Source organism: Cobetia sp. 1CM21F, assembly GCF_023161745.1.
Taxonomy (GTDB): Bacteria; Pseudomonadota; Gammaproteobacteria; order Pseudomonadales; family Halomonadaceae; genus Cobetia; species Cobetia amphilecti.
In genome coordinates this window covers 57672-111068 of record NZ_JALNTQ010000008.1, presented here as the reverse complement: position 1 = coordinate 111068, position 53397 = coordinate 57672, and the positions used below count along the sequence as shown (strand labels likewise).

Here is a 53397-nt window from a genome sequence, read left to right as displayed (position 1 = left end):
TAGTGTGGAGTTTCTCCATGTGAGAGTAGGTCATCGTCAGGCACTTATCCCGAACCGCCCCTGCAGCCTTGCTGCAGTGGCGGTTCTCTTTGTGCGCAGAAAAGAAAGCCCGGCTCCCCCCAGGAGTCGGGCTTTTTGCGTCCAATGTGCAAATACGGTGCCGAGAGACTGACAGCATGAGGTGCCAGGCAAAATGCCGTAGTCTCTGAGCACGACTCTTCGATGACGGGCTGGGCGATGGATGAGCTGATGTTGGTGGGCGTCATGATGGCGTTGCTGGTACTGGGTGGTTCCTTGATGGGGTGGCTCAGCATGCTGCGCATCAAGGCGCTGGAGCAGCGACTGCGCGATATGGAGGCCAGGCTTACTCGCGAGCGTCCTGCACATGGCGCTCCGGTTATGCACACCCCCTTGCAAGAAGGGGGTGTGGACAAATCGTCTGCCGAAGTGCCGCCCCGGGAAGGACTGGCAGCATCCGGTGCAACGCCATCGATCAGCGACTCGCGGACCACTGCATCATCCAGTGGCGGCCACTCTCTGTCCTACCGGCTACTTCAGCGCTTGTTGCATGGAGCTGCCTCCAGTCGTTCAGGCGAGAAGGGGCAGGGCGCAGATCCTGCAAGCAAGGTATCAGAGGTGCTGCCGGGGGGCATGTCACGTCTGCTGACGCTGCTTCAGGAACACTGGATGATTCTTGTGGGTGCCTTGTCTCTGGTGATGGCAGGCATCCTGCTCGTCGGGTACTCCCTTGAGCAGGGCTTGCTGGGGCCGAGGGTACGGCTGTCGCTGGGTCTCGGGTTCGGCCTGAGCATGACGGTATTGGCTGAGTGGCTGAGACTGCGTACGTCCCAGTCATCGAGTCTGACCGGCGCGGTCAGCGGTGCCGGCAGCCTGGTGCTCGCGGCGAGCCTGCTGGCTGGTCACTTTCTGCTTTCGCTGGTGTCCATGCCGGTCACCTTCGTACTGCTGGCAGCCTTGAGCCTGTGGATGCTGGAGCGTGCGCGGCATCATGGGCCGTGGCTGGCAGCATTGGGCATGTTGGGCGGATATGCTCTGCCCTTGGCGCTGCCCATTCACCAGCAGTGGCAGGAAGCCTCGACCTTGCTGTTGCTGGGGCATGCGGGTGTGATCGCGGCAGCGTGTCGTGTGCTGTACCGCCAAGTCGCGGTGAGCTGGCTGTATTGGGGCGGTCTGGTGGGAGCGCTCGCCTGGTGGTTGCTGTTGATGCCCTTCGGTATCACCCCTGGTACGACATTGCTGGTGGGGCTGTTGCCCTGGGTGGGTGGTGTCTGGCTGGCCGTGCTGGCGTGGGGGTATCTGTGGGAGGGGGTGTGGGAGTCATCCACGGACGCCGCAGAGAAGGATGAGCGACAGGCGCAGGCCTCACTTGCGACCTGGTTGCCCTGGCGTGTATCTCTTGAGCTGCGTCGGCACTGGCTCGCCGGGGGCCTTGTCTCGGTGAGTGTCGTGCTGGGACTCTGGCTGCCCTGGCTGGAGGGCCTCGTGCATGGCGTCTCCTTTGACTCCTTGGTGGCGCCTTCCGATATGCCCGGCTCCGGTGTGTCCCTGTGGCAACAGGGGTGGCTGGCTAGCCTCATGCCGATGCTGGTGATTGCCTGGTCTAGTCGCCGCCATGCGGTGCTGTGGTCGATGGTGGTTGCTGGCAACGGACTCTGGTTGCTGGTGTGGGGGCTTGCCCTGACGGCACCGCTGTCGAGCAGCGCGATGATCAGCCCGCTGATACTGAGTGTCGGCCTGTTATCGCTGGCGCGTTGGCGACCGCGTCATGATGCGGGTGGAGGTGCAGAGAGGCCGCTTGCAGCCTGTTGGTGGGCATTGGCGACCATGGTGCCGCTGCTGGCGTGGGCCCTGGCCCTCTGGCAGGACGTCATGCCATGGGCGAGCGGGGCGAACGATGCAGGGAGGCTGATCAACACAGGGCTAGTCAACACAGGGCTACCGCCATTGATCTGGGGGCTGGTGTGCTGGGCGGGTGCCATGCGCTTCCAGGCGCGTGAAGGCGCTCAGCTTGCCGCAGGGCTGTGGTTGCCGGCGCAGGCCGGGATATTCCTTGCCCTGGTGGCAGTGCTGGAGGGGCCATCGCTGACCCTGGCGCTGGCGTTGCAGCTGTTGGGTTTGACCGCTTGTGAATGGCGCTGGTATCGCAAGGGGCATACCGCGGCGCGCTCCGTGTTTGCTGAGCTGTCACGCTTGCTGGCGTGGGGTGTCGTGGCTCGCTTGATGTATGGCATGGCGCATGACGACTATGCCGATATCGCGCACTGGCCACTGCAGATACTGCTGCCGGTATTGGCCTGTGTTGCCATGACCAGTCTCGGCATGCGCCACCGCCCGCGGACACAGCGCTGGCTGGAAGGTGCCGTTGTCCAGCTTGCCGTCGCGACGGTGGTGATGGAAATCCGTTATGTGTTGACCGGTGGAAAGCCCTTCGAGGGCAGCCTCACCCTGGCGGAGCTTTCCCTGCAGGTATTGGCGCTGGCCGGGGTGGCGGCAAGCTACGCCTGGCGTGCTCGTGGCGACGGTGCTGAGGCGCGGACAGGGACGCAGCTCTATCGCGTGCTGGCACTGGTGGTCGGCGGAGCGGCTGTGATCCTCTGGAGTGTCGGCGTGCTGGGCATCTTCAATCCGCTCTGGCACCCGGGGAATGTCGGGAGCTGGCCGCTGGTCAATTGGCTTCTGCCGGCATACGGCCTGCCTGCACTCGGGGCCGCAATGCTCTGGCGCATGACATCCAGACGCGCATCGGATGCGGGAAGTGCCGCGACACGCTCACGAATACGCGGGCTGAGCGAGGTGCTCGGCTTGCTGTCAGCAGCATTGTGGTTGGCGCTCAACTTGCGTCACTGCTGGCATGGCGCTGAGTTGGGGCTATGGCAGGGCATCGAGCAGGCGGAGCTATATGCCTACAGTGTGCTGATGCTGGTCGTCGCGGCGGCGCTGGTCGTGAGTGGCGCCAAGGTGGGGCAGCAGCATTGGCAGCGCATCGGACAGGGCATCTTGATCCTCACCGTGATCAAGGTGGGGGTATGGGATACCGCCACCCTTGAGGGGCTGTGGCGAGTAGGTTCATGGCTGGGACTGGGCAGTGTCCTGATGCTGCTTTCCGCCTTGTTCAATCGCCTGTCGGGGGCGGGAATGCGTGCCGGGGAGCGGAATTGACGAAAAGAGCGTTATCTTTGGTCGTTGTTCTTGGCTCGCAAGCCCATGAATCCGATAGAATGTGCGCTTTTGCACAGGGACAGGCCTCCGCATGACCATCCGTGATCTCATTCGTCTGCTTGGAGATGGTGGCTACCACTCCGGAGAGGCCCTGGGCGAAGAGCTCGGGGTGTCGCGTACGGCGGTCTGGAAGCAGCTCAAGAAACTTGAGGCGCTCGACATTCCGCTGGAAGCCATCAAGGGGCTTGGCTATCGACTGGCCAACCCCATCGAGTTGCTCGATGGTCAACAGATCATCGAGGCGCTGCCGCGCGAGACTCGCAAACACCTGACGCGCCTGTTCGTCGAGGAGTCGGTGGACTCGACCAATACCTTCATCCGCGAGCGCTTTCGTCAGGGAGCCGGCCATGCCGAGGTCTGTCTGGCTGAGGTGCAATCGGCTGGGCGTGGCCGTCGTGGGCGTGAGTGGGAAACCCCCTGGGGGCGCAGCCTGGTCTTCTCGCTTGGCTGGCGCTTCGAATCAGGCGCCGCATCGCTTGAGGGCCTGAGTCTGGCGATCGGCGTGGCGGTGGCGGAGGTGCTCGAGGCCGATGGCCTGCCCGCGCGCCTCAAGTGGCCCAACGATGTCCTGCTGCAGATACAGAAGGATCAACCCAAGATCGCTGGTATCCTGGTCGAGGTGACGGGGGATGTGTCCGGTCCCTGTGATGTCGTCATCGGTATCGGCATGAACATCGAGTTGCCGGCCTCCCGACGCGAGGCGATCACTCAACCGGTGGCTGCGGTACGTGACATCATTCCCGGTGCTTCGCGCAATCGCTATGCCGCGCGTCTGATGGAGTCATTGCTGGCGCTGTTGCCCGAGTTCGAGTCGCAGGGCTTTGCCGGATGGCAGGCGCGCTGGAATGAGCGCAATGCCTTCAAGGGGCGTGATGTGGTGATTCTGCGCGGAGACAGACGAGAAGAAGCCGTGGCAGAAGGTGTCGATATCAATGGAAATCTCGAGGTGCGCATGAATGGCGAAACCATCACTCTCGCCGGTGGCGAGATCAGTCTGCGCGCCGTCTCATGATTCTGGATCTTGATATCGGCAACACCTTGTCAAAATGGCGTCTCAAGGACACCGTTTCCAGCGAGATCCGCTCGCGCGGCGCCGTCTGGACGCGAGAGGAGTGGCGGCCGGGCGCGGATATTCCTGACCTGGATGTCGTCACGGCCGTGCGCATCTCCAGCGTGGCGCGCAAGCAGGTGCTGGATGAGACGGTGGAGTTGCTGCGCAAGCAGGTCGGCGTCGTGCATGTCGCACACTCGACGCGGGAGGCGCTGGGCGTCACCTGCGGCTATGAAGAGCCGCAACGGCTGGGCGTCGATCGCTGGTTGGGCGCACTCGCCGGCCATCATCTCACCGGGGGCTGTTGCAGCGTCGATTGCGGTAGCGCGATCACGGTGGATTTCGTGCTGCCGGGTGGCAAGCATCTGGGGGGGTATATTCTCCCGGGGCTGCGTCTGATGAAGGAAAGCCTCAAGCTGGGCACGCGCAATGTGGCCATCGATCCGGATACCGAGGTGGATACGTTGCTCGCGCCGGGTCGCAATACGGTAGAGGCCGTCAATCACGGCATCTACATGGCGGCCGTCAGCGCGGTCAATCGTCTCTATGCCGAGGTCTGCGATCGTGAAGGGGTAGCCTTGCCGCTACTGCTGACCGGCGGTGACGCGCGGGTGGTGGCGCGCGGTCTGCGGGTGCCGCATGCGCTGTGGCCAGACATGGTGTATGCCGGCCTGGAGGCGCTGTATCCATTGACCGCTGCCGAGCGGGCAGGGCGCCTGTCGGGTGCGCCCGACCAGCCGCGAGTGCCTGATCTAGAAAAACTTCGCTCAGGGCTTGCGCTCACCCAGATGCTTTGACATACTACGTCCCGTTCTGAGGCGATACATTCCCTCAAGCGCTTGAAGTAGAATGAAATCAAGCACTTGACAGCGTATCCCAAGCGACGTAAGATTCGTCGTCACAGATGGTGGGGTTCCCGAGTGGCCAAAGGGAGCAGACTGTAAATCTGCCGCGAAAGCTTCGAAGGTTCGAATCCTTCCCCCACCACCAGATTCGCTTATGATGTCGCGTGCATCAGGGCAGCAAGAGTTGGAAAGCGGGCATAGTTTAATGGTAGAACCTCAGCCTTCCAAGCTGATGACGCGGGTTCGATTCCCGCTGCCCGCTCCAGTTCATCTCGCCAGTCGAGATTGCGCAAAGGTTTTGCTCGTGTAGCTCAGGGGTAGAGCACACCCTTGGTAAGGGTGAGGTCGGCGGTTCAAATCCGCCCACGAGCTCCATACAACGGAAAGGCGAGTCGCAGTTTGGCTCGTCTTTTTCGTTTCCGACGACCTCCCAGGTCGCGGTCAAAGATAAGGCTTGTCAGTTTGGGTTGTCTCAGCTATGATGGCGCCCGCTGTTCATTCAGCCTTGTTTTTAGTCTCTGGAACACGCAAGTGTTACAGGCCAGTAGCTCAATTGGCAGAGCAGCGGTCTCCAAAACCGCAGGTTGGGGGTTCGATTCCCTCCTGGCCTGCCATCCTTCCCCAGGATGGTATTCGACTTCTTACCGATTCTCGATTCTAGCGATCGCTGCACCCTTGAGGAGTCTCTTTGATGAAACAGAACGCCGAGGTGCAGGAAGCGCGCCACGACGGGTTCAAGTGGTCGGTCGTTGTCATTCTTCTTGTGCTGGCTGTTGCTGGCAACGCCTATTTTGCTGACCAAGCGCTGCTTTATCGCGTGCTTGGCGTCGTCGTGCTTGGTGTTGCAGCGGCTGCTCTGGCGATCACGACCAACAAAGGCCGTGATGTTGTCGAGCTGGCAAGTAGTGCGCGCCGCGAGATCCAGCGCGTCGTTTGGCCGACCCGACAGGAAACTGTCCAGACAACTGCCATCGTGCTGGGTGCCGTGCTTATCGTGGGCCTGTTGCTATGGCTCATCGATACCACCCTCGGCTGGCTGATGTCCGGCATCGTCAGTTAACGGAGTTTCCATGTCCAAGCGTTGGTATGTCATACACGCCTATTCCGGTTTCGAAAAGCAGGTCATGCGTTCGCTCAACGAGCGTGTGAAGCTTTACGCCATGGAAGATCACTTCGGTGAGATTCTCGTGCCGGTCGAAGAAATCGTCGAAATGCGTGACGGCAAGCGCCGCAAGAGCGAGCGCAAGTTCTACCCGGGCTACGTGCTGGTCGAGATGGACATGAATGATCAGTCCTGGCACCTGGTGAATGAAACCCCGCGCGTCATGGGGTTCATCGGCGGAACCCCGGAGAAGCCGGCGGCGATTACCCAGAAGGAAGCCGACGCCATGCTGCGTCGCGTTCAGGACGGTACCGACAAGCCGCGTCCGAAGACTCTCTTCGAGCCGGGTGAAACGGTGCGTGTCACTGATGGTCCGTTCGCGGACTTCAATGGCGTAGTCGAAGAAGTGAATTACGAAAAGAGCCGTCTGCAGGTCAGCGTGCTGATCTTCGGGCGTGCTACGCCGGTGGAGCTAGAGTTCTCCCAGGTCGAGAAGGACTGATCTCAGGATCATCATCTCATCTGTTTGAACACGAGCATCACGGCAACACGAAGGGTCGCCTGAGGCGGCCCGGTTTCACGGGGAGCCGCAAGGCGCTACCACCCATACTGGAGTCCTATCATGGCCAAGAAAGTACAGGCTTACATCAAGCTGCAGGTCGCAGCCGGTAAAGCTAACCCGAGCCCGCCCGTGGGTCCTGCCCTGGGTCAGCACGGTGTCAACATCATGGAGTTCTGTAAAGCGTTCAACGCCGCTACACAGAACGTCGAGCCGGGTCTCCCGACTCCCGTGGTCATCACCGTCTACTCCGACCGTAGCTTCACTTTCGTCACCAAGACGCCGCCTGCGGCCGTCCTGCTGCTGAAAGCTGCCGGTCTGAAGTCCGGTTCTGGTGAGCCGAACAAGAAGAAGGTCGGCACCGTGACTCGCGCTCAGCTGGAAGAGATCGCGACCACCAAGGAACCGGATCTGACAGCTTCCAACCTGGACGCTGCTGTTCGCACCATCGCCGGTACTGCCCGTAGCATGGGCCTGAACGTGGAGGGTCTTTGATCATGGCCAAGATTTCAAAGCGCGCCCAGGCGATCAACGCGAAAGTTGAATCCGGCAAGGTCTACAGCGTCGAAGAAGCTGTTGCACTGCTGTCCGAGCTGTCCACAGTCAAGTTCAAGGAGACCATCGAAGTCTCTCTGAACCTGGGTGTTGACCCGCGTAAATCCGACCAGGTCGTGCGTGGCGCTACCGTGATGCCGAACGGCACCGGTAACGACGTGCGCGTCGCTGTCTTCACCCAGGGCGCCAACGCTGAAGCAGCGAAGGAAGCCGGTGCAGACGTGGTCGGCATGGACGACCTGGCAGAACAGGTCAAGAAAGGCGTGATGGACTTCGACGTCGTCATCGCTTCTCCGGACGCCATGCGTGTCGTCGGCCAGCTGGGTCAGATCCTTGGTCCGCGCGGCCTGATGCCGAACCCGAAAGTCGGTACCGTGACGCCTGACGTCGCGACTGCCGTGAAGAATGCCAAGGCTGGTCAGGTGCGTTTCCGTACTGACAAGAACGGCATCATTCACGCCGGTATCGGCAAGATCGACTTCAGCGCTGACTCCATTCAGGGTAACATCGACGCCCTGGTGGCCGAAGTCAAGAAGCTGAAGCCGAGCACTTCCAAGGGTGTCTACCTGAAGAAGATCACCCTGTCCAGCACCATGGGCCCGGGTCTGACTGTCGATCACGCCAAGTACGCGTAAGGCAGTCTCAGAATGTTTCACTTTGCGGTCCCCGTGCTCAGCCGCGGGGCGCCGTCAAAGACCGCAGGCGCTGGCCTTGTCACCTCGGTGACAGGGCCGGCTTAATCGCGCCGCGATGCTTGCATTGCGCGTAGCCTGCGCAGATGGTGTCCCAGCCCTGCTGGTGGCAGCCATCCTCCAAGACTCTCCCGCGCAGTTCTGGTGAGAGAGATGGTAAACCACTGGGGAATTCGTTCCCCGGCACGAAATGGAGTCAACACCGTGGCTTTAGGTCTCGAAGACAAGAAGGCAATTGTTGCTGAGGTCAGCGAAACCGCCAAGGGTGCTCTCTCCGTAGTCGCTGCCGACTCTCGTGGTGTAACTGTTGGTGCAATGACCGAATTGCGCAAACAGTGCCGCGAAGCGGGCGTCCAGCTGCGTGTTGTTCGCAACACTCTGGCTCGTCGTGCGCTGTCCGGTACCTCTTATGAGGTGCTGAACGAGTCCTTCGTCGGCCCGACTCTGCTTGCATTCTCCATGGAACACCCGGGCGCTGGCGCTCGTCTGTTCAAGGAATTTGCCAAGAAGGTCGAGGCGTTCGAAGTCAAGGCATTGGCCTACGAAGGCGAGTTCATCCCGGCGGCGAATATCGACCGTCTGGCATCTCTGCCGACCCGCGATGAAGCACTGTCCAAGCTGCTGTCTGTCATGAAGGAAGCTTCTGCAGGCAAGCTGGTCCGTACTATCGCAGCACTGCGCGATCAGAAGGAAGCCGAAGCCGCCGCGTAAGCAGCGCTTTGACCTCCTGGCTGTCTCGTGCAGCCTGAATCGATTTCCGTTTGACTGAGCATCTTTGCTCCGCAAAGTTTAGGATTGCTAAAATGGCACTGACCAAAGAAGACATCATCAACGCCGTCGCTGACATGACCGTCATGGAAGTGGCTGAGCTGATCGAAGCAATGGAAGAGAAGTTCGGCGTTTCCGCCGCTGCCGCCGTCGTCGCTGGCCCGGCCGCTGCTGGTGAAGCCGCTGAAGAACAGACCGAGTTCGACATCGTTCTGACTGCTGCTGGTGACAAGAAAGTCAACGTCATCAAGGCTGTTCGTGAACTGACTGGCCTGGGCCTGAAAGAAGCCAAGGCAGCTGTCGACGGCGCTCCGGCCACCCTGAAAGAAGGCGTGAGCAAGGAAGACGCTGAAGAAGCGAAGAAGAAGCTGGAAGAAGCTGGCGCGTCCGTGGAACTCAAGTAACTCGTGTTCCAGGCTACGCACGCTGCGTAAGCTTCCTGGCTGGTGGCGGACTCCGCCACCAGCCTTTTTCTGTTGCAAGACGAATTATGACGGCGAGCCAGCCCGCAAGGGAGGCTTGCCGTCCGCGCCTGATGGACATCGCCGCGCCATCAGGGATGAGCCGACCACGCATCGGTCACCCAAGGTGAACAAGCTGGGGAATACAGATGGCTTACTCATACACTGAGAAAAAACGCATCCGCAAGGATTTTGGCAAACTGCCCCAAGTGATGGATGTGCCTTACCTGCTGGCCATCCAGCTTGATTCCTACCACGACTTTCTCCAGCAGGACAGGGCGCCAGAACAGCGCCTGGAAGTCGGCCTTCACGCTGCCTTCAAGTCCGTGTTCCCGATTGCCAGCTTCTCTGGCAACGCAGCGCTCGAGTATGTCAGCTACCGCTTCGGTACGCCGGCGTTCGACGTCAAGGAATGTCAGCTGCGCGGAGTCACTTACTCTGCACCGCTGCGCGTGAAAGTGCGCCTGATGATCTATGACAAGGAATCGTCAAACAAGGCGATCAAGGACATCAAGGAGCAGGAAGTCTACATGGGGGAAATCCCCCTGATGACAGAGAACGGTACCTTCGTCATCAATGGTACCGAGCGTGTCATCGTGTCACAGCTGCACCGCTCGCCGGGTGTGTTCTTCGACCACGACAAGGGCAAGAGCCACTCGTCCGGCAAGCTGCTGTACTCCGCACGTGTGATTCCTTACCGCGGTTCCTGGTTGGACTTCGAGTTTGATCCGAAGGACAACGTCTACGTCCGTATCGACCGTCGTCGCAAGCTGCCGGCTTCCGTTCTGCTGCGTGCCATGGGCATGACCAGCGAAGAGATTCTCGGTACGTTCTTCGACACCACGATGTACCACATCGAGCGCAGCGGCTTCTCCGTTGAGCTGGTGCCGGCACGTCTGCGTGGCGAAACCGCCGCCTTCGACATCAAGGATGCCGACGGTAGCGTGATCGTGGAGGAAGGTCGTCGTATTACACAGAAGCACGTCCGTCAGATGGAAGCCTCCGGCCTCGAGCGTCTCGAAGTGCCGATGGACTACCTGTACGGCAAGGTGCTGGCCAAGGATCAGATCGATCCGGCCACTGGTGAGCTGGTCTGCGAAAGCAACAGCGAGATCACTCCGGAACTGCTGGAGAAGATGGCGCAGGCCAAGATCACCCAGTTCGAAGTCATCTACACCAACGACCTGGATTGCGGTCCGTTCGTGTCCGATACCCTGAAACTGGATACCACGCGTAACCAGCTCGAGGCATTGGTCGAGATCTACCGCATGATGCGTCCGGGCGAGCCGCCCACCAAGGATGCAGCAGAGTCACTGTTCCAGAACCTGTTCTTCAGCGAAGACCGCTACGACCTGTCGGGCGTGGGCCGCATGAAGTTCAACCGTCGCCTGCGTCGCGAAAGCGATACCGGCAGCGGCGTGCTCGATCAGGACGATATCCTGACCGTCATGAAGGAGCTGATCAGCATCCGTAACGGCAATGGCGATGTCGATGACATCGACCACCTGGGCAACCGTCGTATTCGCTCTGTGGGCGAAATGGCGGAAAACCAGTTCCGTGTCGGTCTGGTCCGCGTCGAGCGTGCGGTCAAGGAGCGTCTGTCCATGGCCGAGAGCGAAGGCCTGATGCCGCAGGATCTCATCAACGCCAAGCCGGTTGCGGCGGCGGTGAAGGAATTCTTCGGTTCCAGCCAGCTCTCCCAGTTCATGGATCAGAACAACCCGCTGTCCGAAGTGACGCACAAGCGCCGTGTCTCCGCGCTTGGTCCGGGTGGTCTGACCCGTGAGCGCGCCGGCTTCGAAGTTCGTGACGTTCACGCCACGCACTACGGCCGCCTGTGCCCGATCGAAACGCCGGAAGGCCCGAACATCGGTCTGATCAACTCGCTGGCGACCTACTCCAAGACCAACAGCTATGGCTTCCTCGAGACGCCGTACCGCAAGGTCGTGGATTGCCAGGTCACCGACGATGTCGTCGATCTGTCCGCGATCGAGGAAGGCGATTTCATCATCGCCCAGGCCTCCGCGACCGTCGACGAGAACGGCCGTCTGGTCGACGACCTGGTTCAGGTTCGTCACCGTGGCGAGACCACCTTCATGGCGCCGGAAAAGGTCACCATGATGGACGTGTCTCCGCGTCAGGTCGTTTCTGTCGCTGCCGCTCTGATCCCGTTCCTCGAGCACGATGATGCCAACCGCGCCTTGATGGGTGCGAACATGCAGCGTCAGGCCGTTCCGACTCTGAAGGCTGACAAGCCGCTGGTCGGTACCGGCATGGAGCGCTTCGTGGCGCGTGACTCCGGCGTCTGCGCCGTGGCACGTCGTGGCGGCGTCATCGATTCCGTCGATGCCAAGCGCATCGTCGTACGTGTGCGGGAAGAAGAGATCATCGGCGGTGAAGCCGGCGTTGATATCTACAACCTGACCAAGTACGTGCGCTCGAACCAGAATACCTGTCAGAACCAGCGCCCGATCGTGCGTCCTGGCGACGAAGTCGCCATCGGCGACATCCTGGCCGACGGCCCGTCCGTCGACATGGGTGATCTGGCCCTGGGTCAGAACATGCGTCTGGCGTTCATGCCCTGGAACGGCTTCAACTTCGAGGATTCCATCCTGTTCTCGGAACGTGTGGTGCAGGAAGATCGCTTCACCACCATCCACATCCAGGAACTGACCTGTGTCGCGCGTGACACCAAGCTCGGGCCGGAAGAAATCACTTCCGATATCCCGAATGTCGGCGAATCCGCACTCTCCAAGCTGGATGAGTCCGGTGTCGTCTACATCGGTGCCGAGCTGAATCCGGGCGACATCCTGGTCGGCAAGGTCACGCCGAAGGGCGAGACCCAGCTGACGCCGGAAGAGAAGCTGTTGCGTGCCATCTTCGGCGAGAAGGCGTCCGACGTTAAGGACACCTCTCTGCGAGCCCCGACCGGCATGAAGGCTACCGTCATCGACGTTCAGGTCTTCACCCGTGACGGCGTCGAGAAGGATCAGCGTGCGCTCTCCATCGAGCAGATGCAGCTGGCCGAGGTCCGCAAGGATCTGCAGGAAACCTACCGCATCGCGGAAGAGGCGACCTTCGAGCGTATGCAGCGCAACCTGGTCGGTCAGGCCGTCAACGGTGGTCCGAAGCTCAAGAAGGGCGACGTGCTGACCGATGACTACCTGGAAGCACTGCCGCGCCAGGAGTGGTTCAAGCTGCGTCTGCAGGACGAGTCTCTCAACGAACTGCTGGCTCAGGCCGATGAGCAGCTCGAGATCCGTCGTCGCGAGATGGACGAGCGCTTCGAAGACAAGAAGCGCAAGCTCACCCAGGGTGATGATCTGGCACCGGGCGTGCTCAAGATCGTCAAGGTGTACGTCGCCGTGAAGCGTCGTATCCAGCCGGGTGACAAGATGGCCGGTCGTCACGGTAACAAGGGTGTCATCTCCGCGATCATGCCGGTCGAAGACATGCCGTTCGATGGCAATGGCGAGTCGGTTGACGTCGTGCTGAACCCGCTGGGTGTACCGTCGCGCATGAACGTTGGTCAGATCCTCGAGACCCACCTCGGCATGGCCGCGCGTGGTCTGGGCGTGAAGATCGAGCACATGCTGCGCGAAGAGCGTGCCGAGCAGGTCAAGCAGATCCGCGAATTCCTCGACAAGGTGTACAACACCGTCGGCGGTCGCCAGGAAGACCTCTCCGTGCTCAGCGATGATGAAATCATCACCATGGCGCACAACCTGAAGAAGGGCGTGCCGATGGCAACGCCGGTCTTCGATGGCGCCAAGGAACACGAGATCAAGCAGTTGCTCACGCTGGCCGGTATCCCTGATTCCGGACAGATGGACCTCTACGATGGCCGCACCGGCGAGAAGTTCGATCGCAAGGTGACCGTCGGTTACATGTACATGCTCAAGCTCAACCACCTGGTGGATGACAAGATGCATGCGCGTTCGACCGGCTCCTACTCCCTCGTCACGCAGCAGCCGCTGGGTGGTAAGGCGCAGTTTGGTGGTCAGCGCTTCGGTGAGATGGAGGTCTGGGCCCTCGAGGCGTACGGCGCTGCCTACACCCTCCAGGAGATGCTCACGGTCAAGTCCGATGACGTGGAAGGCCGTACCAAGATGTACAAGAGCATCGTAGATGGCGATCACACCATGCAGGCGGGCATGCCCGAATCCTTCAACGTGCTGGTGAAGGAAATCCGCTCGCTGGGTATCGACATGGAGCTGGAAGGCTGACGCCGAAAAGCCACAAGTATTGACGGTCCGCAAAGCCTGGTGTCAGCAGCCAGGCTTTGCCCATGACAACTCCGCAACGGAGCGACCCATGAAAGATTTGGTGAAAGTTCTCAAATCGCAGGCGCAGTCCGAAGAATTCGACGCCATCAAGATTACCCTGGCGTCTCCGGACATGATTCGCTCGTGGTCTTTTGGCGAAGTGAAGAAGCCTGAAACCATCAACTACCGGACATTCAAGCCGGAACGTGATGGTCTTTTCTGTGCCAAGATCTTTGGCCCGGTGAAGGACTACGAGTGCCTGTGTGGCAAGTACAAGCGGATGAAGCATCGCGGCATCATCTGTGAGAAGTGTGGCGTTGAAGTGACCAAGGCGGCAGTGCGTCGTGAGCGTATGGCTCACATCGAACTGGCGAGCCCGGTCGCGCATATCTGGTTCCTGAAGTCTCTGCCGTCTCGTATCGGCATGCTGCTCGACATGACTCTGCGTGATATCGAGCGCGTGCTGTACTTCGAAAGCTTCGTGGTCATCGATCCGGGCATGACGACCCTCGAGAAGGGTCATCTGCTCAACGATGAGCAGTACTTCGAAGCGCTGGAAGAATTCGGTGATGATTTCGACGCCCGCATGGGTGCCGAGGCCATCAAGGCGCTGCTCGAGGACATCGAGCTGGAAGAAGAGGTCGAGCGCCTGCGTGAAGAGATTCCGCAGACCAACTCCGAGACCAAGATCAAGAAGCTGTCCAAGCGCCTCAAGCTGCTGGAAGCCTTCTACTATTCCGGCAACAAGCCGGGCTGGATGATCATGGAAGTGCTGCCAGTGCTGCCGCCGGACCTGCGTCCGCTGGTACCGCTGGACGGCGGCCGCTTCGCGACCTCGGATCTGAACGATCTGTATCGTCGTGTGATCAACCGCAACAACCGCCTAAAGCGTCTGCTCGACCTCAATGCGCCGGACATCATCGTGCGCAACGAGAAGCGCATGCTGCAGGAATCCGTGGATGCACTGCTCGACAACGGTCGTCGCGGTCGCGCCATCACCGGTTCCAACAAGCGTCCGCTGAAGTCGCTGGCCGACATGATCAAGGGCAAGCAGGGTCGTTTCCGTCAGAACCTGCTGGGCAAGCGTGTCGACTACTCCGGTCGTTCCGTCATCACCGTCGGCCCGACCCTGCGTCTGCACCAGTGTGGTCTGCCGAAGAAGATGGCGCTTGAGCTGTTCAAGCCGTTCATCTACGCCAAGCTGCAGGCCTCCGGTCACGCCAGCACCATCAAGGCCGCCAAGAAGATGGTCGAGCGCGAAGCCCCGGAAGTCTGGGATTTCCTCGCCGACGTCATCCGCGAGCACCCGGTGCTGCTGAACCGTGCCCCGACTCTGCACCGTCTGGGTATCCAGGCGTTCGAGCCGCTGCTGATCGAAGGCAAGGCCATCCAACTGCACCCGCTGGTCTGCGCTGCGTACAACGCCGACTTTGATGGTGACCAGATGGCTGTCCACGTACCGCTGACGCTGGAAGCCCAGCTGGAAGCGCGTGCGTTGATGATGTCGACCAACAACGTGCTGTCGCCGGCCAACGGCGAGCCGATCATCGTGCCGTCCCAGGACGTCGTGCTGGGTCTGTACTACATGACCCGCGAGAAGATCGGTGCCAAGGGTGAGGGCATGGCCTTCGCGAACCTGGGTGAAGTCGAGCGTGCCTTCGGCACGCACAGCGCTCACCTGCACGCGATGGTCAAGGTCCGTCTGACCGAGACACTCAAGGACGAAGAGTCCGGCGAGCTGTACGAGAAGACGTCCCTGCACGACACCACCATCGGTCGCGCACTGCTGTTCCGCATTCTGCCGAAGGGCATGCCGTTCGAGCTGATCAACCAGGTGATGAAGAAGAAAGCCATCTCCGGTCTGATCAACGAGGCGTACCGTCGTGTCGGTCTGAAGGACACCGTCATCTTCGCTGACCAGCTGATGTACACCGGCTTCCGTCTCGCGACCTGGTCCGGCGCCTCCATCGGCGTCAACGACTTCGTCATCCCGGACGCGAAGAAGGTCATCATCGACGCGGCCGAAGACGAAGTGAAAGAGATCGAAGACCAGTTCTCCTCCGGTCTCGTGACCGCGGGCGAGAAGTACAACAAGGTCATCGATATCTGGGCGCGAGCCAACGACCGTGTCGCCAAGGAGATGATGGCAGGTATCTCGAAAGAGACCGTCGTCAACTGGAAAGGCGAAGTGGTCAATGACGAAGACGGCAAGCCGATGGAGCAGGACTCCTTCAACAGCGTCTTCATCATGGCCGACTCCGGTGCGCGTGGTTCCGCCGCACAGATTCGTCAGCTGGCTGGTATGCGTGGCCTGATGGCCAAGCCGGATGGCTCGATCATCGAGACGCCGATCACCGCCAACTTCCGTGAAGGTCTGAACGTACTCCAGTACTTCATCTCCACGCACGGTGCCCGTAAGGGTCTGGCGGATACGGCACTGAAGACCGCCAACTCCGGTTACCTGACCCGTCGTCTGGTCGATGTTGCCCAGGATCTGGTCATCACCGAAGCGGATTGCGGAACTCAGGAAGGTCTGATTCTGCACCCGGTCATCGAAGGCGGCGACATCATCGTCCCGCTGTCCCAGCGTGTGCTGGGTCGTGTCGTGGCGCAGGACGTGATCGATCCGGTCTCTGATGAGGTCCTGATCGCACGCGGTACGCTGCTCGACGAAGCCTGGTGTGCACAGCTCGATACCATGGGCGTCGATGAGATCATCGTGCGTACCACCATCGGTTGTGAAACCGTGCACGGTGTCTGCTCGGCCTGTTACGGTCGTGACCTGGCGCGTGGCCATCAGGTCAACGTCGGTGAAGCCATCGGCGTCATCGCGGCACAGTCCATCGGTGAGCCGGGTACCCAGCTGACCATGCGTACCTTCCACATCGGTGGTGCCGCTTCGCGGGCATCTGCCGTGGATAGCGTCCAGGTCAAGCATGGTGGCAGCGTACGTCTGCACAACATCAAGTCGGTTGAGCGTGCCGATGGCAAGCTGATTGTCGTCTCGCGTTCCAGCGCACTGGCAGTGGCGGATGACCACGGCCGTGAGCGCGAATTCTACAAGCTCCCGTACGGTGCTGAACTGTCCGTACGTGACGGCGATCCGGTGGCCTCTGGCCAGTCCGTCGCCAAGTGGGATCCGCACACTCACCCGATCGTCGCGGAAGTCGCGGGTCAGGTGCAGTTCACGGACATGGAAGATGGCCAGACCATAAACCGTACCACTGACGAAATGACCGGCCTGTCCTCCATCGAGGTTATCGAAAGTGCTTCACGTCCGTCCGCGGCCCGTGACAAGCGTCCGATGATCATGCTGGTAGACGGTAGCGGCAAGCACGTGACACTGCCGGGCTCCAACACGCCGGTCCAGTACCTGCTGCCGGGCAATGCCGTGGTGTCCGCCGAGAATGGCGCGGCCGTCGGCGTGGGTGACGTCATCGCACGTATCCCGATGGAAGCGTCCGGTAACAAGGACATCACCGGTGGTCTGCCGCGTGTTGCCGACCTGTTCGAAGCACGTCGTCCGAAAGAGCCGGCCATCCTGGCCGAGATCTCCGGTACTGTGACCTTCGGCAAGGAAACCAAAGGCAAGCGTCGTCTGACCATCACGCCGGTGGAAGGTGATCCGTTCGAGCTGTTGATCCCGAAATGGCGCCAGATCAGCGTCTTCGAAGGTGAAACGGTCGAGAAGGGTGAAGTCATCTCCGATGGCCCGAGCAACCCGCACGATATCCTGCGTCTGCTCGGCGTCGCGGAAATGACCAAGTACATCACCACCGAAGTCCAGGAGGTCTATCGCCTCCAGGGTGTCGGCATCAACGACAAGCACATCGAAGTCATCGTGCGTCAGATGCTGCGCAAGGTCGAGATCACCGATTCTGGCGATTCCACCTTCATCACAGGCGACCAGGTGGAATACGCCCGCGTCGTCGAAGAAAACATGCGTCTCGAGGCCGACGGCAAGTTCCCGGCCAAGTTCGATCGCATCCTGCTCGGTATCACCAAGGCGAGCCTGGCAACTGAATCGTTCATCTCCGCGGCGTCCTTCCAGGAAACCACGCGAGTTCTGACCGAGGCATCTGTCACCGGCAAGCGCGATTATCTCCGTGGTCTGAAGGAGAATGTCGTGGTCGGTCGCCTGATTCCGGCGGGTACTGGCCTGGCCTATCACGACGAGCGTCGCCGCCGTCGCGATGGCCTGCCGCTCGCACCGGCCCCGTCGGCACAGGACGTCGAGCAGGAATTGGGCGCTCAGCTCACTGCCCTCGACGCGGACGACGACGACCTCTGAGGTCTTGCGCCCCGCCGTCTCTGACGGCGGGGTTGACGCCCTTGTGGCCCAAGCCCTAGAATATGCAGCCTTTAACAGTAGGGCAGGTGCATCCTGCCCTGTTGTTGGAAGGCAGTACAACCCATTGGAGCAAGCAAATGGCAACCGTTAACCAGCTCGTGCGCAAGCCGCGCAAGCGTCAGGCGTCCAAGAGCGACGTCCCTGCGCTGCAGGCATGTCCGCAGAAGCGTGGCGTGTGTACCCGTGTATACACTACTACCCCGAAGAAGCCGAACTCCGCACTCCGTAAGGTTTGCCGTGTTCGCCTGACCAACGGCTTCGAAGTCACTTCATACATCGGCGGTGAAGGTCACAACCTTCAGGAACACTCTGTTGTTCTGATCCGTGGCGGTCGTGTGAAGGATTTGCCGGGTGTCCGTTACCACACCGTTCGTGGTGCACTGGATACCTCTGGCGTGCAGAACCGTAAGCAGGGCCGTTCCAAGTACGGCGCCAAGCGTCCGAAGGCGTAATTCAAAGTTTAATATCGGTCTGATAAGAGTAAGGTCGGGCGTCGCGTCCAACGCGAGGCGTCCCGGGTTTACCTGAAGGACCCTTCTACTGAGGGCTTATCATGCCTAGAAGACGTGTAGCAGCTAAGCGCGAAATCCTGCCGGATCCGAAGTTCGGAAGCGAGCGCCTGGCCAAGTTCATGAACCACCTGATGATCAGCGGCAAGAAGTCTGCAGCTGAGCGCATCGTTTACGGTGCTCTCGATCGTGTTGCCGAACGCTCCAATGACGAGCCGCTGGACCTCTTCGACAAGGCGCTGGAAGCCATCCAGCCGATGGTCGAAGTGAAGTCCCGTCGTGTTGGTGGTGCAACCTACCAGGTGCCGGTTGAAGTTCGTCCTTCCCGTCGTCAGGCACTGGCCATGCGTTGGCTGGTGGACGCTGCGCGCAAGCGCGGCGAAAAGACCATGGTGCAGCGCCTCTCTGGCGAGATCCTGGATGCCGCTGAAGGCAAGGGTTCTGCTGTGAAGAAGCGTGAAGACGTGCACCGCATGGCAGAAGCCAACAAGGCCTTCTCCCACTACCGCTTCTAAACAACGGGGATACTCACCGTGGCACGCAAGACTCCACTTAAGCGTTACCGCAACATCGGTATCTGTGCCCACGTCGACGCCGGTAAGACTACCACTACCGAGCGCGTCCTGTTCTATACCGGCCTGTCTCACAAGGTCGGCGAAGTCCACGATGGTGCTGCCACCATGGACTGGATGGAGCAGGAACAGGAACGTGGCATCACGATCACCTCTGCGGCGACCACCTGCTTCTGGCAGGGCATGAGCAAGCAGTTCGACGAGCACCGTATCAACATCATCGATACTCCGGGGCACGTTGACTTCACTGTTGAAGTCGAGCGTTCACTGCGTGTTCTCGATGGCGCGGTCGTGGTGCTGTGTGGTTCTTCCGGTGTCCAGCCGCAGACAGAGACTGTCTGGCGTCAGGCCAACCGTTACGAAGTTCCGCGCATGATCTTCGTCAACAAGATGGACCGCGCTGGCGCGGACTTCTTCATGGTCGTCGAGCAGGTGCGCAAGCGCCTGGGCGCGAACGCCGTCCCGATCCAGATCAACTGGGGTGCGGAAGACGAGTTCAAGGGCGTCATCGACCTGATCAAGATGAAGGCCATTGTCTGGGACGAAGACAATCACGGCATGAACTACGAGCTGATCGACATTCCGGCCGAGCTGCAAGATACAGCTGCCGAATGGCGTGAACACATGCTCGAGTCTGCTGCTGAAGCGTCCGAAGAGCTGATGGACAAGTACCTTGAAGAAGGCGAGCTGTCCGAGGAAGAAGTCAAGGCTGCGCTGCGTCAGCGTACCCTGGCCAACGAAATCTGCCTCGTGACCTGTGGTTCTGCCTTCAAGAACAAGGGTGTCCAGGCAGTTCTGGATGCGGTCATCGAATACATGCCGTCTCCGCTTGAAGTCAAGGCCATCGAAGGTGAGCTTGACGACAAGGACGGTACCATCGAGACCCGCGAAGCTGACGACAAGGCTCCGTTCGCGGCGCTGGCGTTCAAGATCGCGACCGATCCGTTCGTTGGTACCCTGACCTTCATCCGCGTCTACTCGGGCGTGCTGAAGTCTGGTGATGGCGTCTTCAACTCCGTCAAGAGCAAGAAGGAGCGTGTCGGTCGTATCGTCCAGATGCACTCCAACTCTCGTGAGGAGATCAAGGAAGTCTATGCTGGCGATATCGCCGCATGTATCGGTCTGAAAGACGTGACCACCGGTGACACCCTGTGTGACCCGGATCACAAGATCGTGCTTGAGCGCATGGAATTCCCTGAGCCGGTCATCTCCGTCGCTGTCGAGCCGAAGTCCAAGGCCGACCAGGAAAAGATGGGTGTTGCACTGGGCAAGCTGGCCCAGGAAGATCCGTCCTTCCGCGTCGAGACCGACGAAGAGTCCGGTCAGACCATCATCTCCGGTATGGGTGAGCTTCACCTGGACATCCTCGTCGACCGCATGCGTCGCGAGTTCAATGTCGAGGCGAACATCGGCAAGCCGCAGGTGGCTTACCGTGAGACCATCCGTACCAAGGTCGAGCAGGAAGGCAAGTTCGTTCGTCAGTCCGGCGGTCGTGGTCAGTTCGGTCACGTCTGGCTTCGCATTGAGCCTCTCACTGCAGAGGACAAGGGCGACGACGAAGAAATGACCTTCAAGTTCGAGTCCGAGATCGTCGGTGGTGCGGTTCCGAAGGAATACGTGCCGGCCGTCGAGAAGGGCGCCGCTGAGCAGCTCAAGAATGGTGTCATCGCCGGTTATCCGATGATCGACGTCAAGGTCACGCTGTTCGATGGTTCCTACCACGACGTCGACTCCAACGAGACTGCGTTCAAGGTCGCCTCTTCCATGGCGATCAAGGCCGGTGCCCCGAAAGCGGGTGCAGTGCTGCTTGAGCCGCTCATGAAAGTCGAAGTCGTCACGCCTGAAGATTTCATGGGTGACGTCATGGGCGACCTGAACCGTCGTCGTGGCCTCGTTCAGGGCATGGATGATTCTTCCACTGGCAAGATCATCAATGCACTGGTGCCGCTGGGTGAGATGTTCGGTTATGCGACCGACCTGCGCTCACAGACCCAGGGCCGCGCAAGCTACTCCATGGAGTTTGCGAAATACGACGAAGCACCGAACAGCATCGTCGAAGCCGTCATCAATCAGAAGTAACCGATTAGCTAACGAAAGAGGTTATAGCAGTGGCTAAGGAAAAATTTGAGCGTTCGAAGCCGCACGTCAACGTCGGCACCATTGGTCACGTCGATCACGGCAAGACCACTCTGACTGCGGCTCTGACTCGCGTCTCTGCAGAAGTCTTCGGTGGTGACGCGCGTGCGTTTGACTCCATCGATAATGCCCCGGAAGAGCGTGAGCGTGGTATCACCATCTCCACCGCTCACGTGGAATATCAGTCCGAAGAGCGCCACTACGCGCACGTCGACTGCCCGGGTCACGCCGACTACGTCAAGAACATGATCACCGGTGCTGCCCAGATGGACGGCGCTATCCTGGTCTGTTCCGCTGCTGACGGCCCCATGCCGCAGACTCGCGAGCACATCCTGCTGTCCCGTCAGGTCGGCGTTCCGTACATCGTTGTCTTCCTGAACAAGGCTGACATGGTCGATGACGAAGAACTGCTCGAGCTGGTCGAGATGGAAGTTCGTGAACTCCTGAGCGAGTACGACTTCCCGGGCGATGACACTCCGATCATCATCGGCTCTGCCCTGATGGCTCTGGAAGGCAAGGACGACAACGGCATGGGTACTACCGCCGTTGCCAACCTGATCAAGGCCCTGGATGCGTACATCCCGGAGCCGGAGCGTGCTATCGACCAGCCGTTCCTGATGCCGATCGAAGACGTCTTCTCCATCTCTGGCCGCGGTACCGTCGTCACTGGCCGTATCGAGCGTGGTCTGGTCAAGACTGGCGAAGAGATCGAGATCATCGGCGTGCGTGACACCACCAAGACTACCGTTACCGGTGTCGAGATGTTCCGCAAGCTGCTGGACGAAGGTCGTGCTGGCGAAAACGTCGGCGCCCTGCTGCGCGGCACCAAGCGTGATGACGTCGAGCGTGGCCAGGTTCTGGCCAAGCCGGGCTCCATCAAGCCGCACACCAAGTTCGAAGCCGAAGTCTACGTCCTGTCCAAGGAAGAAGGCGGTCGTCACACTCCGTTCTTCAAAGGCTATCGTCCGCAGTTCTACTTCCGTACCACTGACATCACTGGTACCTGTGAGCTGCCGGAAGGCGTCGAGATGGTCATGCCGGGCGACAACGTCCAGATGGTCGTGTCTCTGATCGCTCCGATCGCCATGGAAGATGGTCTGCGTTTCGCTATCCGTGAAGGCGGTCGTACCGTCGGCGCTGGCGTCGTGGCCAAAATCGTCGAGTAAGGTTCTCCTTACCTGACACAGAAGGGGGCCCTGATGGGCCCCCTTTTCTCGCATGTTTGACACCTGATGTCAGTCTGCCTATAATGCGCATCCTTTGAATGCGTGGGTGACGGCCTACGCCGTCGACATCCATTGGAGTTTTGGGCAATGCAAAACCAGAAGATTCGCATCCGGTTGAAAGCATTCGACCACCGTCTGATCGACCAGTCCTCTGCAGAGATCGTTGAAACTGCAAAGCGTACCGGTGCTCAGGTTCGTGGCCCGATCCCGCTGCCGACCCGTCGCGAGCGTTACACCATCCTGGTCTCTCCGCACGTCAACAAGGACGCGCGTGACCAGTATGAGATTCGTACCCACAAGCGCGTTCTCGACATCGTCGAGCCGACAGAGAAGACTGTCGACGCGCTGATGAAGCTTGACCTGGCAGCCGGTGTGGACGTCCAGATCAAGGTTGACTGATACCTCACTAGTCACTGCGGCCCAGCGCTCTCACTGATAGAGCAGCAGCCGCCACGCCGGGATGGCGTCATACAATGTGCTAGTGGAATGCTCTGGAAAGGGCAGCCATAGCGGGTGACAGCCCCGTACACTAAAGGAGACTGAACATGTCTATCGGTTTAGTCGGTAAGAAGGCCGGGATGACCCGTGTCTTCACCGAAGCTGGCGCCTCTGTGCCGGTTACCGTGATTGAAGTTGAGCCGAACCGCATCGTGACCATCAAGTCTCTCGAGACTGACGGCTACAATGCTATTCAGGTGACAACTGGCTCTCGTAAAGCCAAGCACCTCACCAAGGCAACTGCTGGTCAGTATGCCAAGGCGGGTGTTGAGGCTGGCCGTACCCTGATGGAATTCCGCCTGAACGAAGGTGACGAAGCTCCTGCAGTGGGCGGCGAACTCACCGTATCCCTCTTTGAAGCTGGTCAAAAGATTGACGTGACCGGCACCTCCAAGGGTAAAGGTTTCCAGGGCGCAGTTAAGCGCTGGAACTTCCGCACCCAAGACGCTACCCACGGTAACTCACTGTCGCACCGCGCGCCGGGTTCCATCGGTAACTGTCAGACCCCGGGCCGCGTCTTCAAAGGTAAGAAGATGGCTGGCCAGATGGGCAACGTCCGTTCCACCGTCCAGAGCCTGGAAGTGGTCCGCGTCGACGCTGAACGCAATCTTCTGCTGGTCAAGGGTGCCGTTCCAGGTGCTCCGGGCGGCGAAGTGATCGTGCGTTCCGCTGTGAAAGCTCGCTGAGGGGAATTAACCGATGAATCTTAATCTTGCAGGTGCAGGCGGCGCAGTAGACGTCTCCGATGCCACCTTTGGTAAGGACTTCAACGAGGCTCTGGTTCACCAGGTCGTCACCGCCTATCTGGCTGGTGCACGTCAAGGTACCGTGGCTCAGAAGACCCGTTCTGACGTGTCCGGCGGTGGCAAGAAGCCGTGGCGTCAGAAAGGTACTGGTCGTGCACGTGCCGGTACCATCCGTTCCCCGCTGTGGCGTTCTGGCGGTGTGACCTTTGCAGCGCGTCCTCAGGACCACTCGCACAAGGTCAACCGCAAGATGTATCGCGCTGCCATGCGTTCCATCCTGTCCGAGCTGGTCCGTCAGGATCGCCTGGTCGCGGTCGATGCTATCAGCGTCGAAGCTCCGAAGACCAAGCTGCTGATCGCCAAGCTCCAGGAACTGGGCCTTGAGAAAGCGCTGATCGTCACTGAAGAGCAGGACGTCAACCTGTACCTGGCCGCGCGCAACATCCCGTATGTTGACGTCGTCAATGTCGCTGGCGCTGACCCGGTCAGCCTCGTCGGTTACGACAAGGTGCTGATGACTGTCGCTGCCCTGCGCAAGTTCGAGGAGAACCTGGGATGAATCAGGAACGCGTATTCAAGGTCCTGCTTGGTCCTCACATGACCGAGAAGGCCGCGGTCGCTGCCGAGAACAACCAGTACGTGTTCAAGGTTGCCAGCGACGCGACAAAGCCCGAAATCAAGAAAGCCGTCGAAGCGCTGTTTGGTAAGAAAGTCGATCGTGTTCAGGTTCTGAACATGAAAGGCAAGACCAAGCGCACCGCTCGCGGTGTTGGTCGTCGCGCTGGTTATCGCAAGGCCTATGTAACTCTGGCCGCCGGCGAGACCATCGAAGACTTCTCTGGCGCCGAGTAAGGCAGGAGTACGGAACATGGCAATTGTTAAGACAAAACCTACCTCCGCCGGTCGCCGCCACCTGGTAAAGGTCGTCAATGACGAACTTTTCAAAGGTCGCGCGTACGCTCCGCTGCTTGAAAAGCAGTCAAAGTCCGGTGGTCGTAACAATAATGGTCGCATCACTACTCGCCACATCGGCGGTGGTCATCGTCACCATTACCGTCTGGTCGATTTCAAGCGCAACAAGGATGGCATTCCGGCCATCGTTGAGCGTCTGGAGTACGATCCGAACCGTAGCGCGAACATCGCGCTGGTGAAGTACCTTGACGGCGAACGTCGCTACATCATTGCACCGAAAGGTGTCTCTGCTGGCGATCGTCTCGAGTCTGGTGTTAACGCACCGATCAAGAAAGGCAACGCTCTGCCGCTGCGCAATGTCCCGGTGGGTTCCACCGTTCACTGTGTAGAGCTGAAGCCAGGCAAGGGCGCCCAGATCGCTCGTAGTGCAGGTACCAGTGCCCAGGTTGTGGCACGTGACGGTAACTACACCACGCTGCGTCTGCGCTCTGGCGAGATGCGTAAGGTGCTGTCCGAATGCCGTGCAACTCTCGGCGAAGTGGGCAACTCCGAGCACAGCCTCCGTCAACTGGGCAAGGCCGGTGCTAAGCGTTGGAGAGGCGTGCGCCCGACTGTTCGCGGTGTCGCGATGAACCCGGTCGATCACCCGCATGGTGGTGGTGAAGGTCGTACCTCTGGTGGCCGTCACCCGGTCAGCCCGTGGGGCGTCCCGACCAAGGGTCACAAGACTCGCAAGAACAAGCGCACCGATAAGCTTATCGTCCGTCGCCGCAAGGCCAAGTAACAGATATTGAGGGGTAACGGCTGTGCCACGTTCACTGAAGAAAGGTCCTTTTATTGACCTTCATCTGCTGAAGAAGGTTGAGACAGCAGTGGAAAAGAACGACCGCAAACCGATCAAGACCTGGTCGCGTCGTTCCATGATCCTGCCGAACATGGTCGGGCTCACCATTGCCGTCCATAACGGTCGCCAGCATGTCCCGGTTCTCGTTTCTGAGGAAATGGTCGGTCACAAGCTCGGCGAGTTTGCTGCCACCCGCACATACCGCGGGCACGCTGCAGATAAAAAAGCCAAACGGTAAGCCAGAGAGGATTTAAGAGATGGAAGTAGCTGCTAAGCTGCGCGGCGCTCGTTTATCCGCCCAGAAGGCCCGTTTGGTGGCTGACCAGGTGCGCGGTAAGCCGGTCGCCGAGGCGCTGAATCTGCTCGCTTTCTCACCGAAGAAGGCCGCGAAGATTGTTCGCAAGGTTCTGCAGTCCGCGATCGCGAATGCGGAAGAAAACAACGGCATGGACATTGACGAGCTTCGCGTCTCGACTATCTGTGTCGACGAGGGCATGACGCTCAAGCGCATCCAGCCACGTGCCAAAGGCCGTGCGGATCGTATCTTGAAGCGCACTTGTCATATCACCGTCAAGGTAGCCGAGAAGTAGGAGACGACCAATGGGTCAGAAAGTTAATCCGACAGGTTTCCGACTGGGTATTGTCAAGGATCATACCTCTGTCTGGTACGCCGAAGGCGCTACCTATGCCGACAAACTGAACAACGATCTGCAGGTGCGTGGATTCCTGGAAGAGCGTCTGAAAAGCGCTTCCGTGAGCCGCATCAGCATCGAGCGTCCGGCAAACAACGCCCGTATTACCATTCACACCGCCCGTCCGGGTATCGTGATCGGTAAGAAAGGTGAAGATGTCGACCGCCTTCGTCGTGAAGTTTCCGAGATGATGGGCGTTCCCGTCCACATCAACATCGAGGAGATTCGCAAGCCGGAACTCGATGCCAAGCTGGTTGCTGCCAATGTGGCAGGTCAGCTCGAGCGTCGTGTCATGTTCCGTCGTGCGATGAAGCGTGCTGTGCAGAACGCAATGCGTCTGGGCGCCAAGGGCATCAAGATTCAGCTCTCTGGTCGTCTCGGCGGTGCCGAAATCGCCCGTACCGAATGGTACCGCGAAGGCCGCGTTCCGCTTCACACCCTGCGTGCTGACATTGATTACTCCACCTTCGAAGCTCACACCACCTACGGCATCATTGGTGTCAAGGTCTGGATCTTCAAAGGCGAGATCCTCGGTGGCATCGAAGAGGTGCGAGCCAAGGCGAAGCAGCCCGCGTCCGCACCCAAGAAGAAAGGCAAGTAAGGGGGTAATCGATGTTACAGCCCAAGCGTATGAAATTCCGCAAGATGCAGAAAGGTCGCAACCGTGGCCTGGCGCATCGCGGAAGCAAGGTAAGCTTTGGTGAGTTTGGCCTGAAAGCCACCGGCCGTGGTCGTATCACCGCTCGTCAGATCGAAGCTGGCCGTCGTGCCATCACTCGTCACGTCAAGCGTGGCGGTAAGATCTGGATCCGTGTCTTCCCAGACAAGCCGATCTCCAACAAGCCGTTGGAAGTTCGTATGGGTAAAGGTAAGGGTTCTGTCGAGTACTGGGTCGCTCAGATCCAGCCCGGCAAGGTCCTCTACGAGATCGAAGGTGTATCCGAAGAGCTGGCCCGTGAAGCATTTAGCCTGGCCGCTATGAAGATGCCGATCTCCACCACCTTTGTTAAGCGGACGGTGATGTGATGAAAGCCCAAGAACTCCGTGAAAAGTCAGTCGAGGCGCTCCAGGAGCAGTTGTTCGAACTGCTGCGTGAGCAATTCAATCTGCGCATGCAGAAGGCAACAGGCCAGCTGAGCCAGGTTCACCTGCTCAAGCAGACTCGTCGCCAAATTGCTCAGGTTAAGACTGTGCTCAACCAGAAGTCAGGTGAGTAAAATGGCCGAAGAAACTAAAGCACGCACACTCACCGGCAAGGTGGTGAGTGACAAGATGGAAAAATCCATCGTTGTCATGGTCGAGCGCCGTGAGCGTCACCCGATCTATGGCAAGTACCTGAGACGCTCCACCAAGCTGCACGCCCATGATGAGGCGAATCAGGCTCGGATCGGTGACACCGTCTCTATCGCCGAGACTCGTCCGCTGTCCAAGAAGAAAGCCTGGACCCTGGTCGAGGTGGTTGAACAGGCCAAGGGTTAATCCCTAGGCCAGTTCCCACCAGGCAGTCAGATTAGGTTTGGAGAAAACCGATGATTCAGACTCAGACAATGCTGGATGTCGCCGACAACAGTGGCGCGCGCCGGGTGCAATGCATCAAGGTGCTGGGTGGTTCACACCGCCGTTACGCTCGTGTTGGAGACATCATCAAGGTCACCGTCAAAGAAGCTATCCCGCGTGGCAAGGTCAAGAAAGGCCAGGTCATGAAGGCAGTGGTCGTTCGTACCAAAGCCGGTGTCCGTCGTAATGACGGTTCCGTGATCCGCTTCGACGGTAATGCGGCCGTTCTGTTGAACAACACCAACGAACAGCCGATCGGTACCCGTATCTTCGGCCCGGTTACCCGTGAACTTCGCAGTGAGAAGTTCATGAAGATCATTTCCCTGGCGCCCGAAGTGCTGTAAGGAGCGGAAGCGGATATGCAAAAGATCAAACGTGACGATGAAGTCATCGTCATCGCCGGGAAGGACAAGGGCAAGCGCGGTACCATCAGCAAGGTGCTGAAAGGTGAGCGTCTGCTCGTGTCCGGTGTGAATATGATCAAGCGTCACACCAAGCCCAACCCGATGCTGGGCACCCAGGGGGGTATCGTCGAGCGCGAGGCTCCGATTCACGCGTCCAACGTGGCCATCTTCAACCAGGAGACCGGCAAGGCGGATCGTGTCGGAATCCAGGTACAGGAAGACGGTACTAAGGTACGCATCTTTAAGTCGACTCAGAAGCTGATCGACGCCTAACGCGAGTCGGGTACAACATGGCGAACTTGAAAGAACGTTATCAGAACGAAGTGGCCGCCCAGCTTAAAGAGCAGTTCGGCTACGCCAATGTGATGCAGGTTCCCCGCATCACCAAGGTGACCCTGAACATGGGTATCGGTGAAGCCACCGCTGACAAGAAGCTGATCGACAACGCGTTTGCCGATCTCCAGATGCTTTCTGGTCAGAAGCCCATCGTCACCAAGGCACGCAAGTCCATCGCTGGCTTCAAAGTCCGCGAAGGATGGCCGATCGGTGTTAAGGTGACCCTGCGCAGCGATCGTATGTGGGACTTCCTGGACCGTCTCGTGAACGTGGCTATCCCGCGCGTTCGTGACTTCCGTGGTCTGAACCCGAAGTCCTTCGATGGCCGTGGAAACTACTCCATGGGTGTGCGTGAGCAGATCATCTTCCCGGAGATCGAGTATGATAAGATCGACCGGATTCGTGGCCTGGACATCACCATCACCACTAGCGCCAACACCGATGATGAAGGTCGTGCGTTGCTGGGCGCGCTGAACTTCCCGTTCAAGAAATAAGGGTGGATCATGGCAAAGAAAAGCATGGTTGAGCGCGAGCTCAAGCGCACCAAGCTGGTCGCTAAGTACGCCGCCAAACGCGACGCACTGAAGACCATCATCAACGACGTCAACGCTTCTGAAGAAGAGCGCTTCGACGCACAGCTGAAGCTGCAGCAGCTGCCGCGTGATGCCAGCCCGGTCCGTCAGCGTAACCGCTGCCGTATCACTGGCCGTCCGCACGGCTACTACAACAAGTTCGGCCTGAGCCGCAACAAGCTGCGTGAAGCCGCTATGCGTGGTGACGTGCCTGGTCTGACCAAGTCCAGCTGGTAACACCACTGCAAGAATTCAGGAGCGCAACGTAAATGAGCATGCAAGACACTCTGGCGGATATGTTCACTCGTATCCGCAATGCGCAGATGGCCACCAAGGAGACGGTTACCATGCCGTCTTCCAAGCTCAAGGTTGAAGTGGCCCGCGTATTGAAGGAAGAGGGTTATATTTCCGAGTTTGCCGTCGCAGAAGGCGCCAAGCCGGAACTGACCGTGACCCTCAAGTACTTCGAAGGCAAGTCGGTTATCGAGAGCATCAAGCGTATTTCCAAGCCGTCCCTGCGCCAGTACAAAGGCAAGGGTGAGCTTCCGAAAGTCGCAGATGGCCTGGGTATTGCGATCGTTTCCACCTCCCGGGGCGTGATGACCGATCGTGCGGCCCGTCAAGCTGGTGTCGGCGGCGAAGTCCTCTGCACCGTATTCTAGGAGTTTGGAATGTCCCGCGTAGCCAAGTATCCGGTTAAATTGCCGAACGGCGTCGAGGCAAAGCTCGACGGCGACAAGCTGACCGTGAAGGGCAGCAAAGGCCAGCTGGAACTGACCGTCCACCAGGACGTGGTCATCTCTATGGAAGAAGGTCAAATGACCTTCGCTCCGTCCGAGACCGCCAAGAACTGGGCAATGGTTGGTACCACTCGTGCTCTGGTCAACAACATGGTGTCTGGTGTTTCCGTAGGCTTCACCAAGTCTCTGGAAATCAATGGTGTGGGTTATCGTGCCCAGGCCAAAGGCCAGACAATCAACCTGACACTGGGCTTCTCACACCCGGTCGACTATGAACTGCCGGCAAGTGTTACGGCTGAAACGCCGAAGAACACTCAGATCGTCCTCACGTCTGCTGACAAGCAGGCTTTGGGTCAGGTCGCCGCAGAGATTCGCGCATTCCGTCCGCCGGAGCCCTACAAGGGCAAAGGTATTCGGTACAGCGACGAAGTCGTCCGTCGTAAAGAAGCCAAGAAGAAGTAAGGCAGGGTTATGAACGCGAAGAAAGAATCTCGTCTCCGTCGTGCCCGCCGCGCTCGTGCGAAAATCCGCGAGCTGGGCGTGTTTCGCCTGTGCGTGAACCGCACCCCGCGTCACATCTACGCGCAGATCATCTCGCCGGATGGCGGCCAGGTCCTGGCCACCGCATCCACGCTCGACAAGAGCCTGCGCGAAGGTTCTACCGGTAACTCGGACTCCGCCGCCAAGGTGGGTGCTCTGATTGCCGAGCGCGCGAAGGAAGCGGGTATCAAGCAAGTGGCTTTCGATCGCTCCGGGTACAAGTACCACGGTCGCGTGAAGGCCCTGGCCGATGCCGCACGTGAAGGCGGCCTGGAATTCTAAAGGGTTTTACGATGGCGAATATCGAACAGAAGGGCGGTGACCTGCAAGAGAAGCTCGTGCAGATCAACCGCGTCGCCAAGGTAGTCAAGGGCGGCCGTATCTTCGGTTTCACCGCTCTGACTGTCGTTGGTGACGGCAATGGTCGTGTTGGCTTCGGCCGTGGCAAGGCGCGTGAAGTGCCGGTCGCGATCCAGAAGGCAATGGACCAAGCTCGTCGCAACATGATCAAGGTTGACCTGAAGGGCCACACCCTGCAGTACCCGGTGAAGGCTCGTCACGGCGCATCCAAGATCTACATGCAGCCAGCGTCCGAAGGTACCGGCATCATTGCCGGCGGTGCGATGCGTTCCGTGCTCGAACTGGCAGGCGTCCATGACGTCCTGGCCAAGTGCTACGGTTCCACCAATCCGGTCAACGTGGTGCGCGCGACCATCAACGGTCTCGCTGCCATGAAATCTCCGGAAGACATCGCCGCCAAGCGTGGCCTGTCTGTCGACAAGATTGCGGGGTAAGGCACCATGGCAGCTAAGATCACGGTAACCCAGATCCGCAGCACCATCGGCGTCCTCGAAAAGCACAAGGCCACTATGAAAGGTCTTGGCCTGCGCCGCATCGGTCACACTGTCGAGCTGGAAGACACCCCCGCGGTACGCGGCATGATCAACAAGGTTCACTACCTTGTCCGTGTTGAGGGAGAGTAATCCATGAAATTGAATACCCTGAGTCCGGCCCCGGGCTCCAAGCACGCTGCAAAGCGTGTCGGTCGTGGTATCGGCTCCGGTCTTGGTAAGACCGGCGGTCGTGGCCACAAGGGCCAGAAGTCCCGTTCCGGTGGCAGCGTCAAGCCGGGCTTCGAAGGCGGTCAGATGCCTATGCAGCGTCGCCTGCCGAAGTTTGGTTTCACTTCCGCGAAGTCTCTGATTTCCGAAGAAGTGCGCCTGAGCGAACTGGCACTGGTAGACGGCGAGATCGTCGACCTCGAAACGCTGAAGAAGGCCAACGTGCTTCGTGATTCCACGAAGTTCGCGAAGGTCATGCTCTCCGGCGAACTGGACAAGGCAGTCACGGTTCGCGGCATTAAGGTCACCAAAGGTGCCCGTGCTGCGATCGAAGCTGCCGGTGGCAAGGTAGAGGACTAAATGGCTAAGTCAGGAAACGTACCGGCGATGCAGGGAAGTGGGTTGAGCGAACTCTGGGCGCGTTTGCGCTTCGTGTTCATCGCCATCGTGGTGTACCGAATCGGTGCACACATCCCCGTTCCCGGTATCAATCCTGACCAGCTTGCTGCCTTGTTCAGGGAAAACCAGGGCACCATCCTGAGCATGTTCAACATGTTCTCCGGTGGTGCACTGGAGCGAATGAGTATCTTCGCGCTGGGCATCATGCCCTACATATCCGCGTCGATCATCATGCAGCTCCTGACGGTGGTCTCGCCTCAGCTTGAGCAGTTGAAAAAGGAAGGCGAGGCCGGCCGTCGCAAGATCAGCCAGTACACGCGCTACGGCACGGTAGTACTGGCCCTGGTCCAATCGATCGGCATGGCAGTCGGACTGGTCGGAAACGGTGTCGCCTATTCCGCTGACTTCAGCTTCTACTTCACCGCCGTGAGTACGTTCGTGGCTGGTGCAGTGTTCCTGATGTGGCTGGGAGAGCAGATCACCGAGAAGGGTATCGGCAACGGGATCTCACTGATCATCTTTGCTGGTATTGTCGCCGGGCTGCCGAGTGCCATCGGCCAGTCTTTCGAACTGGCGCGCAATGATGGTGCCTGGAATGTGCTTCCGCTGCTGGCGCTGACGCTGCTCGCAGTCATTACCGTTGCCTTCGTGGTGTTCATCGAGCGCGGCCAACGCCGCATCACGGTGAACTATCCGCGCCGTCAGGTTGGCAACAAGATGTATGCAGGTCAGAGCAGCTACTTGCCGATGAAGGTCAACATGGCCGGGGTCATCCCGCCGATCTTCGCGTCAAGCATCCTGCTGTTCCCTGCGTCGATGGGTCAATGGTTTGGCCAGAGTGAAAGCATGCAATGGTTGCAGACGGCATCTCAGGCTCTCGGGCCGGGTCAGCCACTGTATATCTTGCTTTTCGCTGCCGCTGTAGTATTCTTCTGCTTCTTCTACACGGCGCTGGTCTTCAATCCGAAGGATGTTGCTGACAACCTCAAGAAGTCAGGAGCGTTTCTGCCGGGTATTCGCCCAGGCGAACAGACCGCCCGTTACATCGATAAGGTGATGACTCGCCTGACGCTGTTCGGCGCCCTCTACATCACCCTAGTCTCCCTGATGCCTCAATTCCTCGTTGTTGCATGGCAGGTTCCGTTCTATTTCGGCGGCACCTCTCTGCTCATCGTGGTCGTGGTGGTCATGGACTTCATGGCCCAGGTGCAGTCGCATCTGATGTCAAATCAGTATGCGTCGGTGATGAAGAAGGCCAACCTCAAAGGCTATGGCAGCGGTGGCATGATGCGCTGATTGCGCAGCCCCTGTTAGCAAACTGGAGAGAACGATGAAAGTTCGAGCTTCCGTCAAGAAAATTTGCCGTAACTGCAAGATCATTCGGCGTCGTGGCGCAGTGCGGGTCATCTGCACTGAGCCCCGCCACAAGCAGCGTCAGGGTTAATTCCCTCGACCCGCTTAGCTGAATACAAGCTCGGGTGCTGGCATACCCCCTTGTTCCCAATGGGATCAAGGGGTATGCTATTGCGCCCTTTGTGGATGTAAAATCCGCCGCTAACCTTTCGGAGAAAACTGATGGCCCGTATTGCTGGCGTCAATATCCCGGACAACAAGCACGCGGCGATCTCGCTGACTTATATCTTCGGGATTGGCCGTACGCGTGCACAGCAGATCTGCGCCGCTCTCGGTTTAGAACCGAGCGTCAAGATCGCTGATCTGTCTGTTGAACAACTGGACCTGGTTCGTGCCGAGGTGGGTAAGTACACCGTCGAAGGCGACCTGCGTCGTGAGATCACGCTGAACATCAAGCGTCTCATGGACCTCGGTTGCTATCGTGGCCTGCGCCATCGTCGTGGTCTTCCGTTGCGCGGTCAGCGCACCAAGACCAACGCACGTACACGCAAAGGTCCGCGTAAACCGATTCGCAAGTAAACGAACTGGCGTTTAGACAGGAAACATCTAATGGCTAACCCGAGTAAGCGCAAGAAGGTTAAAAAGCAGGTAGTGGATGCCATCGCGCATATCCACGCCTCTTTTAACAACACTATCGTGACGATCACAGACCGCCAGGGCAATGCTCTTTCCTGGGCAACTGCCGGTGGTTCGGGTTTTCGTGGTTCTCGCAAGAGCACCCCGTTCGCTGCGCAAGTCGCAAGTGAACGTGCAGCGACCGCTGCAGCCGAATATGGTGTGAAGAACGTCGACGTGCTGGTCAAGGGCCCGGGTCCGGGTCGTGAGTCCGCCGTGCGTGCTCTCAATGCCGCAGGCTTCCGCGTGCAAAGCATCACCGACGTGACCCCCATCCCGCATAATGGGTGCCGTCCGCCGAAGAAACGCCGCGTTTAAGGAGACAGACTCATGGCTCGTTATATTGGACCGAAGTGCAAACTGTCTCGTCGTGAAGGCACCGACCTCTTCCTGAAGAGTGGCGTGACTCCGTTCGAGAAGAAGTGCAAATCCGAACAACCCCCGGGTGTTCATGGCCAGCGCCGTCAGCGTCTTTCAGACTACGGCCTGCAGCTGCGTGAAAAGCAGAAGGTACGTCGCATGTACGGCGTGCTGGAAAAGCAATTCCGCAACTACTACAAAGAAGCCGCTCGCCTCAAGGGTGCGACCGGTGAGGTTCTGCTCCAGCTCCTCGAGACTCGTCTCGACAACGTCGTCTACCGCATGGGCTTCGGCTCCACGCGTTCCGAGGCACGTCAGCTGGTCAGCCACAAGGCGATCGCCGTGAACGGCCGTACCGTCAACGTTGCTTCCTTCAAAGTGAAGGCTGGCGATGTGGTCACCGTTCGTGAGAAGGCCAAGAACCAGGCTCGCATCCAGCAGTCTCTGGCACTCGCTGCCAACCGCGGTGATGTCTCCTGGGTCGACGTCGACTCCAAGAAGATGGAAGGCACTTTCAAGGCTGTCCCCGAGCGTGGCGACCTGTCTGCCGATATCAACGAAAACCTGATCGTCGAGCTGTACTCCAAGTAATGTAACGCCGGGCCGATTCGTCGGCCCGGCTGGAGTACCCAGATTATCCGTTTGGCAGCCTTAAAGGTGTTCTTATGCAGCGCTCAGTGACAGAGTTTCTCCGTCCTCGCGATATCAAGGTCGAGGAAGTCAGCGCCCATCACGCGCGAATCGTCCTCGAACCCTTCGAGCGTGGTTTCGGCCACACCCTGGGGAATGCTCTGCGTCGCATCCTGCTTTCTTCCATGCCCGGCTGTGCCGTCGTGGAAGCTGAGATCGAAGGCGTTCTGCACGAGTACAGCGCCATTGAAGGGGTGCAGGAGGATGTAATCGAAATCCTGCTGAACCTCAAGGACGTGGCCATCAAGATGCATGGTCGCGACGAAGCTGTGCTGGCGCTGAACAAGAAGGGCCCGGGTATCGTGACTGCTGGCGACATCGCTGGCGACCACGATCTCGAAATCGTGAATCCGGATCACGTCATCGCTCACCTCAATGATGGTGGCGAGCTGAAGATGCAGCTCAAGATCGCTCGTGGCCGCGGCTACGAAGCGGCAGATGCTCGCATCTCTGCTGATGACGAATCACGTGCCATTGGCCGCCTCCAGCTGGATGCGACCTTTACCCCGGTTCGTCGGGTCTCCTATGCCGTCGAGGCTGCGCGTGTTGAACAGCGCACCAACCTCGACAAGCTGGTGATCGACCTGGAAACCGACGGCACACTGGATCCGGAAGAAGCGATCCGCCGCTCCGCAACTATCCTGCAGGAGCAGCTGGCCGCCTTCGTTGATCTGGAAGCAGACAAGGAACAGGAAGTCGAAGAAGAGGAAGATCAAATCGATCCGATCCTTCTCCGTCCCGTAGACGATCTTGAGCTGACTGTTCGCAGTGCGAACTGTCTCAAGGCCGAGAATATCTATTACATCGGTGATCTCATTCAGCGCACCGAAGTTGAGCTGCTGAAGACCCCGAATCTCGGCAAGAAGTCCTTGAATGAAATCAAGGACGTGCTGTCCGCGCGTGGTCTGTCCCTCGGCATGCGGTTGGAAAACTGGCCGCCCGCAAGCCTGAAGGACGACAAGGCTTCCGCTTAAGGAAGCCCGGTCGGCTCAAGCCCCAGACTGGTAAGGAATCACAACCATGCGTCATCGTAAGAGTGGTCGTCACCTGAACCGTACCAGCTCTCACCGTGAAGCCATGTTCAAGAACATGTGCATCTCTCTGGTAGAGCACGAGGTCATCAAGACTACCCTGCCGAAAGCCAAGGAACTGCGTCGTCATATCGAGCCGCTGATCACCCTGGCCAAGCAGGACACCGTTGCGAACCGCCGTTTGGCGTTCTCTCGCACGCGCTCCAAGGAAGCGGTCGGCAAGCTCTTCAATGAGCTCGGCCCGCGCTACACCTCCCGTCCGGGCGGTTACCTGCGCATCCTGAAGTGCGGCTATCGCGCCGGTGACAATGCCCCGATGGCATTCGTCGAGCTGGTCGATCGTCCGGTTGCCTCCGAGGCAGCGGGCGAAGAGTAAGCTTCGGCTTGCTTCGTCCACAAGAAAAGGCCAACCCTCACGGGTTGGCCTTTTTTTATGCCTGGCAGTTGGCCGGGTGACACGCCCGTGTCATTTGCCGAAAGCTTCACCTCGCCCCTGGGTGTGTTGAGAGTGTGCTGGGGCGAGGTGAATCAGAGGAGCGGAAGGGGCGTGAGCCGGCGCCTAGCTGCTGGTCTCGGCCTTCTTCTTGCTACTCGCGGTGGCACTGGTGGCTTTCTGGCGCTCCAGCAGCGGGGCCAGGAAGCGACCGGTGTGCGAGATCTCCTGCGTGGCCAGTTGCTCCGGCGTGCCTTCGGCGATGATCTGGCCGCCGCCTGAGCCACCCTCCGGGCCGAGGTCGATCAGCCAGTCGGCCGTCTTGATCACATCCAGGTTGTGCTCGATCACGACCACGGTGTTGCCGTGATCGCGCAGGCGGTGCAACACGACCAGCAGCTGGCGAATATCCTCGAAGTGCAGACCGGTGGTCGGCTCATCGAGAATATAGAGCGTCTTGCCGGTATCGCGCTTGGCCAGCTCACGCGCCAGCTTGACGCGCTGGGCTTCACCGCCGGACAGCGTGGTCGCGCTCTGGCCGAGGCGGACGTAGGAGAGGCCGACATCCATCAGCGTCTGCAGGCGGCGGGCGATGGCCGGAACCGGCGAGAAGAACTCCAGCGCCTCCTCGATGGTCATCTCCAGCACTTCGTGGATGTTCTTGCCCTTGTACTGCACTTCAAGCGTCTCGCGGTTGTAGCGCTTGCCCTTGCAGACATCGCAGGGCACGTACATGTCGGGCAGGAAGTGCATCTCGACCTTGATCAGGCCGTCGCCCTGACAGGCCTCGCAGCGGCCGCCCTTGACGTTGAAGCTGAAGCGGCCCGGCTTGTAGCCGCGGGCGCGTGCTTCCTGGGTGCCTGAGAACAGCTCGCGGATCGGCGTGAAGATGCCGGTATAGGTCGCCGGGTTGGAGCGCGGCGTCCGCCCGATGGGGCTCTGGTCGATATCCACCATCTTGTCGAACAGGTCCAGCCCCTCGATGGTGCCGTAGGGCGCGGGCGTCAGGGTGGTGGCCCGGTTGAGCTCACGCGCCGCCAGTGGCATCAGGGTGGCATTGATCAGCGTCGACTTGCCTGAGCCCGAGACCCCGGTGATGCACGTCAGCAGGCCTGTCGGCAGCGTCAGCGTCACATCCTGCAGGTTGTTGCCGGTGGCACCGGTCAGGCGCAGCACCTTGTCAGGGTTGGCCGGAAGGCGGTAGGGCGGCACGGCGATCTCGCGCTCGCCGCTCAGGTACTGTCCGGTCAATGAGCCCGGCGTGGCCTCGATCTGCTCCGGCGTGCCCTGGGCGACGATCTCGCCACCATGCACGCCGGCGCCCGGGCCGATATCCAGCACGTGGTCGGCGGCGCGAATCGCGTCCTCATCATGCTCGACCACGATCACGGTGTTGCCCAGGTCGCGCAGATGGATCAGCGTCTTGAGCAGGCGATCATTGTCACGCTGATGCAGGCCGATGGACGGCTCATCGAGGATGTACATCACCCCGACCAGGCCGGCACCGATCTGGCTGGCGAGACGGATACGCTGCGCCTCACCGCCAGACAGGGTGTCGGCGCTGCGCTCCAGGGTCAGGTAGTCGAGGCCGACATTGACGAGAAATTCGAGGCGCGCCTGGATCTCATGCACGATCTTGGCGGCGATCTCGCCCTTGCGTCCCGGCAGACTCAGCTTGCCGAACTCTTCCCACGCTTCACCGATCGGCTGACGCACGACCTCGGAGAGCGTGCGGTCATCGACATAGACGTTGCGCGCTTCACGACGCAGGCGCGAGCCGTCGCAGCTGGGGCACGGCTGGACTGCCAGATAACGTGCGAGGTCCTCGCGCACCATGTTGGATTCGGTCTCGCGGTAACGGCGCTCCATGTTGGGCAGCACGCCCTCGAAGGGGTGCTCGCGGGTCACCTTGCGGCCACGGTCATTCACGTAGCTGAAGGCGATGTCCTCGCGGCCGCTGCCATTGAGCACGGCATCACGCGCTTCATCGCTGAGCGACTCCCAGGCCGCTTCCAGCGCGAAGCCGTAATGCTCGGCAACGGCCTGCAGCTGGCTGAAGTAGTAGACACTGCGACGGTCCCAGCCCTTGATGACGCCTTCGGCCAGTGACAGCTCAGGATGGCTGATCAGCTTGTCGGGATCGAAATACTGCTTCACGCCGAGGCCGTCACAGGTCGGGCAGGCGCCCGCCGGGTTGTTGAAGGAGAACAGGCGCGGTTCCAGCTCGGCCAGCGCATAGCCACACACCGGACAGGCGAAGCGCGAGGAGAAGACGAGGTCTTCCTGTTCGCCATCCATGAAGTGCAGGCGCGCGCTGCCGTCGGCCAGATTCAGCGCGGTCTCGAAGGATTCGGCCAGGCGCTGCTTGAGGTCTTCGCGCACCTTGAAGCGATCGACGACGACGTCGATGTCATGCTTCTTGTTCTTCTTCAGCGGCTTGAGGTCATCCAGCTCGACGATCACGCCGTCGATGCGGGCCCGCACGAAGCCCTGGGCACGTAGCTCTGACAGCAGCTGGAGGTGCTCACCCTTGCGGCCACTGACCACGGGAGCCAGCAGCATCAGCTTGCTGCCTTCCGGCAAGGCGAGCGCCTGATCGACCATCTGCGAGATGGTCTGGGCTTCCAGATCGATCGCGTGGTCCGGGCAGCGCGGCGTACCGGCGCGTGCATACAGCAGGCGCAGGTAGTCGTAGATCTCGGTAATGGTACCGACGGTGGAGCGCGGGTTGTGCGAGGTCGATTTCTGTTCGATGGAAATCGCCGGTGACAGACCTTCGATATGGTCGATGTCCGGCTTTTCCATCATCGACAGGAACTGACGTGCGTAGGTGGACAGTGATTCGACGTAGCGCCGCTGTCCCTCGGCATAGAGAGTGTCAAAGGCAAGTGATGACTTGCCGGAACCGGAAAGTCCGGTCACCACGATCAGCTTGTCACGCGGCAGTTCGACATCGATGTTCTTGAGGTTGTGGGTGCGCGCACCCCTCACCTGAATCCTGTCCATTGCCACCTCGGGCTGCGTCGATAAAAGCAACGATTATAAGGCGCGGGTGAAACACCCGGCAAAGGCTGCATGCTTTCAAAGCCGCCAAGCGGGCCTTAGAATATGCAGTCCATTGGTGGGCGACCACTGTTGGACGTCACATCTCGGCGACCCACGTGGTCGGCCTCCCCCTTCTTGACTGTCATGCTCCGGAGCCCGCCGCCGCCCATGAAAACCTCTCGACTGCTCGCGCCGGAACGCCGCGCCATCGTCGGCCTTGCCAGCCTGTATGCGACTCGCATGCTGGGGCTGTTCATGGTGTTGCCGGTGCTGGCGCTCTATACCCGTGACCTCGCCGGAGCGACGCCGACACTGGTCGGTGTGGCGCTGGGTGGCTACGGGCTGACCCAGGCATTGCTGCAGATTCCATTCGGCTGGCTGTCAGACCGATTGGGGCGCAAGGCCGTGATCGGCTTCGGGCTCGGGTTGTTCATTCTGGGCTCGCTGGTCGCGGCGACGGCCGACAGCATCGAGATGATCATCCTCGGGCGCTGTCTGCAGGGCAGCGGCGCAGTGGCGGGAGCGATCATGGCACTGCTGGCCGATCAGACCCGGGAGGAGGTTCGCACCATGGCGATGGCCTCCATCGGCATGTCGATCGGGGTCGCCTTTGCACTGGCGATGGTCGTAGGGCCACTGGCCGCAGATGCCTTCGGCCTGTCGGGGGTCTTCTGGTTGACCGCCGTGATGGCCGTCGCGAGCCTGTTCGTGCTCTGGAAGCTGGTGCCAGCTGCGCCCAGGCGTCAACATCAGGATGTGGGGCTTGATAGGCGCCAGCTCAAGGGTATCCTCGCGAATTCCGCATTGTTGCGCATGGATGTGTCGATCTTTGCGCTGCACATGATCCTGACCGCCTGCTTCGTGGCCATTCCCCAGCAGCTGGTCAATTTCGGCATCGCCCCGGCGCATCACGGCTGGATCTATCTGCCATTGATGGGGCTGGCCTTTGTCGCCATGCTGCCGCTGGTCATCGTGGCCGAGAAGTATCGGCGCATGAAGCCCGTCTTCCTGGGGGCCGTCGCGACCATCGCGACAAGCTTGCTGCTGCTGGGAGTCGATGGCATCGAGCATGCGGGGCTGGCGATGTTCCTCGGCCTGCTGTGGCTGTTCTTCGTCGCCTTCAATCTGCTTGAGGCGACCTTGCCGTCGATGATCTCAAAGCTGGCCCCGGCCGGTGCCAAGGGCACGGCGATGGGGGTCTATTCCACCAGTCAGTTCCTGGGCGCCTTCGTGGGCGGTGTCGGGGGCGGCTGGTTGACCGGGCATTTCGGTCTGAGCGGCGTGTTCTTCGCCATGGGACTGGTCGCCATTCTGTGGCTGGCCGTGGTGTGGGGCATGCAACCGCCGCGACATCTGGGCAGTGAAGTGATCGGCCTGTCACCCGAGGCCTCGCAATTGTCGGCCGTCGAGCTGCAGACACGCCTGCTGGCGATCGCCGGCGTGGAAGAGGCGCTCGTGGTGCGTGAGGAACGGGTCGCTTATCTCAAGGTCACACGCGATACACTGGATGACAAGGCGCTGGCCCGCTTCACTCGCCAGCGTGATGACGAAACTCCGGCAGGCGCGGAAGTGCCTGCCAGCTGAACCCTGACATCGGCAACACATTGCCGGTGCACTCGATACCTTCTCCGGTGCCCATGGCGCGCCGGTCTATTTGCAGGAGTAATCTTCATGGCTCGTGGCGTAAACAAGGTCATTCTGATCGGTAATCTCGGTCAAGACCCGGAAGTTCGCTTCACCCCGTCCGGTAGTGCGGTGTGCAACCTGAACCTCGCGACGACGGACACCTGGAATGATCGCCAGAGCGGTCAGCGTCAGGAACGTACCGAATGGCACCGTGTGGTGATGTTCAACAAGCTGGCTGAAGTGGCCCAGCAATACGTCAAGAAAGGCTCACGCCTGTATATCGAAGGCCGCCTGCAGACGCGCAAGTGGCAGGATCAGAACGGCAATGACCGTTACAGCACCGAAATCGTGGCCAACGACATGCAGATGCTGGATACGCGTGGTGAAGGTGGCGGTGGCAACTTCGCTGGTGGTCGCCCGCAGCAGGCGCCTCAGCAGGGCGGCCAGCAACCGGCCGCAGCACCCCAGCAGGGTGGCCAGTTCGGTGGTCAGCAGCCGGCCCCGCAGCAAGGTGGCCAGTTCGGTGGTCAGCAGCCGGCCCCTCAGCAAGGCGGTCAGTTCGGTGGTCAGCAGCCGGCACCTCAGCAGGGCAACAACTTCGGTGGCCAGCAGCCTGCGCAGCAGAACAACTCCCAGAACAACAATTTCGGTGCGCCGCCCGCGGGCAGCTTCGATGATTTCGATGATGAAATCCCGTTCTGAATAAAGTTTTTCGCCTGTGCGCCGATAGAACGCGCAAGCGATAACGATGAAAAGGCCCTCGTTCAGCGAGGGCTTTTTTTTGAATCAACCATGAGATGTTCGCGTTTTTATTTATCTAAGCGTCTGTTTTTCATTAATTATTACTGATCATGAAAAATGATGCCGAGCGCGACATCCAGTGGCTTGTGCCGCGCGTAAGGGAGGTTGAGCGCCACTCCATTGCGGCTCATACATGCGTTGCAAACGAGCGTTGTGCAAAAAACGCTTCATGGCCGTATTCTCTTGGTATCTTGCCGTTGGATTGCCAGTGTTGTCGGGTGGCAATCCATGACCTGAGAAGCCTGTCGTGGTACTCCAGAGGGGGGTGCTGGCGACATGACGCCGTTGTCGGATTTCCGCCCCTATCTTGCCGACTGTGGCATGCCCCTGATGATTGAGGTTATTCATGCATGGCAGTTATTCCTACCCACTGGTCGCCCTGTCAATCGTAGTCGCCGTGCTGGCTTCACATGCAGCGCTGCAGCTGATTCGTCAGGTCGCGCTGGCCCCTTCGCGCGCCACCAGCCTCGGCTGGCTGGTGGGCGGAGCCGTGGCGATGGGGCTGGGTGTCTGGGCCATGCATTTCATCGGCATGCTGGCGTATGAAAGCCCGGCTTCGGTCACCTATGCGCCCGGCCTGACGGCGTTGTCGGTGCTGATCGCGATGCTGGCCTCGGGGCTGGCGCTCTGGGTGAATACGCTGCCACGCCTGACGCCGATGCTGTTGATGACCAGCGGGACCATCATGGGCGGCGGCATCGCCACGATGCACTACACCGGCATGGCGGCGATGCAGATGCACATGCCATACCGCTATGACCCGCTGCTGTTCGCGGTGTCCATCGTGGTGGCGGTGGTGGCCGCGACGGCGGCCCTGTGGCTGGGAGGCTTTTTCTTGCGCCAGCGCCGGCCCAATCGCATCTATCAGGCCCTGGCGGCCGGCGCGATGGGACTTGCCATCGCCGGCATGCATTACATCGGCATGGCGGCGATGGAGATGATGCCGCTGACCACGCCCATCATCTCTCCCGCCGGGGCGGGCATGAACTCCGGGCAGAATCTGTGGCTGGCCCTGGCCATCGCGATCGCGACCCTGGCCGTGCTGGGGCTGGCACTCCTGGCCATCAGTGCCGAGCAGCGCATGCGTCGCAGCCGTCATTACCGCTCGCGTCTGGATGGCCTGCTGGAGTATCGGACCCGGGAGCTGCGTCATGAGCGCGATCAGGTGGCGGTCATGCTGGATTCCATCGATGAAGGAGTGATCAGCCTCGATCGCGAGGGCCATATCCAGCACATCAATCCCATCGCTGCCGAACTGTGTGGCTGGGACCCGTCGTTGGCCCGCGGTCGTCCCTGGGCGCGCATCTTGCAGCTGCGCCATGAAGGTACGTTGCAGTCGGTTGCCAGCCAGCTGGAAGGGGTCTTGCAGCGTGGTGAAGTGGTGCACATGTCCAGCCAGACGCTGCTGGTGGCACGTGATGGCAGTGAATGTGCCGTGGAGCTCAAGGCCTCGCCCGTGCGGCGTCGCAGTGGGGATGTCGAGGGGGCCGTACTGGTCTTCCGCGACATCAGCTATCGCCAGGCCATGATTCGGCGCCTCAACTTCCAGGCGCATCACGACAGCCTGACCGGCCTGCACAATCGCACCGCCTTCGATGACTCTCTCACCGCGGCGCTGGCCGATGGCGGCTTTCACCAGCTGCTGTACCTGGATCTCGACTTCTTCAAGGTGGTCAACGACACCTGCGGTCACGCGGCTGGAGACACCGTATTGCGCGAGCTCTCCGCGCTGATGCGAGCCCATGTGCGGGAAACGGATGTACTGGCACGCCTGGGGGGCGATGAATTCGCCGTGCTGCTCTATCGCTGTTCTCGCGAGCAGGCCATCGAGCGTGCCGAAGCGCTGTGCGCAGCCGTCAGTGCCTATCGCTACTACGATGAGGGGCGGCCATTCCAGTTGGGCGTCAGTATCGGGGTCGCGCCGGTCGAAAGTGGTGTCCAGGCCTCCGAGGTCCTGCGTCAGGCGGATGGGGCCTGCTACATGGCCAAGCAGAGCGGGCGCAATCAGGTGCATGCCTACCATGACGGAGATGCGGGATTCGAGCGCGCCCAGCGCGAGGTGCAATGGCTGCCGCTGCTACACGAGGCGCTGGAGAATGATCGCTTCACGCTGTATATCCAGCCGATCCGCTCGCTGAGTGATGCCACCAGCAAGCCCTACTATGAGGTGCTGCTGCGCTACGTCAACGACTCGGGCGAGCACCTGGCCCCGGCGCACTTCATGGCGACGGCGGAGCGATTCGGCCTGATGCCCGAGATTGATATCTGGGTCGTCACCCAGGCGCTGCAGGTGCTGGAGTCCGATGATGGCCGCATCGAATCGGATGCCGTGCTGGCGATCAACCTCTCCGGTCAGAGCATGGGTGACCTGCGCATGCGCGATCAGCTGGCGGCGCTGGTCACGCAAAGCTCCGTCATGCCACAGCGGCTGTGCTTCGAGATCACCGAGACGGCGGCCATCAGCAATCTGGCCCAGGCGCGCGAGTTCATCTATAGCATGCGACGGCTCGGCTGCAGCTTCGCCCTGGATGACTTCGGCAGTGGCATGTCGTCCTTTGCCTACCTCAAGGAGCTGCCGGTCAACCAGCTCAAGATCGACGGCGCCTTCGTGCGCAACCTGACTCGCGATAGCCTCGACGCCGCCATCGTCTCCGCCATCTGTGGCATCTGTGCCCAGATGGGCATCATCACGGTGGCGGAATATGTCGAGCGCCTTGAGCTGATCCCCGCCCTCGAGCTGATCGGTGTCGACTTCGTGCAAGGCTACGGCATCGGCCGTCCTCACCCGATCGGCGCCCCTTTGATCCCCATCACTCCACGCAACAACGGGCCTGCAGCCAGTCTGCAAGGTTGATAGAATGACACCTTTGCATCGTCGCCTCTTGCGGCGATGCGCCTGTTTGCTGGAGCCTGCCTGTGAAACTCTTGCTGCTAGATGCCGGGCATTGTCTTGGCCTGGGTCTGATTCGTGCGGCCGGTACGCGCGCCGATCTTGAGCTCAACGCCGTCGAGTCTGACCGTATTGGTGCCGATGACATCCGCGCCAGCCAGGCGGATGTCGTCATCGTGCCGCCGTTCGCACGCCCGGCCGATTCCGCACCTGCCGAGGTGATGGCGCATGCCGAGGCGGTGGAGCAAGTGCTGGCCGCCTGCATCGAGACCGGCACACCGCTGGTGTGGTGCGTGGCAGATCAGATGTTCGAGCAGGGCGGCGAAGGCTTGCTCGACGAGGACGAGGTGCCCTCGCCGATCGATACGGCGCTGCGCCGCGTCATCGCGACCGGTGATCGCATCCGTGCCGAGCTGCCCGATCACCTGATCGTGCGTCTGGGCCCGCTGTTCGGCCCGGAAGGGCGTGATGCCTGGCTGCCGACGCTGATCGAGCGCCTGCTGGCGGGGGAAGAGGTGCGTGCCGCCGAGGACGTCATCCTGTGCCCGACCAGTGTCGATGCCGTGGCGATGGCGTTGATCGGCATGCTCCAGCAACAGCGCTGCGGTGCGGGTGCCTGGGGGGCCTACCATCTGGCCGGCACCGAGCCCATCAGCACCTACGCCTTCGTCAGTGTCGTACGCACCCAGTTGATCACCCGCCTCGAGGGGTTGGGCGAGACGGTGGCCGCGGGCCCGCTCAAGGCGCTGACCCTCAACGCCGGTACGCCGCTGCGGCGTGTGCTCAACTGCCGTCGCGTGCTGGACACCTTCGGTGTGCATCAGAAGCCGTGGCGCCTCGAACTATCCCGCCTGATGGATGACTGGATCGCGCAGCGCGCCTCCGGCTCATCTCGCCCTGATTCGATCTGACCTGTGGAGACTGTGCCTGTGAATGCGCTGCGTAGCGTGCTGTTTTATGTAGGTTATTTCATGGCGTTGCTGCTCAGCGCCGTGGTGCTGGTGCCGCTGGCGGCCTGCCTTCCGCTACAGGCGCGCTACCGTGTCCTGCATAGCTACAACCATATCGTGCTGTGGTGGTTCCGTCTGACCTGCGGCGTGAAGGTGCAGGTGAGCGGGCATGACGCCTTGCCTGAGGGGGCCTGCGTGCTGCTGGCCAACCACCAGAGCGAGTGGGAAACCATCTATCTGCAGGTGGCCAAGCGCCCGCTATGCACCGTGCTCAAGCAGGAGCTGCTGAAGATTCCGGTCTTCGGCTGGGGGCTGAAACTGCTGGAGCCGATTCCGCTGGATCGCACCCAGCCGGCCAAGGCACTCAAACAGGTGCTGTCAGTGGGTACCCAGCGCCTCAAGGACGGCTTTACCGTGCTGATCTTCCCGGAAGGCACGCGCATCGCGCCGGGGACCCGCAAGAAGTTCAACAAGTCCGGCGCCGCGATTGCCTGCCGTGCCGGTGTGCCGGTGGTGCCGGTGGCGCACAATGCCGGTGAGATCTGGCCCAATGACAGCTGGATCAAGCGCCCGGGCACCATCCATGTCGCCTATGGCCCGGCCATCGAGACGGCGGGGCGCAAGCCGGATGCGGTGATCGCCGATGTCGAGGCCTGGGTCGAGATCAAGCTGCAGGAAATTTCCAGTGTCCAGCGTCCGCCGCTGGAAGAGGAAGCGGCAGCCGATAGCGTCGGCGCCTGACAGCTTGTCGCGCTTCTGATGCATCCGGTCCCCGCCAGCGAGTACCGGACAGCCACTAAAAAGGCCGCCCCGAAGGGCGGCCTTTTCGTGTCTCACACCAGCGCATATCTGCAGACTGCATGTCTGCTGAACGCGTGCTGAATCAGTCCTGGAAACGTTCCAGAATCAGGCAGGCGTTGGTGCCACCGAAGCCGAAGCTGTTGGACAGCACACGGTCGATCTTGACGCCATCACGACGGGTCGTGACGATGTCGAGGCCTTCGGCGCGGTCATCCAGCTCGCTGACGTTGGCAGACGCGGCAATGAAGTCGTTCTCCATCATCAGCATGGAGTAGATGGCTTCCTGCACGCCAGTGGCGCCCAGCGAGTGACCCGTCAGCGACTTGGTCGAGCTCATTGCCGGGCTGGCGGCGCCGAAGACTTCCTGGATGGCCTTGAGCTCGGCCACATCGCCCACCGGCGTCGAGGTGCCGTGGGTGTTGATGTAGTCGATATCGCCATTCACGGTCGCCATCGCCTGACGCATGCAGCGCGCTGCACCTTCGCCGGACGGTGCCACCATGTCGTGGCCATCGGAGGTCGCGCCATAGCCGGTCACTTCGGCGTAGATCTTCGCGCCGCGTGCCTTGGCGTGTTCCAGCTCCTCGAGCACCAGCATGCCGCCGCCACCTGCGATGACGAAGCCATCACGGGTCTTGTCGTACGGACGCGACGCGGTTTCCGGCGTGTCGTTGTAGCTGGTGGACAGGGCGCCCATGGCGTCGAACAGGCAGGACAGGGTCCAGTGCTCTTCTTCACCGCCACCGGCAAACACGATGTCCTGCTTGTTCAGCTGGATCTGTTCCACGGCGCTGCCGATGCAGTGGGCAGACGTGGCACAGGCCGAGGAGATCGAGTAGTTGATACCCTTGATCTTGAACGGCGTGGCCAGACAGGCAGAGACGGTCGAGCCCATGGTGCGAGTGACGCGGTAGGGACCTACGCGACGCAGGCCCTTGGCGCGCATCACGTCTGCGGCCTCGACCTGGTTCGCGGAGGAAGCGCCACCGGAACCGGCGATCAGGCCGGTACGCTCGTGGGAAACCTGCTCTTCGGTGAGACCGGAATCGGCAATCGCCTGCGCCATGGAGATGTAGGCATAGGCCGCAGCATCCCCCATGAAGCGCAATTGCTTGCGATCGATGTGGTCTTCGAGATTGATGTCGACAACGCCGGCCACGTGGCTACGGAAGCCCAGCTCGGCGTATTCCTCTTTGCGGCGGATACCAGAACGTCCTTCGCGGAGCGATTCCAGGACCTGCTGGCGATCATTGCCCAGGCAGGAAACAATGCCCAGCCCGGTGACTACCACTCTACGCATGGGAGCCTCCCGTTCAGAAGTTCGCAGTGGAGGTGAACAGACCGACGCGCAGGTCGTTGGCCTGATAGATGTCGCGACCGTCAACTGTCACTGTACCATCGGCGATGCCGAGGATCAGCTTGCGAGTGATGACTCGCTTGATGTTGATGGTGTAGGTCACTTTCTTGGCGGTCGGCAGCACCTGGCCAGAGAACTTGACCTCGCCGCAGCCCAGCGCGCGGCCACGGCCCGGATTGCCCAGCCAGCCGAGGTGGAAGCCCACCAGCTGCCACATGGCATCGAGGCCCAGGCAGCCCGGCATCACCGGATCACCCGGGAAGTGGCAGTCGAAGAACCACAGGTCCGGAGAGATATCCAGCTCAGCAATCAGCTGACCCTTGCCGTGGCTACCGCCTTCCTCACTGATGTGAGTGATGCGATCCAGCATCAGCATGTTGGGAGCAGGCAGTTGCGCATTGCCCGGGCCGAAGAGTTCGCCCTGGCCACAGGCCAGCAGCTCGTCGCGAGTAAAGGAGTGTTGCTTGGTCACTGAGTCATTCCGAGTAGCGGGATGGTAATGCCGTACGAGGCACCTGAGCGCCTGAATGGGGCTAGTCTAATGGCTGGCACCCCTGAATGCACGTGGGGGCCAGACTAAAGGGCAGCAAGGGCGGGTGCAAATAAGTCCTACAGCTGGGGGGAAAGTGGTCGATAGGAGCTAGTGTGTGATTCGCGCGGGATCCCCTTTGCCGGCATCGGTCGCAATCCGCTGGAGCCGTGCCGAGAGTGGCCCGCCCCCTGCAAATGCAGGATCATCCCCGATGACCCCTTCCACCGAGAGCTGCTTATGTGGCCGCAAGCCCACTTCAATCGGCCCCTGATCATCGGGGCGCTCGTTGCCTTGACAGCGCTGCCCTGGTTGCCGGGGCTCGAGCTGCGTCTTGCCGCGTTGCTGCCCGCCGTTCTGGCGGGGCTGGACATCGCGCGCCAGCGTCGTCGCCAGCTGCTGCATCGTCAGCTGCTGGAAGCCGCCGTGCACCTGAGCAGTGATGGTCTGGTGATCAGTGATCGCCACAATCGGGTGCTGGCCGTGAACGCCGCCTTCAGTCATATCACCGGTTACGCACCGGAAGAGATCATCGGTCGCAACCCTTCCCTGCTGTCTTCCGGGCGCCATGACGAGGAGTTTCACGCCCGTTATCGCCAGGCGCTCGAGGTCAATGGCCACTGGGAGGGCGAGGTCTGGAACCGGCGCAAGCAGGGGGATGAATACCCCGAGTGGCTGCGGGCACGCCGTATCGAGCAGGGCGGCGATGTCTTCCATGTCGCTCTCTTTACCGATATCACCCGCCACAAGGCACGCGAGCAGGACCTGCAGCGCCTGGGGCTGGAAGACGCCCTGACGGGCCTGCCCAATCGCCGACGGCTGGGCGACCTGCTGGTCAGTCGCCTCAATGGCCTGCGCGCCGGGGAGGCGATGGACCTGGCACTGATCGATATCGATGCGCTCAAGAGCATCAATGATGCCCTGGGCGCGGAAGGGGGCGATCGTCTGCTGCAGCAGTTCTCCCAGCGTCTGACGGCGCTGGCGCGTGGCGGCGTGGTCGGGCGCATCGGCGGCGACGAATTCGTGATTCTGCGCTCTACGGCGGGTGGCGAGCATACCGCCTGGGTGGATGAGCTGCGTCAGGTGCTGACCAAGCCCTTCGAGATCGGCGATCAGGCGCTGCACCTTGCGCTGTCGATCGGCAGCTGCCGCGCGCCGGAGGATGGCGCTGATGCCGATGTGCTGATGCAGCGCCTGGAAAGCGCCCTGTATGCCGCCAAGCGACATGGCCGCAATACCGACATGCGCTTCCAGCCCGCACTGGATGCGGGCGGTGACCTGCAGTTGGGGCTGGCGAATGACCTGCGGCTCGCCATCGAGAGCCAGGGGCAATTGCAGCTGCACTATCAATGTCAGCACGACGCCAGCACCGGCAAGGTCGCGAGTGTCGAGGCGCTGTTGCGCTGGAAGCACCCGCTGCGGGGCGCCATCTCGCCGGCCGAATTCGTGCCGCTGGCCGAGCGCCACGGCCTGATGCTGCGCCTGGGCAACTGGGTGCTGCGCGAGGCAGTGCAGCAGCAGGCCAGCTGGCGGCGTGCCGGTCACCGCCTGTGCATCTGGGTCAATGTCTCGGCCTTGCAGCTGATCCAAGGTGGCTTTGAGGCCTCGCTGGCGGGCCTGTTGATGGAGTATGACGTGCCCGCCAGCTCCATCGGGCTGGAGCTGACGGAGTCGGTATTGCTGGATGAGCGTGCCGGAGACATCTCACGGCGCCTGGCCGACCTGCGCGCCCGTGGCCACCAGATCGCGGTGGATGACTTCGGTACCGGCTATTCGTCACTCGCCTATCTGAAGGACCTGCCGGTGGACAAGCTCAAGCTGGACCGCGCCTTCATCCGCAGTCTGCCCGGCGAGCGTGCGGATGCCGCCATCACCATGGCGGTGCTGGCGATGGCCAAGGGCCTGGGCATGGAGATGATCGCGGAAGGCGTCGAGACCGCCGAACAGCGTGAATATCTGGTATCGAATGGCTGCGGCTGGATCCAGGGGTTCTACTTCTCGCGGCCGGCACCCGCGGGGGAGGTCATCGAGCGACTCAATGGCTACGAGGCCGGCAATCTGGCCATCAAGGCCGCCTGAGGCGCTCAGGCGCGCTCGGCATGGCCATGCAGGCGTGCGATGCCCAGGCACAGGCCGGCCCAGATCAGCGCCTGGGCCGGTAGCAGCCAGTCGGCGAGGGTCACACTGGCGAGCTGCGCCCCGCCGTAATAGGACAGCGGCGCACTGATGGCACCGCCAGCCGCCGCAAGCCAGGGCCGCTGCCACAACCAGCGCAGCGCATGATGGATCGTGCTGGCGAACAGTGGCCACAGACACCACATCCAGACAGGCAGGGGCAGCCAGTGCGCCCAGTCAGGCGTGTCCGAGGTGATGGTGTAGCCACCGGCCAGTGACAGGCTGCCATCCACCACCATGCCCAGCGCCACGAAGGCGGCCTGCCAGCGCAGCTCGCGCAGGCGCTCACTCGTCGGCACGATCAGCCACAGATGCACGGCCAGTATCAGCGGCGTGGCCAGCAGGGCGACCGTCGAGCCGCCCAGCACGCAGCAGAACCAGCCGAGCTGGAAGAGCCCGGCATTGAGCAGTGCTCCAGGGCGCTCGGACAGCATGTTCAGGCGTCCCAATCCTGGAGCCCCGCCTGGACCGGACGTGCCCCCGGCCCCCCCAGCAGCAGCTGACAGGTGCCGATGGTGCGCTCGCGGAAGCCGCCCTCGCAGTACGCCAGGTAGTAACGCCACATGCGCACGAAGCGCTCGTCGTAGCCCTGCGCATAGACCTCCCCGAGACGCGCCTCGAAGCGCTGCCCCCAGGCCTTGAGCGTGGCGGCGTAGTGCAGGCCGATATCCTCGAGCTGCAACAGGTTCAGCTGGGTGTCCTGCTGCATGGCGCTGAGAATCGCCGCATGGGACGGCAGGAAGCCGCCGGGGAAGATGTAGCGCTTGATGAAGTCCATCTCGCGGCTGGCGGCCACGAAGCGCTGATCGCGAATCGTGATGGCCTGCAGCGCGATCAGGCCTGCCGGCTCGAGCAGGCGCTCGAGGGTCTTCAGATAGGTCGGCAGATACTGATGGCCGACCGCCTCGATCATCTCCACCGAGACGATGCGATCGAAGCGACCTTCCAGTGCCCGGTAGTCTTCCTTGAGCAGCGTGATGCGATCCTCCAGCCCTTCCGCGGCGATACGCGCCTGGGTATAGGCGTGCTGCTCATCGGAAATGGTCGTGGTGGTCACGCGGCAGCCGCGTGTTCTTGCGGCATGGATCGCCAGCCCGCCCCAGCCGGTGCCGATTTCCAGCAGGTGATGCTGTGGCCCGAGTTCCAGCAGGTTGAACAGCTTCTCCAGCTTGTGGGTCGAGGCCGCCTCCAGGCTGGCTTCGGGATAGGGAAATACCGCCGCGGAATACATGCGGTGCTCGCGATCGAGAAACAGCTCGAAGAGGTCGTTTCCGAGATCGTAATGCGCCGAGATGTTGCGCTTCGAACCCGCCAGCGTATTGCGCGCCAGCGCGTAGGCGACGCTCAGCGCCCACTTGGACAGGCGCGACGTCCCGCTGTCCACCGAGTCGTTGACCTGCTCGAGGTTGTAGGCGAACAGGCGCACCAGCCCGACCAGATCATCCGTCTCCCACTGGCCATCCATGTAGGCCTCCGCCGCCGCGACGGTGCCACCCAGCGCCATGCGCCGCCACGCGCGTGAGTCATGGATACGCAGCGTGACGTTGCGCGCGCCGCCCTTGCCCAGTACGTGGCGCTCACGGCCTTCCAGCACCGTCAGGCTGCCACCCTCGAGCTTGTCGAGCATGCGTAGCAGGCGTGGCCGCAGCAGCCGCGTCAGGCGGTCCGCCGGTGCCCGGGTCGTGGCCAGTGTGGGGGGAGCGGGTTCGAATTGGCTCATGATGAGTTCCTCATGATGAAGACGGCGAGCGCGGATGGTCGAAGATCGGCACGCGCTTGAGCGCCAGACGCAGCGCCTCGAAATGAATGCCTGCGACCGTCTTGAGTGTCATCCAGGGGAAACGCAGCAGCAGGCGATGAAAGGCGCGCGGGGTAGCCGGTTCCAGATGCAGGCTCAGGCTGGCATCGAACAGCGAGTGCTGCGCTTTCCGCGCCGTATCCCCGGAGAGGGGGTGATTTTCCATGTGCAGCAACAGCTCATCTGCGCTGGGGTCATTGAAGCGCCAGTGATAGCGCATGCCCATCGGCATGAAGGGCGAGACATGCATGCGCTTGTCGAACTGCGCCGCCTGCATGCGACGCTGCGGGTCCGTACGGGCGGCATACAGCACGCGCTCCCCCCAGGGGATATTGGTCACCTCACCGAGCACGGCCCCCAGCTGGCCTGAGGCGTGATAGAGGTAATAGAGGCGGATCGGGTTGAAGCCGATCCCGAAGTGGCGCAGCTGGGTCAGCAGAAAGATGCGCCCCTGCGGTAGCGGCGCGTGATCACCACTGCGGGCAAGCTCACGCTGGCAGGCGGCGCGCACCCGTTCCTCGAGTGGGCCATCGGCAATGTCGTGGACCGCGGCCGGCAGATGGTCACTGTCGCGAAAGGCCAGTGGCGCGGCGTGACTGGCGCTCACCAGGCGCGTGCCGGCCATCAGCGTCGGCAACTCATCCAGTGCCAGCCATGCCATGGCGACGCGATAGCGAAAGGCATGCTGGCGCGGCGCGTGGCGACGGTGGCGCAGCGTGCCATAACCGATGCGGCTGGCGGGCGCCTTCAATCGTCTGCCTCGCGCGCACCCAATGCCTCGGCGACCCGCAGCGCACTCCATACGCCATCCTCGTGAAAGCCGTTGCGCCACCAGGCGCCACAGAAATGGGTTCGGCCCACCGCGCCTTCCGCCTTGGCCTGCGCGCCGGAAATCTGCGTGAAGCGCGCCTTGGCGGCTTCGGCGGCCAGCGTGAAGCGCGGGTGGTCATAGGCATAACGGCCCAGTACCCGAGCGGGATCAATCGCGTCGCTGTCATTGAGCGTGATGCAGAAGGTCTCGCGGGGCGGGTGCTCGCGCTCATCAAGGCGTTGCAGGATGTTCATGTCGTAGGTGACGCTGGCCCGCTGGGCGTCGTCGCGCCCATCGAGGCGGTAGTTCCAGCTCGCCCAGGCCGCCTTGCGCCTGGGCAGCAGCGAGGTGTCGGTATGCATCACCACCTCATTGCGCTGGGTCGTGATCGCTCCCAGCACCGCGCGCTCCTGCTCGCTGGCATCGCCGAGCAGCGCCA

Annotated in this window: 56 protein-coding genes and 4 tRNA genes (1 of these 60 cut by a window edge); 53 read left to right on the top strand and 7 right to left on the bottom strand. The window is 60.8% G+C overall.

Features of this window, described 5'->3' with window-relative positions:
* Positions 1-222: 222 nt before the first annotated feature.
* The 47 genes from MSG32_RS17545 to rplQ all read left to right on the top strand — a co-directional run bounded on the left by MSG32_RS17545 (position 223) and on the right by rplQ (position 36118).
* Positions 223-3180 carry a DUF2339 domain-containing protein gene (locus MSG32_RS17545; RefSeq protein ID WP_248381037.1) on the top strand — a complete coding sequence of 986 codons (2958 nt, stop codon included), beginning with the start codon at positions 223-225 and terminating at the stop codon, positions 3178-3180.
* A gap of 91 nt (positions 3181-3271) precedes the next feature.
* Complete coding sequence (locus MSG32_RS17540; RefSeq protein WP_043334904.1) at positions 3272-4252, top strand: biotin--[acetyl-CoA-carboxylase] ligase; 981 nt, start codon at positions 3272-3274, stop codon at positions 4250-4252.
* The gene (locus MSG32_RS17535) at positions 4249-5088 is read left to right on the top strand and encodes a type III pantothenate kinase (RefSeq protein ID WP_054556896.1); all 840 of its coding nucleotides are present in this window, start codon (positions 4249-4251) and stop codon (positions 5086-5088) included. The genes MSG32_RS17540 and MSG32_RS17535 overlap by 4 nt, the downstream gene beginning before the upstream one ends.
* A gap of 109 nt (positions 5089-5197) precedes the next feature.
* Positions 5198-5281, top strand: a tRNA-Tyr gene (locus MSG32_RS17530).
* 46 nt (positions 5282-5327) lie between these two features.
* Positions 5328-5401, top strand: a tRNA-Gly gene (locus tag MSG32_RS17525).
* A 35-nt stretch (positions 5402-5436) separates the two neighbouring features.
* Positions 5437-5511: transfer RNA gene (locus tag MSG32_RS17520), tRNA-Thr, on the top strand.
* Between the two features lie 163 nt (positions 5512-5674).
* Positions 5675-5750: transfer RNA gene (locus MSG32_RS17515), tRNA-Trp, on the top strand.
* A 77-nt stretch (positions 5751-5827) separates the two neighbouring features.
* Complete coding sequence (secE, locus tag MSG32_RS17510; protein ID WP_043334897.1) at positions 5828-6196, top strand: preprotein translocase subunit SecE; 369 nt, start codon at positions 5828-5830, stop codon at positions 6194-6196.
* Between the two features lie 10 nt (positions 6197-6206).
* A complete protein-coding gene (gene nusG, locus MSG32_RS17505; protein ID WP_043334895.1) occupies positions 6207-6740 on the top strand; it encodes a transcription termination/antitermination protein NusG in 534 nt (177 codons plus the stop codon).
* Positions 6741-6860: 120 nt separating this feature from the next.
* Positions 6861-7292, top strand: coding sequence for a 50S ribosomal protein L11 (rplK, locus tag MSG32_RS17500; RefSeq protein ID WP_043334893.1), 432 nt, complete (start codon positions 6861-6863; stop codon positions 7290-7292).
* 2 nt (positions 7293-7294) lie between these two features.
* Positions 7295-7987 carry a 50S ribosomal protein L1 gene (gene rplA / locus MSG32_RS17495; protein ID WP_043334891.1) on the top strand — a complete coding sequence of 231 codons (693 nt, stop codon included), beginning with the start codon at positions 7295-7297 and terminating at the stop codon, positions 7985-7987.
* 261 nt (positions 7988-8248) lie between these two features.
* Entirely contained in the window at positions 8249-8755 is a 507-nt protein-coding gene (gene rplJ, locus MSG32_RS17490; protein ID WP_043334888.1) for a 50S ribosomal protein L10, read from the top strand.
* 92 nt (positions 8756-8847) lie between these two features.
* Positions 8848-9216 (top strand): 50S ribosomal protein L7/L12, encoded by a 369-nt coding sequence (gene rplL, locus MSG32_RS17485; protein ID WP_043334886.1) that lies wholly within the window; start codon positions 8848-8850, stop codon positions 9214-9216.
* 206 nt (positions 9217-9422) lie between these two features.
* Positions 9423-13499 carry a DNA-directed RNA polymerase subunit beta gene (gene rpoB, locus MSG32_RS17480; protein WP_043334884.1) on the top strand — a complete coding sequence of 1359 codons (4077 nt, stop codon included), beginning with the start codon at positions 9423-9425 and terminating at the stop codon, positions 13497-13499.
* Between the two features lie 88 nt (positions 13500-13587).
* A complete protein-coding gene (rpoC, locus tag MSG32_RS17475) occupies positions 13588-17829 on the top strand; it encodes a DNA-directed RNA polymerase subunit beta' (RefSeq protein WP_043334882.1) in 4242 nt (1413 codons plus the stop codon).
* A 137-nt stretch (positions 17830-17966) separates the two neighbouring features.
* Entirely contained in the window at positions 17967-18341 is a 375-nt protein-coding gene (gene rpsL / locus MSG32_RS17470; protein WP_043334880.1) for a 30S ribosomal protein S12, read from the top strand.
* 101 nt (positions 18342-18442) lie between these two features.
* The gene (gene rpsG / locus MSG32_RS17465; RefSeq protein ID WP_043334878.1) at positions 18443-18913 is read left to right on the top strand and encodes a 30S ribosomal protein S7; all 471 of its coding nucleotides are present in this window, start codon (positions 18443-18445) and stop codon (positions 18911-18913) included.
* 18 nt (positions 18914-18931) lie between these two features.
* Entirely contained in the window at positions 18932-21049 is a 2118-nt protein-coding gene (fusA, locus tag MSG32_RS17460; RefSeq protein WP_043334876.1) for an elongation factor G, read from the top strand.
* A 29-nt stretch (positions 21050-21078) separates the two neighbouring features.
* On the top strand, positions 21079-22272 hold the full coding sequence (gene tuf, locus MSG32_RS17455) for an elongation factor Tu (RefSeq protein ID WP_248381034.1): 1194 nt from the start codon (positions 21079-21081) through the stop codon (positions 22270-22272).
* A 147-nt stretch (positions 22273-22419) separates the two neighbouring features.
* Positions 22420-22731: a 30S ribosomal protein S10 gene (gene rpsJ, locus MSG32_RS17450; protein ID WP_024950650.1), complete on the top strand. Its 312-nt coding sequence runs from the start codon at positions 22420-22422 to the stop codon at positions 22729-22731.
* 146 nt (positions 22732-22877) lie between these two features.
* Positions 22878-23516: a 50S ribosomal protein L3 gene (gene rplC / locus MSG32_RS17445; protein ID WP_024950651.1), complete on the top strand. Its 639-nt coding sequence runs from the start codon at positions 22878-22880 to the stop codon at positions 23514-23516.
* Between the two features lie 13 nt (positions 23517-23529).
* Complete coding sequence (gene rplD / locus MSG32_RS17440) at positions 23530-24135, top strand: 50S ribosomal protein L4 (protein WP_054556901.1); 606 nt, start codon at positions 23530-23532, stop codon at positions 24133-24135.
* Positions 24132-24428: a 50S ribosomal protein L23 gene (gene rplW, locus MSG32_RS17435; RefSeq protein WP_043334865.1), complete on the top strand. Its 297-nt coding sequence runs from the start codon at positions 24132-24134 to the stop codon at positions 24426-24428. The genes rplD and rplW overlap by 4 nt, the downstream gene beginning before the upstream one ends.
* Positions 24429-24444: 16 nt before the next feature.
* A complete protein-coding gene (gene rplB / locus MSG32_RS17430; protein WP_043334862.1) occupies positions 24445-25272 on the top strand; it encodes a 50S ribosomal protein L2 in 828 nt (275 codons plus the stop codon).
* A gap of 22 nt (positions 25273-25294) precedes the next feature.
* Positions 25295-25570 carry a 30S ribosomal protein S19 gene (gene rpsS, locus MSG32_RS17425; protein ID WP_024950655.1) on the top strand — a complete coding sequence of 92 codons (276 nt, stop codon included), beginning with the start codon at positions 25295-25297 and terminating at the stop codon, positions 25568-25570.
* Between the two features lie 19 nt (positions 25571-25589).
* Positions 25590-25922, top strand: coding sequence for a 50S ribosomal protein L22 (rplV, locus tag MSG32_RS17420; protein WP_043334859.1), 333 nt, complete (start codon positions 25590-25592; stop codon positions 25920-25922).
* A 10-nt stretch (positions 25923-25932) separates the two neighbouring features.
* Positions 25933-26625, top strand: coding sequence for a 30S ribosomal protein S3 (gene rpsC / locus MSG32_RS17415; protein WP_043334856.1), 693 nt, complete (start codon positions 25933-25935; stop codon positions 26623-26625).
* Positions 26626-26636: 11 nt separating this feature from the next.
* Positions 26637-27050 carry a 50S ribosomal protein L16 gene (gene rplP / locus MSG32_RS17410; RefSeq protein WP_043334854.1) on the top strand — a complete coding sequence of 138 codons (414 nt, stop codon included), beginning with the start codon at positions 26637-26639 and terminating at the stop codon, positions 27048-27050.
* Positions 27050-27241, top strand: coding sequence for a 50S ribosomal protein L29 (gene rpmC / locus MSG32_RS17405; RefSeq protein WP_024950659.1), 192 nt, complete (start codon positions 27050-27052; stop codon positions 27239-27241). Before rplP ends, rpmC begins: the two co-directional genes overlap by 1 nt.
* A gap of 1 nt (position 27242) precedes the next feature.
* Positions 27243-27503 (top strand): 30S ribosomal protein S17, encoded by a 261-nt coding sequence (gene rpsQ, locus MSG32_RS17400; RefSeq protein WP_043334852.1) that lies wholly within the window; start codon positions 27243-27245, stop codon positions 27501-27503.
* 50 nt (positions 27504-27553) lie between these two features.
* Positions 27554-27925 (top strand): 50S ribosomal protein L14, encoded by a 372-nt coding sequence (gene rplN, locus MSG32_RS17395; RefSeq protein ID WP_043334850.1) that lies wholly within the window; start codon positions 27554-27556, stop codon positions 27923-27925.
* Positions 27926-27940: 15 nt separating this feature from the next.
* A complete protein-coding gene (rplX, locus tag MSG32_RS17390; protein ID WP_043334846.1) occupies positions 27941-28258 on the top strand; it encodes a 50S ribosomal protein L24 in 318 nt (105 codons plus the stop codon).
* Between the two features lie 17 nt (positions 28259-28275).
* Positions 28276-28815, top strand: coding sequence for a 50S ribosomal protein L5 (gene rplE / locus MSG32_RS17385; protein ID WP_043334844.1), 540 nt, complete (start codon positions 28276-28278; stop codon positions 28813-28815).
* A gap of 9 nt (positions 28816-28824) precedes the next feature.
* Entirely contained in the window at positions 28825-29130 is a 306-nt protein-coding gene (gene rpsN, locus MSG32_RS17380; protein ID WP_043334842.1) for a 30S ribosomal protein S14, read from the top strand.
* 32 nt (positions 29131-29162) lie between these two features.
* The gene (gene rpsH, locus MSG32_RS17375; RefSeq protein WP_043334840.1) at positions 29163-29555 is read left to right on the top strand and encodes a 30S ribosomal protein S8; all 393 of its coding nucleotides are present in this window, start codon (positions 29163-29165) and stop codon (positions 29553-29555) included.
* Between the two features lie 9 nt (positions 29556-29564).
* Positions 29565-30095, top strand: coding sequence for a 50S ribosomal protein L6 (gene rplF / locus MSG32_RS17370; RefSeq protein ID WP_043334838.1), 531 nt, complete (start codon positions 29565-29567; stop codon positions 30093-30095).
* Positions 30096-30104: 9 nt separating this feature from the next.
* Positions 30105-30455 carry a 50S ribosomal protein L18 gene (gene rplR, locus MSG32_RS17365; RefSeq protein WP_024950667.1) on the top strand — a complete coding sequence of 117 codons (351 nt, stop codon included), beginning with the start codon at positions 30105-30107 and terminating at the stop codon, positions 30453-30455.
* Positions 30456-30466: 11 nt separating this feature from the next.
* Entirely contained in the window at positions 30467-30967 is a 501-nt protein-coding gene (gene rpsE, locus MSG32_RS17360) for a 30S ribosomal protein S5 (protein ID WP_054556902.1), read from the top strand.
* A 6-nt stretch (positions 30968-30973) separates the two neighbouring features.
* A complete protein-coding gene (gene rpmD, locus MSG32_RS17355) occupies positions 30974-31156 on the top strand; it encodes a 50S ribosomal protein L30 (RefSeq protein ID WP_024950669.1) in 183 nt (60 codons plus the stop codon).
* Positions 31157-31159: 3 nt separating this feature from the next.
* Positions 31160-31594, top strand: a complete 435-nt coding sequence (gene rplO / locus MSG32_RS17350) for a 50S ribosomal protein L15 (protein ID WP_043334834.1) — start codon at positions 31160-31162, stop codon at positions 31592-31594.
* Positions 31595-32929 carry a preprotein translocase subunit SecY gene (gene secY, locus MSG32_RS17345; RefSeq protein WP_043334831.1) on the top strand — a complete coding sequence of 445 codons (1335 nt, stop codon included), beginning with the start codon at positions 31595-31597 and terminating at the stop codon, positions 32927-32929.
* Between the two features lie 34 nt (positions 32930-32963).
* On the top strand, positions 32964-33077 hold the full coding sequence (gene rpmJ / locus MSG32_RS17340) for a 50S ribosomal protein L36 (protein ID WP_077373351.1): 114 nt from the start codon (positions 32964-32966) through the stop codon (positions 33075-33077).
* Positions 33078-33208: 131 nt separating this feature from the next.
* Positions 33209-33565 (top strand): 30S ribosomal protein S13, encoded by a 357-nt coding sequence (rpsM, locus tag MSG32_RS17335; protein WP_024950672.1) that lies wholly within the window; start codon positions 33209-33211, stop codon positions 33563-33565.
* A gap of 30 nt (positions 33566-33595) precedes the next feature.
* Positions 33596-33979 carry a 30S ribosomal protein S11 gene (gene rpsK / locus MSG32_RS17330; RefSeq protein ID WP_043334827.1) on the top strand — a complete coding sequence of 128 codons (384 nt, stop codon included), beginning with the start codon at positions 33596-33598 and terminating at the stop codon, positions 33977-33979.
* Positions 33980-33991: 12 nt separating this feature from the next.
* Positions 33992-34612 (top strand): 30S ribosomal protein S4, encoded by a 621-nt coding sequence (gene rpsD, locus MSG32_RS17325; RefSeq protein ID WP_043334824.1) that lies wholly within the window; start codon positions 33992-33994, stop codon positions 34610-34612.
* A gap of 74 nt (positions 34613-34686) precedes the next feature.
* The gene (rpoA, locus tag MSG32_RS17320; RefSeq protein WP_043334822.1) at positions 34687-35685 is read left to right on the top strand and encodes a DNA-directed RNA polymerase subunit alpha; all 999 of its coding nucleotides are present in this window, start codon (positions 34687-34689) and stop codon (positions 35683-35685) included.
* Between the two features lie 46 nt (positions 35686-35731).
* Entirely contained in the window at positions 35732-36118 is a 387-nt protein-coding gene (gene rplQ / locus MSG32_RS17315; protein ID WP_043334820.1) for a 50S ribosomal protein L17, read from the top strand.
* Between the two features lie 183 nt (positions 36119-36301).
* On the opposite strand, the gene uvrA is transcribed toward rplQ, so the two are convergent.
* Positions 36302-39181 carry an excinuclease ABC subunit UvrA gene (uvrA, locus tag MSG32_RS17310; protein ID WP_248381030.1) on the bottom strand — a complete coding sequence of 960 codons (2880 nt, stop codon included), beginning with the start codon at positions 39179-39181 and terminating at the stop codon, positions 36302-36304.
* A gap of 207 nt (positions 39182-39388) precedes the next feature.
* Here uvrA and MSG32_RS17305 point away from each other — a divergent pair, with 207 nt between their 5' ends.
* From MSG32_RS17305 to MSG32_RS17285, 5 genes are all read left to right on the top strand, one after another.
* Positions 39389-40804 (top strand): MFS transporter, encoded by a 1416-nt coding sequence (locus MSG32_RS17305; protein WP_248381027.1) that lies wholly within the window; start codon positions 39389-39391, stop codon positions 40802-40804.
* Between the two features lie 87 nt (positions 40805-40891).
* Positions 40892-41548 (top strand): single-stranded DNA-binding protein, encoded by a 657-nt coding sequence (ssb, locus tag MSG32_RS17300; RefSeq protein WP_131432841.1) that lies wholly within the window; start codon positions 40892-40894, stop codon positions 41546-41548.
* Positions 41549-41993: 445 nt separating this feature from the next.
* A complete protein-coding gene (locus tag MSG32_RS17295; RefSeq protein WP_248381023.1) occupies positions 41994-44501 on the top strand; it encodes an EAL domain-containing protein in 2508 nt (835 codons plus the stop codon).
* A 62-nt stretch (positions 44502-44563) separates the two neighbouring features.
* Positions 44564-45448, top strand: coding sequence for a sugar nucleotide-binding protein (locus tag MSG32_RS17290; protein WP_192839462.1), 885 nt, complete (start codon positions 44564-44566; stop codon positions 45446-45448).
* A gap of 60 nt (positions 45449-45508) precedes the next feature.
* Positions 45509-46228, top strand: coding sequence for a lysophospholipid acyltransferase family protein (locus MSG32_RS17285; RefSeq protein WP_248381042.1), 720 nt, complete (start codon positions 45509-45511; stop codon positions 46226-46228).
* A 142-nt stretch (positions 46229-46370) separates the two neighbouring features.
* Here MSG32_RS17285 and fabB read toward each other — a convergent pair whose 3' ends face one another.
* On the bottom strand, positions 46371-47588 hold the full coding sequence (gene fabB, locus MSG32_RS17280; protein WP_043334810.1) for a beta-ketoacyl-ACP synthase I: 1218 nt from the start codon (positions 47586-47588) through the stop codon (positions 46371-46373).
* Positions 47589-47601: 13 nt separating this feature from the next.
* Positions 47602-48117 carry a 3-hydroxyacyl-[acyl-carrier-protein] dehydratase FabA gene (gene fabA / locus MSG32_RS17275; RefSeq protein WP_043334808.1) on the bottom strand — a complete coding sequence of 172 codons (516 nt, stop codon included), beginning with the start codon at positions 48115-48117 and terminating at the stop codon, positions 47602-47604.
* Between the two features lie 297 nt (positions 48118-48414).
* Between fabA and MSG32_RS17270 the strand changes: the two genes are divergently transcribed.
* The gene (locus tag MSG32_RS17270; RefSeq protein WP_248381019.1) at positions 48415-50253 is read left to right on the top strand and encodes a GGDEF domain-containing phosphodiesterase; all 1839 of its coding nucleotides are present in this window, start codon (positions 48415-48417) and stop codon (positions 50251-50253) included.
* A 5-nt stretch (positions 50254-50258) separates the two neighbouring features.
* On the opposite strand, the gene MSG32_RS17265 is transcribed toward MSG32_RS17270, so the two are convergent.
* The 4 genes in view from MSG32_RS17265 to MSG32_RS17250 are tightly spaced (at most 10 nt apart) and all read right to left on the bottom strand, a layout consistent with a single transcriptional unit that may run on beyond the window.
* The gene (locus tag MSG32_RS17265) at positions 50259-50783 is read right to left on the bottom strand and encodes a DUF2878 domain-containing protein (protein ID WP_248381016.1); all 525 of its coding nucleotides are present in this window, start codon (positions 50781-50783) and stop codon (positions 50259-50261) included.
* Between the two features lie 2 nt (positions 50784-50785).
* The gene (locus tag MSG32_RS17260) at positions 50786-52069 is read right to left on the bottom strand and encodes a cyclopropane-fatty-acyl-phospholipid synthase family protein (RefSeq protein WP_225347405.1); all 1284 of its coding nucleotides are present in this window, start codon (positions 52067-52069) and stop codon (positions 50786-50788) included.
* Positions 52070-52079: 10 nt separating this feature from the next.
* Positions 52080-52898 carry a DUF1365 domain-containing protein gene (locus MSG32_RS17255; protein WP_248381013.1) on the bottom strand — a complete coding sequence of 273 codons (819 nt, stop codon included), beginning with the start codon at positions 52896-52898 and terminating at the stop codon, positions 52080-52082.
* A protein-coding gene (locus tag MSG32_RS17250) for an FAD-dependent oxidoreductase (RefSeq protein ID WP_248381011.1) crosses the window boundary here: on the bottom strand, positions 52895-53397 show its end. It continues 844 nt past the right edge of the window; the window shows 503 of its 1347 coding nt (coding positions 845-1347); its start codon lies beyond the right edge, outside the window; its stop codon occupies positions 52895-52897. The genes MSG32_RS17255 and MSG32_RS17250 overlap by 4 nt, the downstream gene beginning before the upstream one ends.

Coding starts and splice junctions, on each gene's coding strand:
- rplA (WP_043334891.1), top strand. CDS start 7,295: ATGGCCAAGATTTCAAAGCGCGCCCAGGCGATCAACGCGAAAGTTGAA.
- rplB (WP_043334862.1), top strand. CDS start 24,445: ATGGCAATTGTTAAGACAAAACCTACCTCCGCCGGTCGCCGCCACCTG.
- rplO (WP_043334834.1), top strand. CDS start 31,160: ATGAAATTGAATACCCTGAGTCCGGCCCCGGGCTCCAAGCACGCTGCA.
- rplV (WP_043334859.1), top strand. CDS start 25,590: ATGGAAGTAGCTGCTAAGCTGCGCGGCGCTCGTTTATCCGCCCAGAAG.
- MSG32_RS17305 (WP_248381027.1), top strand. CDS start 39,389: ATGAAAACCTCTCGACTGCTCGCGCCGGAACGCCGCGCCATCGTCGGC.
- rplE (WP_043334844.1), top strand. CDS start 28,276: ATGGCGAACTTGAAAGAACGTTATCAGAACGAAGTGGCCGCCCAGCTT.
- MSG32_RS17270 (WP_248381019.1), top strand. CDS start 48,415: ATGTGGCCGCAAGCCCACTTCAATCGGCCCCTGATCATCGGGGCGCTC.
- rplX (WP_043334846.1), top strand. CDS start 27,941: ATGCAAAAGATCAAACGTGACGATGAAGTCATCGTCATCGCCGGGAAG.
- rplP (WP_043334854.1), top strand. CDS start 26,637: ATGTTACAGCCCAAGCGTATGAAATTCCGCAAGATGCAGAAAGGTCGC.
- MSG32_RS17545 (WP_248381037.1), top strand. CDS start 223: ATGACGGGCTGGGCGATGGATGAGCTGATGTTGGTGGGCGTCATGATG.
- rplF (WP_043334838.1), top strand. CDS start 29,565: ATGTCCCGCGTAGCCAAGTATCCGGTTAAATTGCCGAACGGCGTCGAG.
- rpsG (WP_043334878.1), top strand. CDS start 18,443: ATGCCTAGAAGACGTGTAGCAGCTAAGCGCGAAATCCTGCCGGATCCG.
- rplK (WP_043334893.1), top strand. CDS start 6,861: ATGGCCAAGAAAGTACAGGCTTACATCAAGCTGCAGGTCGCAGCCGGT.
- secE (WP_043334897.1), top strand. CDS start 5,828: ATGAAACAGAACGCCGAGGTGCAGGAAGCGCGCCACGACGGGTTCAAG.
- rplR (WP_024950667.1), top strand. CDS start 30,105: ATGAACGCGAAGAAAGAATCTCGTCTCCGTCGTGCCCGCCGCGCTCGT.
- secY (WP_043334831.1), top strand. CDS start 31,595: ATGGCTAAGTCAGGAAACGTACCGGCGATGCAGGGAAGTGGGTTGAGC.
- ssb (WP_131432841.1), top strand. CDS start 40,892: ATGGCTCGTGGCGTAAACAAGGTCATTCTGATCGGTAATCTCGGTCAA.
- MSG32_RS17265 (WP_248381016.1), bottom strand. CDS start 50,783: ATGCTGTCCGAGCGCCCTGGAGCACTGCTCAATGCCGGGCTCTTCCAG.
- rpsC (WP_043334856.1), top strand. CDS start 25,933: ATGGGTCAGAAAGTTAATCCGACAGGTTTCCGACTGGGTATTGTCAAG.
- rpsE (WP_054556902.1), top strand. CDS start 30,467: ATGGCGAATATCGAACAGAAGGGCGGTGACCTGCAAGAGAAGCTCGTG.
- rplQ (WP_043334820.1), top strand. CDS start 35,732: ATGCGTCATCGTAAGAGTGGTCGTCACCTGAACCGTACCAGCTCTCAC.
- rpsQ (WP_043334852.1), top strand. CDS start 27,243: ATGGCCGAAGAAACTAAAGCACGCACACTCACCGGCAAGGTGGTGAGT.
- rpsH (WP_043334840.1), top strand. CDS start 29,163: ATGAGCATGCAAGACACTCTGGCGGATATGTTCACTCGTATCCGCAAT.
- rpsN (WP_043334842.1), top strand. CDS start 28,825: ATGGCAAAGAAAAGCATGGTTGAGCGCGAGCTCAAGCGCACCAAGCTG.
- fabB (WP_043334810.1), bottom strand. CDS start 47,588: ATGCGTAGAGTGGTAGTCACCGGGCTGGGCATTGTTTCCTGCCTGGGC.
- rpsM (WP_024950672.1), top strand. CDS start 33,209: ATGGCCCGTATTGCTGGCGTCAATATCCCGGACAACAAGCACGCGGCG.
- rpsK (WP_043334827.1), top strand. CDS start 33,596: ATGGCTAACCCGAGTAAGCGCAAGAAGGTTAAAAAGCAGGTAGTGGAT.
- MSG32_RS17540 (WP_043334904.1), top strand. CDS start 3,272: ATGACCATCCGTGATCTCATTCGTCTGCTTGGAGATGGTGGCTACCAC.
- rplC (WP_024950651.1), top strand. CDS start 22,878: ATGTCTATCGGTTTAGTCGGTAAGAAGGCCGGGATGACCCGTGTCTTC.
- rpoA (WP_043334822.1), top strand. CDS start 34,687: ATGCAGCGCTCAGTGACAGAGTTTCTCCGTCCTCGCGATATCAAGGTC.
- rpmJ (WP_077373351.1), top strand. CDS start 32,964: ATGAAAGTTCGAGCTTCCGTCAAGAAAATTTGCCGTAACTGCAAGATC.
- rpmC (WP_024950659.1), top strand. CDS start 27,050: ATGAAAGCCCAAGAACTCCGTGAAAAGTCAGTCGAGGCGCTCCAGGAG.
- rplW (WP_043334865.1), top strand. CDS start 24,132: ATGAATCAGGAACGCGTATTCAAGGTCCTGCTTGGTCCTCACATGACC.
- nusG (WP_043334895.1), top strand. CDS start 6,207: ATGTCCAAGCGTTGGTATGTCATACACGCCTATTCCGGTTTCGAAAAG.
- rplL (WP_043334886.1), top strand. CDS start 8,848: ATGGCACTGACCAAAGAAGACATCATCAACGCCGTCGCTGACATGACC.
- rpoC (WP_043334882.1), top strand. CDS start 13,588: ATGAAAGATTTGGTGAAAGTTCTCAAATCGCAGGCGCAGTCCGAAGAA.
- uvrA (WP_248381030.1), bottom strand. CDS start 39,181: ATGGACAGGATTCAGGTGAGGGGTGCGCGCACCCACAACCTCAAGAAC.
- rpsJ (WP_024950650.1), top strand. CDS start 22,420: ATGCAAAACCAGAAGATTCGCATCCGGTTGAAAGCATTCGACCACCGT.
- rplD (WP_054556901.1), top strand. CDS start 23,530: ATGAATCTTAATCTTGCAGGTGCAGGCGGCGCAGTAGACGTCTCCGAT.
- rplN (WP_043334850.1), top strand. CDS start 27,554: ATGATTCAGACTCAGACAATGCTGGATGTCGCCGACAACAGTGGCGCG.
- MSG32_RS17285 (WP_248381042.1), top strand. CDS start 45,509: ATGGCGTTGCTGCTCAGCGCCGTGGTGCTGGTGCCGCTGGCGGCCTGC.
- MSG32_RS17295 (WP_248381023.1), top strand. CDS start 41,994: ATGCATGGCAGTTATTCCTACCCACTGGTCGCCCTGTCAATCGTAGTC.
- MSG32_RS17260 (WP_225347405.1), bottom strand. CDS start 52,069: ATGAGCCAATTCGAACCCGCTCCCCCCACACTGGCCACGACCCGGGCA.
- rpsD (WP_043334824.1), top strand. CDS start 33,992: ATGGCTCGTTATATTGGACCGAAGTGCAAACTGTCTCGTCGTGAAGGC.
- rpsL (WP_043334880.1), top strand. CDS start 17,967: ATGGCAACCGTTAACCAGCTCGTGCGCAAGCCGCGCAAGCGTCAGGCG.
- rpmD (WP_024950669.1), top strand. CDS start 30,974: ATGGCAGCTAAGATCACGGTAACCCAGATCCGCAGCACCATCGGCGTC.
- rpoB (WP_043334884.1), top strand. CDS start 9,423: ATGGCTTACTCATACACTGAGAAAAAACGCATCCGCAAGGATTTTGGC.
- MSG32_RS17535 (WP_054556896.1), top strand. CDS start 4,249: ATGATTCTGGATCTTGATATCGGCAACACCTTGTCAAAATGGCGTCTC.